Annotated in this window: 38 protein-coding genes and 1 rRNA gene (1 of these 39 running past the window's edge); 12 read left to right on the top strand and 27 right to left on the bottom strand. The window is 61.4% G+C overall.

Annotated elements, in window-relative coordinates; genetic code table 11:
• From peaD to peaA, 4 genes are all read right to left on the bottom strand, one after another.
• Positions 1-938, bottom strand: the 5' portion of a protein-coding gene (peaD, locus tag B0D71_RS28160; protein WP_103397627.1) for a quinohemoprotein amine dehydrogenase subunit beta. The gene continues 181 nt to the left of window position 1, outside the view; only the first 938 of its 1,119 coding nucleotides appear in the window; it begins with the start codon at positions 936-938; its stop codon lies beyond the left edge, outside the window.
• Between the two features lie 24 nt (positions 939-962).
• Entirely contained in the window at positions 963-1,286 is a 324-nt protein-coding gene (qhpC, locus tag B0D71_RS28155; protein WP_008016081.1) for a quinohemoprotein amine dehydrogenase subunit gamma, read from the bottom strand.
• A 1-nt stretch (position 1,287) separates the two neighbouring features.
• Positions 1,288-2,718, bottom strand: coding sequence for a quinohemoprotein amine dehydrogenase maturation protein (peaB, locus tag B0D71_RS28150; protein WP_103397626.1), 1,431 nt, complete (start codon positions 2,716-2,718; stop codon positions 1,288-1,290).
• A gap of 81 nt (positions 2,719-2,799) precedes the next feature.
• Positions 2,800-4,380, bottom strand: a complete 1,581-nt coding sequence (gene peaA, locus B0D71_RS28145) for a quinohemoprotein amine dehydrogenase subunit alpha (RefSeq protein WP_103397625.1) — start codon at positions 4,378-4,380, stop codon at positions 2,800-2,802.
• 553 nt (positions 4,381-4,933) lie between these two features.
• Here peaA and B0D71_RS28140 point away from each other — a divergent pair.
• Positions 4,934-6,424, top strand: a complete 1,491-nt coding sequence (locus B0D71_RS28140) for an aldehyde dehydrogenase family protein (protein WP_103397624.1) — start codon at positions 4,934-4,936, stop codon at positions 6,422-6,424.
• Between the two features lie 68 nt (positions 6,425-6,492).
• On the opposite strand, the gene qhpG is transcribed toward B0D71_RS28140, so the two are convergent.
• The 9 genes from qhpG to B0D71_RS28095 all read right to left on the bottom strand — a co-directional run bounded on the left by qhpG (position 6,493) and on the right by B0D71_RS28095 (position 29,021).
• The gene (qhpG, locus tag B0D71_RS28135; RefSeq protein ID WP_103397623.1) at positions 6,493-7,791 is read right to left on the bottom strand and encodes a flavin-dependent monooxygenase QhpG; all 1,299 of its coding nucleotides are present in this window, start codon (positions 7,789-7,791) and stop codon (positions 6,493-6,495) included.
• Positions 7,788-8,465 (bottom strand): subtilisin-like serine protease QhpE, encoded by a 678-nt coding sequence (qhpE, locus tag B0D71_RS28130; RefSeq protein ID WP_103397622.1) that lies wholly within the window; start codon positions 8,463-8,465, stop codon positions 7,788-7,790. The genes qhpG and qhpE overlap by 4 nt, the downstream gene beginning before the upstream one ends.
• A complete protein-coding gene (locus tag B0D71_RS28125) occupies positions 8,455-10,173 on the bottom strand; it encodes an ABC transporter ATP-binding protein (RefSeq protein ID WP_103397672.1) in 1,719 nt (572 codons plus the stop codon). Before B0D71_RS28125 ends, qhpE begins: the two co-directional genes overlap by 11 nt.
• Positions 10,173-12,077: a sigma-54-dependent Fis family transcriptional regulator gene (locus B0D71_RS28120; protein ID WP_103397621.1), complete on the bottom strand. Its 1,905-nt coding sequence runs from the start codon at positions 12,075-12,077 to the stop codon at positions 10,173-10,175. The genes B0D71_RS28125 and B0D71_RS28120 overlap by 1 nt, the downstream gene beginning before the upstream one ends.
• Before the next feature lie 222 nt (positions 12,078-12,299).
• On the bottom strand, positions 12,300-13,325 hold the full coding sequence (locus B0D71_RS28115) for a histone deacetylase family protein (protein ID WP_103397620.1): 1,026 nt from the start codon (positions 13,323-13,325) through the stop codon (positions 12,300-12,302).
• 185 nt (positions 13,326-13,510) lie between these two features.
• Positions 13,511-14,734, bottom strand: a complete 1,224-nt coding sequence (locus tag B0D71_RS28110) for a Zn-dependent hydrolase (protein WP_103397619.1) — start codon at positions 14,732-14,734, stop codon at positions 13,511-13,513.
• A gap of 127 nt (positions 14,735-14,861) precedes the next feature.
• Positions 14,862-16,172: an MFS transporter gene (locus B0D71_RS28105; protein WP_103397618.1), complete on the bottom strand. Its 1,311-nt coding sequence runs from the start codon at positions 16,170-16,172 to the stop codon at positions 14,862-14,864.
• A 304-nt stretch (positions 16,173-16,476) separates the two neighbouring features.
• Complete coding sequence (locus B0D71_RS28100) at positions 16,477-17,841, bottom strand: hypothetical protein (protein ID WP_103397617.1); 1,365 nt, start codon at positions 17,839-17,841, stop codon at positions 16,477-16,479.
• A 230-nt stretch (positions 17,842-18,071) separates the two neighbouring features.
• On the bottom strand, positions 18,072-29,021 hold the full coding sequence (locus B0D71_RS28095) for a peroxidase family protein (RefSeq protein WP_103397616.1): 10,950 nt from the start codon (positions 29,019-29,021) through the stop codon (positions 18,072-18,074).
• 724 nt (positions 29,022-29,745) lie between these two features.
• On the opposite strand from B0D71_RS28095, the gene B0D71_RS28085 reads away from it, so the two are divergent.
• Positions 29,746-31,254 carry a sensor histidine kinase gene (locus B0D71_RS28085; RefSeq protein WP_103397614.1) on the top strand — a complete coding sequence of 503 codons (1,509 nt, stop codon included), beginning with the start codon at positions 29,746-29,748 and terminating at the stop codon, positions 31,252-31,254.
• A gap of 45 nt (positions 31,255-31,299) precedes the next feature.
• Here the strand turns inward: B0D71_RS28085 and B0D71_RS28080 are convergent, their stop codons facing one another.
• The 6 genes from B0D71_RS28080 to B0D71_RS28055 all read right to left on the bottom strand — a co-directional run bounded on the left by B0D71_RS28080 (position 31,300) and on the right by B0D71_RS28055 (position 38,239).
• Positions 31,300-32,010 (bottom strand): response regulator, encoded by a 711-nt coding sequence (locus tag B0D71_RS28080; protein WP_103397671.1) that lies wholly within the window; start codon positions 32,008-32,010, stop codon positions 31,300-31,302.
• Between the two features lie 464 nt (positions 32,011-32,474).
• On the bottom strand, positions 32,475-33,308 hold the full coding sequence (locus B0D71_RS28075; RefSeq protein ID WP_103397613.1) for a class I SAM-dependent methyltransferase: 834 nt from the start codon (positions 33,306-33,308) through the stop codon (positions 32,475-32,477).
• On the bottom strand, positions 33,302-34,459 hold the full coding sequence (locus tag B0D71_RS28070) for an acyltransferase family protein (protein WP_103397612.1): 1,158 nt from the start codon (positions 34,457-34,459) through the stop codon (positions 33,302-33,304). The genes B0D71_RS28075 and B0D71_RS28070 overlap by 7 nt, the downstream gene beginning before the upstream one ends.
• Complete coding sequence (locus B0D71_RS28065) at positions 34,456-35,322, bottom strand: class I SAM-dependent methyltransferase (protein ID WP_103397611.1); 867 nt, start codon at positions 35,320-35,322, stop codon at positions 34,456-34,458. The genes B0D71_RS28070 and B0D71_RS28065 overlap by 4 nt, the downstream gene beginning before the upstream one ends.
• Positions 35,319-36,623, bottom strand: a complete 1,305-nt coding sequence (locus B0D71_RS28060) for a glycosyltransferase (RefSeq protein ID WP_103397610.1) — start codon at positions 36,621-36,623, stop codon at positions 35,319-35,321. Before B0D71_RS28060 ends, B0D71_RS28065 begins: the two co-directional genes overlap by 4 nt.
• The gene (locus tag B0D71_RS28055) at positions 36,617-38,239 is read right to left on the bottom strand and encodes a glycosyltransferase (protein ID WP_103397609.1); all 1,623 of its coding nucleotides are present in this window, start codon (positions 38,237-38,239) and stop codon (positions 36,617-36,619) included. The genes B0D71_RS28060 and B0D71_RS28055 overlap by 7 nt, the downstream gene beginning before the upstream one ends.
• Before the next feature lie 421 nt (positions 38,240-38,660).
• Between B0D71_RS28055 and B0D71_RS28050 the strand changes: the two genes are divergently transcribed.
• The 9 genes from B0D71_RS28050 to B0D71_RS28010 all read left to right on the top strand — a co-directional run bounded on the left by B0D71_RS28050 (position 38,661) and on the right by B0D71_RS28010 (position 48,729).
• On the top strand, positions 38,661-39,575 hold the full coding sequence (locus tag B0D71_RS28050; RefSeq protein WP_103397670.1) for a GDP-mannose 4,6-dehydratase: 915 nt from the start codon (positions 38,661-38,663) through the stop codon (positions 39,573-39,575).
• Entirely contained in the window at positions 39,572-40,543 is a 972-nt protein-coding gene (gene gmd / locus B0D71_RS28045) for a GDP-mannose 4,6-dehydratase (protein WP_103397608.1), read from the top strand. The genes B0D71_RS28050 and gmd overlap by 4 nt, the downstream gene beginning before the upstream one ends.
• Before the next feature lie 3 nt (positions 40,544-40,546).
• Positions 40,547-41,989 (top strand): mannose-1-phosphate guanylyltransferase/mannose-6-phosphate isomerase, encoded by a 1,443-nt coding sequence (locus tag B0D71_RS28040; protein WP_103397607.1) that lies wholly within the window; start codon positions 40,547-40,549, stop codon positions 41,987-41,989.
• Positions 41,990-42,787 carry an ABC transporter permease gene (locus B0D71_RS28035; RefSeq protein ID WP_103397606.1) on the top strand — a complete coding sequence of 266 codons (798 nt, stop codon included), beginning with the start codon at positions 41,990-41,992 and terminating at the stop codon, positions 42,785-42,787.
• Complete coding sequence (locus B0D71_RS28030; RefSeq protein WP_103397605.1) at positions 42,787-44,046, top strand: ABC transporter ATP-binding protein; 1,260 nt, start codon at positions 42,787-42,789, stop codon at positions 44,044-44,046. The genes B0D71_RS28035 and B0D71_RS28030 overlap by 1 nt, the downstream gene beginning before the upstream one ends.
• Positions 44,043-45,419 carry a glycosyltransferase family 4 protein gene (locus tag B0D71_RS28025; RefSeq protein WP_103397604.1) on the top strand — a complete coding sequence of 459 codons (1,377 nt, stop codon included), beginning with the start codon at positions 44,043-44,045 and terminating at the stop codon, positions 45,417-45,419. The genes B0D71_RS28030 and B0D71_RS28025 overlap by 4 nt, the downstream gene beginning before the upstream one ends.
• The gene (locus tag B0D71_RS28020; protein WP_103397603.1) at positions 45,403-46,533 is read left to right on the top strand and encodes a glycosyltransferase family 4 protein; all 1,131 of its coding nucleotides are present in this window, start codon (positions 45,403-45,405) and stop codon (positions 46,531-46,533) included. Before B0D71_RS28025 ends, B0D71_RS28020 begins: the two co-directional genes overlap by 17 nt.
• Before the next feature lies 1 nt (position 46,534).
• Positions 46,535-47,665: a glycosyltransferase family 4 protein gene (locus tag B0D71_RS28015; protein ID WP_103397602.1), complete on the top strand. Its 1,131-nt coding sequence runs from the start codon at positions 46,535-46,537 to the stop codon at positions 47,663-47,665.
• A gap of 146 nt (positions 47,666-47,811) precedes the next feature.
• A complete protein-coding gene (locus B0D71_RS28010; RefSeq protein ID WP_103397601.1) occupies positions 47,812-48,729 on the top strand; it encodes a LysR family transcriptional regulator in 918 nt (305 codons plus the stop codon).
• Here B0D71_RS28010 and B0D71_RS28005 read toward each other — a convergent pair.
• From B0D71_RS28005 to B0D71_RS27980, 6 genes are all read right to left on the bottom strand, one after another.
• On the bottom strand, positions 48,726-49,337 hold the full coding sequence (locus tag B0D71_RS28005) for an RraA family protein (protein WP_103397600.1): 612 nt from the start codon (positions 49,335-49,337) through the stop codon (positions 48,726-48,728). The genes B0D71_RS28010 and B0D71_RS28005 overlap by 4 nt on opposite strands.
• Entirely contained in the window at positions 49,330-49,722 is a 393-nt protein-coding gene (locus tag B0D71_RS28000) for a RidA family protein (protein ID WP_103397599.1), read from the bottom strand. Before B0D71_RS28000 ends, B0D71_RS28005 begins: the two co-directional genes overlap by 8 nt.
• A gap of 18 nt (positions 49,723-49,740) precedes the next feature.
• Positions 49,741-51,120, bottom strand: a complete 1,380-nt coding sequence (locus tag B0D71_RS27995) for an MFS transporter (RefSeq protein ID WP_103397598.1) — start codon at positions 51,118-51,120, stop codon at positions 49,741-49,743.
• Positions 51,121-51,340: 220 nt separating this feature from the next.
• Positions 51,341-52,282, bottom strand: a complete 942-nt coding sequence (locus B0D71_RS27990) for a 2-hydroxyacid dehydrogenase (protein ID WP_103397597.1) — start codon at positions 52,280-52,282, stop codon at positions 51,341-51,343.
• Positions 52,279-53,034 (bottom strand): class II aldolase/adducin family protein, encoded by a 756-nt coding sequence (locus B0D71_RS27985; protein WP_103397596.1) that lies wholly within the window; start codon positions 53,032-53,034, stop codon positions 52,279-52,281. Before B0D71_RS27985 ends, B0D71_RS27990 begins: the two co-directional genes overlap by 4 nt.
• Positions 53,031-54,332, bottom strand: a complete 1,302-nt coding sequence (locus B0D71_RS27980) for an MFS transporter (RefSeq protein ID WP_103397595.1) — start codon at positions 54,330-54,332, stop codon at positions 53,031-53,033. The genes B0D71_RS27985 and B0D71_RS27980 overlap by 4 nt, the downstream gene beginning before the upstream one ends.
• A 154-nt stretch (positions 54,333-54,486) precedes the next feature.
• On the opposite strand from B0D71_RS27980, the gene B0D71_RS27975 reads away from it, so the two are divergent.
• A complete protein-coding gene (locus B0D71_RS27975) occupies positions 54,487-55,446 on the top strand; it encodes a LysR family transcriptional regulator (RefSeq protein ID WP_103397594.1) in 960 nt (319 codons plus the stop codon).
• A gap of 12 nt (positions 55,447-55,458) precedes the next feature.
• On the opposite strand, the gene mrdA is transcribed toward B0D71_RS27975, so the two are convergent.
• Positions 55,459-57,351 (bottom strand): penicillin-binding protein 2, encoded by a 1,893-nt coding sequence (gene mrdA / locus B0D71_RS27970; RefSeq protein WP_103397593.1) that lies wholly within the window; start codon positions 57,349-57,351, stop codon positions 55,459-55,461.
• A 200-nt stretch (positions 57,352-57,551) separates the two neighbouring features.
• Positions 57,552-57,667: ribosomal RNA gene (gene rrf, locus B0D71_RS27965) — 5S ribosomal RNA — on the bottom strand.
• Positions 57,668-57,671: the final 4 nt, after the last annotated feature.

Below are 57,671 nucleotides of genomic sequence, written 5' to 3'. Positions count from 1 at the left end.
GACTGGAGCATTTTCTTCTGTTTGATGTCGTACTTCGCCAGACGGTTGAGCACGCCAAACATCAGGTTCGGGTCCTTGGGCGAGCGCATCCCGCTGAAGTAGATCTCCGTCAAAGGGCCGAAATCGGTGGTTTCGGTCTTGCCGGTCTTCAGGTCGACACTGAACAGGCCGTACAGGTATTCGGCGGTGGCCGGGTCCTGTTTCTTGTCCTTGAATTTCGCCGCGGTGTAGAGCAGCGAGAAGTCATGCCGATAGGTCTGCTGGTTCCACACGTAGAGCACGTCCGGCGCGCTGTAGTTCGGGCGCTTCCAGTGGCGGCTGGGGATCAGCACGTCGAACTTGCCGGTTTGCACATTGACCTTGTAGACGTCCGCCCCGGCCACGTACAGCGTGCCGTCATCGCCACTCTGCATGATGGTCAACTGGCGCGGCGCCGGGAAACTGCGCACCGGTTTGGCATCCATCCCGGCGTCCGTCGCATACACATCCAGCCGAGGCTGCTGCACTTCATAGCGATCGTTCATCATCAGCGTCGGGTTGGCGACGGTGTACAGTTCCTTGCCGTCGTGGCTGAGGGTAAAGGCGAACATCGATTTCGCTTTCTCCCCCGGCTTCTGGGTGATGCTGGCGTGGAACACCTGTTTGCAGCTGTCCAGTTCGACGCCATAGACATCCGCGTAGTGGTTATTCAGCACGTAGGCGGTCTTGCGGTCCGGCGACAGCTGCACGGTGCCGGGCCCGAAGGCATCGGGCATCTTGCAGGTCTTGAACAAGGTGTCGGTGGCCAGGTCGATCACGTGCAGGTTGTTCGGGTAATTGGTGGTCAACATGTATTCGTGACCGTCTTGCAGTGCGCTGTTTTCATCGGCCAGGACACTGACCGAACAACTGCTCAGGACGGCGAAAGCGGCCAGGCCGCAGGCTTTGATGCTGTGCATGCTGGAATCCTTCTTATTATCTGATCACTTGTCTTTCGGGAAGACAGTGCCGAGGTTGCGCCAGTTGTCGTTGGACGCCTGGGCATCCTTGTTCCAATCCGGGTAGGTGCTCATCATGTCGGGCACCTGGGCCGGCCACCAGCAAGGGTCGGAGCAACCGTAGAGGTCGGCCTCCATTGGCTGGCACAGCGACGACACACCGCCAAACGCGTCGATTTCCCAGCCCGGGTCGGTGGTCGAGGCGCAGCCCGCCACGGAACTCATCGCCACCACTTCTTCAATGCGGTTTTCGTCCGCGGCCTGATCCAGCTTCAACGCTTTGTTATTGATTGCCTTGAGATGTTTCATATCAGTGAGCCTTGCGCGGAGTGATGTAACTGCTGATGAACGCAGGGTTATTGGCCATGATCCGGGTGTAGACCTCGATGCCGAAGTCGACCCAGTCACGCATCAGTTCGCAGTAGTGATAGGTCGGATGAGTCGGGTCGCCATAGCGGGCGTAGCTTTCGTGGTAGCAGCCGCCGGAACACAGGTTGCGGATCTGGCAGTCCTCGCAGCCGGTGTTGGTGCGGTCCAGGCGCTGGGACAGGAAGTCATTCAACTCCACCTGTTTCACACCGCTGTGGACATTGCCGAAGGTCGGCAGGCTCGAACCGGTAAAGCGGTGGCACAGGTTCAGTTCGCCCTTGTGATCCACCGCCAGCATCTTCAGGCCCGCGCCGCATGGCAGGGCTTTCTTGTGGCCTTCGTGGATGTCGGTGATCAACTGGTGCAGGTTGGAGAAACCGATGTTGCGGTGCTCCAGCGCCGCTTCCAGATAACGCCGACCGAGGCGTTTCATGCTGGCGAAGACTTCGATCAGCTCGTCGCTGGTGAGGTTGAAGCTGCTTATATCGCCCGACGTCACCGGGGCAAAGCCGACTTCGGCGAAACCCAGCTCGTTGAACAGGTGATCCCAGATGGTTTCGACGTCGGTCACGCCAGTGGTCAGCGTTACCCGCGCGCCCACCGGACGGCTGTTGTAGCGCGACAGCAGCATCTCGGCCTTGCGCCGCACCACGTCATAAGTGCCCTGCCCGCCCACGGTGATGCGGTTGCGGTCGTGCACGGTTTTCGGCCCGTCGATGCTCACGGACAAACCGAAGCGGTGAGCATTGAGGTAGTCCACGGTTTCTTCGGTGAGCAGCGTGGCGTTGGTGGTCATCACGAACTCGACGAACTTGCCGGCCTCGCGAAAACGCTTCTCACAATAGTCGACCATGTATTCGATCAGCTTGCGGTTGCTCAGCGGCTCGCCACCGAAGAACACCACGGTGAAACGCTCTTCGTCCGGGGATTCGCGCAGCAGCATTTCCACCGAGGCAATCGCCGTTTCGACGTCCATTTTTTTGCCCGCCGACGGCTTGTCGAGGTCTTCCTTGTAGCAATAGGTGCAGCTCAGGTTGCAGCCGGTGTTGACGTTGAGCACCACGGTATTGATTGCCGTGCGCTCGACCCGCTTGGTGGCGATGTCCGGGGTCAGCGGCGAACCGTCGCTGACCAGTTCCAGGGCCATCAGTTCGCGCAGGGTCTCAGTGATTTCCTCGCCGTTGAACCGCGCGGCCAGGCGCTGGATCAGGTCGTCCGAGGAGCAGCCGGGGCCGCGCAGGGTATCGATGATGGTGCCCGTCAGTTCATCGCTGGCGAACAGCGAACTGCTGGGGATGTGAAACAGCATGCGGTCGGCATCGACCTGCACTTCATGCAGGTTGCGTTCGACCAGATTCAAGATAGCGCCCATGGCAAACCTCCTGTGCAGGCCCTGCTTTGAGGACCTGCTGTCATTCCGAAAAAGTGTCTGAAACGTTGCAGGTCAGGCACATCATGGAATGGGTGGATTGTTCCAGCGTTGCACGGTCACGATCATGTGGCCTTCGCCGGTCAGGGATTTCCCTGCGTCGTCGACGGCGGCGATCACCTTGAGGTTGCCGGCATTGTTGGTGGACATCTTGCGTGCCGGGTTCGGCCCGGCATCGCCCGGGGTGAATACGCCTGCGTCGGCCTGCATGGTGCCGGCGAACTTGACGTCTTCGTCTTCCTTGGCGCGGTCGTCGAAGGCCTCGACCTTCCATTGCGCCGGGAACACACCGATGCGATACGGCTTGCCGTCAGCGCCCTTGCCCCAGGCTTCCGCGTCGAAACGACCCTGGACTTTCGGCGTCGAGCCACCGCCCTCGCCGATCCGCGCCACCGAGAATTCCGGCACCACTTTGACTGCATCGATTTTGCTGTACACCGACAGGCTCGGGCCTTTCAGCGTGCCGACAGTGACTGCGCGCGTACCCGGCTGGGCATTGGCGGCGGCCTTGAGTTTGACTTTGATCTGCTCCGGGCTCTGCGAGACGACTTCGAGCACTTCCACGCCTTTGCCGAAGTTCGGCTTGCCGCTCAGGCCACTGCCGATCAGGGTCACCTCGGTTTCGCTACCGGCCTTCACATAGCCCGGCTGCACCGCCAGCAACCGCTGGGAACCCTGCTTGGCGGCGACGAAGTCCAGGCCGCGCTCGTCGTGCTCGGCCTCGAACATCCGCCCCTGCATGGCAGTGCCTTGCGCGGCGAACACCTGACGCATGGTCACGCCATCGATGGTCACGTTGCCGCGCCATTCGTAGCCGGTGTAGAGAATTGCACTGCCCTCGCCATTGAACGGACTGCCATCGGCGTACTGCCCCTTGACGCTGACCTTGAAGGTGTCGCTGCCGTCAGCGGTTACGCTCATGACACCGGCCAGTTCACCCTTGCCCGGCAAGTGGCCGCTGAAACTCCAGTCGCCGACCAGCGCATCGGCTTTGGGCGCCACGCTCTGCCATTTTTTCCAGGCCGGGTTGTCCAGCGCATAACGCTTGGCCAACAGCGGCACCATGTCTTTGCGGGCAAGGTCGAACCAGTCGCGGTCACGGGCCAGTGCCTGGTATTCCAGGGACGGCCACTGACCGAGGTGGAAATTCACCAGGCGTTCCCACTCCTGCGCCGGACGCCGTTGCAAGGCAACCCGCGCACCGGAGTGGCAGCGGCCGCACATCTGGCTGGTCTGGTCGTCGAAGTGCTCGACGGTATTGAGCCGGCGCTCCAGCGCATAACGCACACCATCGGTTTCGCTCGGCGCCAGGCCCTGGGTGTCGGCCAGGTATTTGACCAGCGTGCGACGATCGTCGTCGCTGATCTGCAAACCGTGCATGGTCTGCATGCGGGCGATGCTCATCAGCCAGCCTTCCGGCGTTTTGCGCTGGTGGCTGATGCGGCTGAGGGCGTTATCGGCTTCTGGGGTGTGACAGCCCTGACAGGTTTCCTTGAGGATGGTCTGGGCGTCGCGGGCTGCCAGGCTATAAGGCGAATGCAGCGCTACACAAGCGGCTACGGCCAGCAGGCTGGCGCTCATGCCTGATCGGAGTTTTCTCTTCATCAACGTCGAACCTCGCACGGTGCGTTCTTATTGTTGTGGCTTATCGTTTTTTTTGGTTTCTGCCGCCGGCGGCAAGCCGCTGACGGAGGCAAGAGAAACGTCTGCGATGAGCAATACACGGAGCGTGCCAGCTTACGAATACCTCAATGAATCAATGATTTGCCGGAATCGACGGGCGTTTTGCCAGTCATGCCATCGCGGCAACACGTTCAATTTCGCGACAACTGTTGCACTCTGAGACGAGCATAGGCGAGCCACGCCAAGGGCTGATGACCAATGATCGTTTGGCTTTCTGTAGGAGCTGGCTTGCCAGCGATGGTTGTTAACGATAATGCGTGATGACTGGTTCAACGCGGCGCATTCGAGTCCATCGCTGGCAAGCCAGCTCCTACAGGGGGGGGCAACGAGTGTGTCAGCGGCGTCTCAGTTTGCGACAGTCCAGCGCTCGTTCATGAGCTGCTTTTTCCGCTCAAGCCTGCTAACACGGCGCTTTGGCCAAACTGGCACAACCGTTGCGAAAGACCTCGCCACACGAACAAGACGAGGTTTCAACATGTCGCTCCCAAACCTGCTTCCCGCCACTTCGGCGTTCATCCAACGCGCCCCGCGCATGCTGATCGGCGGTGACTGGGTCGAGGCCGCCGACGGCCAGACCATGCCGCTGCACAACCCGGCCACCGGTGAGGTGTTGTGCGTGGTGCCACGGGCCACGCCAAAGGATGTCGACCGTGCGGTACTCGCCGCCCGCCAGGCGTTCGACGATTCGGCCTGGACCCGTACACGCCCCCGGGAGCGGCAGAACCTGTTGTGGAAACTCGCCGACCTGATGCAGCGCGACGCCGAGCTGCTGGCGCAACTGGAATGCCTGAACAACGGTAAAAGCGCAGCCGTGGCCCAGGTGATGGACGTACAACTGTCAATCGACTTCCTGCGCTACATGGCCGGCTGGGCGACCAAGATCGAAGGTTCTACCGTTGACGTGTCGGCACCGCTGATGCCCAACGACCAGTTCCACAGCTTCATCCGTCGTGAAGCGGTGGGCGTAGTCGGCGCCATCGTCGCCTGGAACTTCCCGCTGCTGCTGGCCTGCTGGAAACTCGGCCCGGCCCTGGCCACCGGATGCACCGTGGTGCTCAAGCCCGCCGACGAAACCCCGCTGACTGCACTGAAACTCGCCGAACTGGTGCTGGAAGCCGGTTATCCCGAAGGCGTGTTCAACGTCGTCACCGGCACCGGCATCACCGCAGGTTCAGCCCTGACCCACAACCCGCTGGTGGACAAGCTGACCTTCACCGGCTCCACCGCCGTGGGCAAGCAGATCGGCAAGATCGCCATGGACTCCATGACCCGGGTCACCCTGGAACTGGGCGGCAAGTCGCCAACCATCGTCATGGCCGACGCCGACCTGAAAACCGCCGCGGCCGGGGCCGCCAGCGCGATTTTCTTCAACCAGGGCCAGGTCTGCTGCGCAGGTTCCAGACTGTATGTGCAGCGCAAGCATTTCGACAATGTGGTGGCGGACATCAGCGATATCGCCAACGCCATGAAACTCGGCAACGGCCTGGACCCGAGTGTCGACATGGGCCCGTTGATCTCGGCGCGGCAGCAGGAGCGCGTCTACGGCTACATCGAAAAGGGCCGGGAAAGCGGTGCCACCATTGCCTGCGGTGGCGAGCAATTTGGTCCAGGGTTCTTCGTCAAGCCGACAGTGATTGTCGACGTCGATCAGAAGCACTCACTGGTGCAGGAAGAAATCTTCGGCCCGGTGCTGGTGGCCATCCCGTTCGATGACGAGGCCGATGCCTTGCGCATGGCCAACGACAGTCCCTACGGGTTGGGGGCGAGCATCTGGTCCAATGACCTGGCGGCGGTGCACCGGATGATTCCGCGCATCAAGTCAGGCTCGGTGTGGGTCAACTGCCACAGCGCCCTGGACCCGGCGCTGCCGTTTGGCGGCTACAAGATGTCCGGGGTCGGGCGTGAGATGGGGTATGCGGCGATCGAGCATTACACCGAGTTGAAGTCGGTGTTGATCAAACTGTAATTTGCAGCGTCTTTCAGGCCGCCTTCGCGAGCAGGCTCGCGAAGGGGCCATCTCAGACAACTCGAATGTCAGGGTTTGAATCCCTGAGCCAACAACCAACTTTTGACCATCCTTCCCTGCTCCACCGTCAACCCAGCCAACACCTGACCCGCCGGCTCGCCCTGCTTTAACCTCTGCACCAACGGCGCCACCTCAACCCCCTGCACATGCCAGATGCCCAACGGCTGATCCACCGTGATCACCACCTCGGCCTCATCGACCAACCCATCACGCAACACCGGCGCCCGCTCGATTCTCAGCGCATTGAAATCCGCCTCGGCATGGGCCACCTCGGCGTCTGGCCAGTTCCGTCGTGCCTGCCAGAAAGGTTGGTCCAGCCAACGCTGCTCATCGGCATAAAAATCCCGGCCGATTCGCGCAAAACGCAAAAACAACTGTTCCACCCGCTGCTGGTGAAACCGCTGGGCCAGCGCCGCCCGTTCGGGCTTGCACAGCAGCGTGTTGATCACCGCCGGAGCCTGCAACGCCGAAGACAACGACTGAAAGATTCCATTGCCCGACAGCGGGTCGACGGCCATTGCCGCATCGCCGACCCGAATCCAGTTTTCGCCACACACCTGCGGGCTCAGAATTGCCGTGCTGCTGCGGGCGTGCAGCTGTAGATCAGCTTCTGCAACGCCTGCAAAAAATGCCGTGGCCAGCGTCGAACCCTGGCGCCGCTGCCGGCAGTAATCGAGCAACATAGCCTTGCCCGGCAACCCGGCGCTGGCCACGTCCACCGTCCATTGCCAGTAACACTGGCCGTCAGCACGGCGCGCCATCCAGGCCCAGCCGTCCTCAAGGCTTTCCACGGCGCTGGCGGTGCTACCCGGCGAACCCTGCCAGCGATTGAGCAAGCTGACGGTCTCGGGGCCGCGCAGGCCCTTGCCGATTGCCGGGGCCTGGCGTCCGCGGGCCTCGACGAAAAACGGAGCGAATAGCGGTTCGCGTCCATCGATTTCGATTCGATGACCATTGGCCGATGACTGAACCGTCAGCACCCGGCCTTCGATCAGCGCAACCCCAGCCAGGCGCAAATCCTCGCGCAGGCCCTGGTCAAAAACCGGCCGGTCAAGCAGATACTCGATGTTCTGCGCATGTTGCTGGCCATTCCACGAGACCTGCCGCTGGGACGGTAAGGCCGCATCTGCCAGTGCGTGCTGCAGGCCGGCACTGCGCAAGGCCTCCAGAACCCGCACGGATACCCCTTCGAGCGCCGCAAACCGGCGCCATTCGCTGATCAGCGTGACGCCATGGCCCAACCGCCGTAGCCCCAGCGCGACGGCTGCGCCGGCCGGCCCGGCGCCAAGAATGACGATGTCGGTCATGGCCCGAAGCGCCGTTCCGGGCCACGGTAACGGGCATGCTCGCGCAACCACTCGATGACTTGCTCATTGCTGGCGTCAGGCTGTTCGGCGAGAAACCCGGCGATGTGCCCGCTCAAGGCTGCACAACCGAGGCTCGCCCCGGATTGCCCCGGGTAGGTGCCATGCACACACGCGGCGAAATCCGCCTGGACAGTGTTGAGCCACGACCATTCCTGTTCGGCGCAGCGCGCATCGCCGGTGACCCGCAACACCTGCGGATAATTGGCCGGAAACACCCCTTCCCCCTGGGCCGGGCTCGACGCACACAGCAAAACGCCCCGCGCCACCGCCGCCGCGCAGGCCTCGCGCAGCAAGCTGCGATCCTGGCGCAAGCCAAGGCTCAAATTGATCAGTCGCACATCCTGCGCCAACAGCCAGTCAATCGCCGTGGCGATCTGCAAGGCGCTGGTGACACCGCGCTGATCGAACACCTGCGCCACGCAAAACAGCGCCGACGGTGCGCGCCGGCCGATCGCCTCGATCACGGCACTGCCATGCCCCAGCGGATCGTCGCGCAAGTCGCCCTCGGCCAGGCCGTCTTCAAGCAATGAAAAGCGCCGACCGGCGATCACCTGCACCCGTTGTGCTGCCGAGTGGCCGCTGTCCACCACACCAATGCGCAGTTCAGATTTCATGCAGCACCGTTTTCGAAGTCAGCACGCCGTCGAGCAGTTCGAAACGCAGATCGGCATCGGCCAGGGTTGAAGGACGATGGCTGATCAGGATGCGCGTACGCCCGGCAAACAAGCGATCGATGGCGTCGATGACTTCGCGCTCGGTGGCTTCATCCACCGCGGAAGTGGCTTCATCGAGCACCAGGATCAGAGGGTCCTGCAACAGTGCCCGGGCAATCGCGATGCGTTGCTTCTGCCCGCCGGACAACTGCTGGCCGCGCTCGCCCAGCGGACTGTCGAGGCCTTCAGGCAAGGACTCGATCAGGCTGTCGAGTTGCGCCAGCCGCGCCACGTCGGCAATCGCCTCGCGGCTGGCGTCCGGCACCGCGTACGCCAGGTTGTCGGCGAGGCTGCCGCGAAACAGCACGATGTCCTGGCTGACGATGGCAATGCGCCGACGCAGCTGGAACAGATCCAGTTCGCGCAGATCGACGTCACCCAGCAGGACCCGGCCCGATTGCGGATCGTGATGACGTTGCAGCAGGTCGATCAGGGTGGATTTACCCACGCCCGAGCCGCCGCTGAGGGCCACTTTCATACCGTAGGGAATCCGCGCTTCGATGCCGCGCAGGGTCGATTGGCGGCCGGGATGGGCGAAGTGCACGTTGTCGAACCAGAGATCGCCGCCATTGGGCATCGGACGTGGCGTGACGGGCGTCAGTACGGTCGGTTGTTCGCCGCGCAACTCCATGACCCGGCCGAGGCTGACGGTCATCCGCTGAACGGCGACATAAAGCCCGAGCAGGCTTTGCACCGGCCCCACGGCCATCCCCAGGTAGGTGGAAAAGGCAATCAGGGCACCGAGCTGCCAGGTGCCCTGCACCACCCAGTATCCGCCGATCAAAAATGCGCAGGCCCGGGACAGCGAGGTCAGCGTGCCGGGCACGGCCTGGGTGAAAAACTCGGTGACTTGCAGGCGCAGCAATTGGCTCATGTAGCCTTGACCCAGCGTCTCGAGGCGCCGTGCTTCGCGCTGTTGCTGACCGGCGGACTGGATGAACTTCATCACCGGCAATGTCTCGACCATGAACGACGACATGTCCGCCGAACGTTCGCGCAATTGCCGCACATCGCGCTCGACCTTGCGCCGCATCCAGCGCAGCCAGAGGACATCGAGGGGGATCAGCACCAGGGCCAGCAGCGAGAGCTTCCAGGACAGCGTCAGCAGCATCGCGATGGCAACCACCAGGCCGATCACGCTCGACACCGCCGAGAACAGCGAGTCCACGGCAAACCGCTGGATTTCCGCGACATCGCCATCGAGGCGCGACATCAGGTCGCCGATGCGCCGCTGGCCATAAAAGCTCGGCGACAGGGTTTGCAAATGCCGGTACAGGTCATCGCGCAGGGCAAACAGCATGCGTCCGGACAGGCGCGTGTGCAGGTAGCGGTTGACGCCCGACAGCGCCGTGCCCAGCAACCCGGCGACGATCATCAGCCCGGCGATCAGTACCAGCATCGGGAAGTTGCGCGCCAGCAGGCCATCGTCGATCAACAGCTTGGTCAGCCACGGCTGCACCAGCACCAGCGCCGAGGCGCAGACCGACAGGCCCAGCAGCCCGGCAATCGCCAGGCGATGGGGGCGCACAAAGCTGTACAGCCAGCGCAGCGACGCTTGCAGGGCCTCGGGGTTCTGGCTGTCGATCAGCCGAACGATCAGGCGCTGCATCATGAACGCAACTGTTTGAGCTTGCGATACAGGGTCGCGCGGCTGATGCCCAGGGCGTCGGCGGCAGCCGAGACGTTGCCCTGGTGCGTGTCCAGGGACTGACGGATCAGCTCCAGTTCGTTTTCCCGGATGCTGCCGGCCTGCGGGCGTTCGCTGGCGGTCAACTCGTCGAGCATGCTGTCGGGCAAGTGGTCGAGGGTCAGCACGGTTTCACCCGGCTCGCGCATGGCCAGCGCGGTGCGCAGGACCATCTCCAGCTGGCGGATGTTGCCGGGCCAGTGATAGCCGCCGAGCAAGCGATTCAAATCGTCGTGCAGGACCACGGTGGGGGCGCCCAGTGTCGTCAACATGCGACTGACCAGTGCACCGAAATCTTCGCGCTCGCGCAGGGCCGGGAGCATCACGCTGATGCCATTGACCCGGTAGAACAGGTCCTCGCGAAAGTGTTTTTCCTCCACCAGGCGCTTGAGGTCGCGGTGGGTGGCGCAGATCAGCGCGACGTCGATGTCCTGCTCTTCGCCTGCGCCCAGGGGCGCGACCTTGCGATCCTGCAACACCCGCAAGAGCCGGGCCTGCAAGGCCAGTGGCATGTCGCCGATTTCATCGAGGAACAGGGTGCCGCCATGGGCCTGTTGCAAGCGCCCGACCATACCGCCCCGGCGTGAACCGGTGAACGCGCCTTCACGATAACCGAACAGTTCGGACTCGATCAGGCCTTCGGGAATGGCCGCGCAGTTCACCGCCACGAAGGGTTTGTCGCAGCGCGCTCCGGCCATGTGCAGGGCGCGGGCGATAACCTCTTTACCGGTGCCGGTTTCACCCAGCAACAAGACCGGCAGTTCATTGGCCAGGCCTTGACGAGCCATGCGCAAGGCACGGGCGTAGCGCGTGTTGCTGCCGGCCAGCGACTCCAGATCCGGTTGCGCCTTGGCTGTTTTCGCCGTAGTGCGCGGCGGGCTGCTGACGTTGATCGAACGTTGCGGCGCGCGCAGGGTCTTGTAGAAGAATTCACCCTTGGCGGTCTGCAGGCTACCGACTCCGCCCTGATGCAGGCGCGCCAACAATTGCAGGCCGTCGACGCCGAGAAACTCCTCGCAGCGCCGCCCGACCAAAGCCGAGCGCTCGGCGTGGAGCAACTGGCAGGCCTGGGCGCTGACCGCCAGGATCTGCCCACCGAGGCTCACCGCCAGCAAACCTTGCCACGGGGATTCCAGGTATTGGCGACGGCTATGGAAAGCCAGGACGATTTCGTCGGGATAACTGGCGTTGAACACCCGGCTTTCGATCTGGCTGACGGCCATGGCCAGCAGCGCCGTGCTGTCGTGGGCGCGGCCGAGCGGGCCTTCGCGGGTCAGGTCGAGGACGCCAAGAATGTCGCCCTGGGGGCAATGGATCGGCACCGAGGTGCAGGAAAAATCACTGAGGCGATCCAGATAATGTTCGCCGCAATCGATCAGGGTCGGCCGGGCTTCCACCAGCGCCGTGCCGAGGGCGTTGGTACCACGGACCGCTTCGCTCCAGCAGGCGCCGAGGGTGATGTCCTGCAGGCCACTGCCCTTGAGACGGTCGGCGCGGCCTTCGACGGCGAGGATGGTGGCATCGGAGTTGGCGAGGATGATCAGCCCTTCCTTGCCCTGACGTTCGGCCAGGTAATCGATGGCCGGCAACGCGGCGTCGATCAGCAAGCGATTGCTGGCCAGCAACAGGTCGAGGCTGGCGCTCGATTCCAGCGCCAGTTCATGCTTGGCATTGAAATGCACGCCATGGCTCAGGCTGCGTCGCCAGGAAGCATCGATTTCCGCACGCAGGACGCCATCCGGCACTTCGCCTTCCAGGTGCAGCTTTTCCCGGGCCAGCCGGGCTTCGCGATGCTGTTTGGGGGAGTTTGTTTTTATTAGCGTCATCAAGCGCTCCGGGTCGTCCGCCCCTGCGCCTTCATACGTCGGCGCCCTGCCGCAATCTTTACGTTAACGTCAGGGCTATGGCAAGTCCTGTGGCGAGGGGGCTTGCCCCCGTTCGGCTGCGCAGCAGTCGTAAACCGACGAACGTAGTATTTCCGGGCATATAAGGTCGTTGGTTTTGGGGCTGCTGCGCAGCCCAACGGGGGCAAGCCCCCTCGCCACAATTCAGAGCAGCCACACCTCAGGGCTCACAAAAAACGCCCGCGCATTATCCTCCAGACTCTCCAGGTGATACCCGCCCTCCTGCACGATCAGGCACGGCAGCCCGAGGCGGCGAATCTGCTCGCCGAGCACGCCGAACCCTTCGCGGGTCACCGCCACTTTGCTTTGCGGGTCGAGTTCGAAAATATCGAAGCCCAGGGACAGCACCAGCACCTCGGCGCCAAAGTCCGTCACCGCCTTGAGCGCTACATCCAATTGCTCGAGGAAGTCGGCCTCGCTGGCGCCATGAGCCATCGGCAAGTTCAGGTTGAAACCCTCTCCAGCCCCGGCACCGCGCTCTTCGGCAAAGCCTGCGACCCCCGGATAGAAGTTGGTCGGATCGCCGTGCACCGAAACGTAGAGCACGTCATCGCGCTCGTAGAAAATCTCCTGAATCCCTTGCCCATGGTGCATGTCGGTATCCAGCACCGCCACCCGCGAAAAACCGGCGCGCAGTACCTGCGCCGCCACCGCCGCATTGTTCACATAACAGAAACCACCCGCCGCTTCGGCCCGGGCGTGGTGACCCGGTGGACGGCACAAGGCATAGGCTGCGGGCTCGCCATCGAGCAACGCCCGGGCACCGGCGATGGCGCTTTGCGCCGACCAGTAAGCCGAACGCCAGGTCTGCTCGCCCACCGGGCAACTGCCATCGGCCAGATAGCGCGCAGCTTGCGCGAGAATCCCGCGCAGGGCGTTGGGCTCGCGCACGAAGATGTTCGACATCACCTCGTCACCCCAATCCTCGGGAATCTCTTTCCAGCGCTGATGGGCTTCCTGCAAGAACCTCAGGTACGGTGCGCCGTGCACCGCCAGCAGCGGATCGAGCCCGGCGTCGGCCGGTTGCTCGACCTTGAAACCCAATGCGTGAGAAGCCTGCACCAGGCGCTGCGCACGCTCCGGCACTTCCTGCGGCGTGCGCATCTGGCCACGGGAGTAGTAACTGCGTGGATGGTGGAGCAATTGTTCGGGGTGGAAAAAACTGCGCATGGAATGAGTACCTGTCAGTTAACGAAAATCTTTTGTCCGAATGAGCACTCTGTGGCGAGCGAGCTTGCTCGCGTTGGGCTGCGTAGCGGCCCCAAACTCTTCGCAGGTCTCGCGGGTTTTGTGAGTGCTGCGCACTCAAGCGGGAGCAAGCTCCCTCGCCACAAGGTACTCACCTGGCTGAAGAGTTATTGGCCTGCGCGGTTCAACACCGCGTTAAGCAGCACATCCGTACCCTGGCGCACGTCTTCAGGCAGCACGTCTTCAGCTTCGTTGTGGCTCAAGCCCCCGACGCAAGGGATGAACACCATGGCCGTCGGGCAGTATCGCGCCAGGTGGATCGCGTCATGCCCGGCACCGCTGACGATCGATTGCTGAGCGTAGCCCAGCGCATCGACGGCCTGTTGCACCGCCGCCACGCAGTCAGCGTCGAACGGCGTCGCCGGGCTGATCCAGTGCGGGGTGATTGTCAGATGCAAGCCGCGAGCGTCGGCGATCGCCTGAAGCCGCGCACGGACCTGTTGCTCCATGGCCTCGATGGTTGCATCGCGGTGATGACGCAGGTCGACGGTGAAGTTCACAAGACCCGGAATGGTGTTGCGCGACGACTTGTTGATGCTCAATTCACCGACCGTGGTCAGGCCTTCCGGAGCGAAGTCCGCCGCCAGGCTTTCGATAGCCTGGATCATCTGCGCCACACCGTACAGGGCATCCTTGCGCAGCGGCATAGGCGTCGTACCGGCGTGGGCCGCCATGCCTTCGACCCGCACGTCTAGCCAGCGAATAGCCTGGCCGCCGCTGACCACGCCGATACTCTTGGCGTTGTCTTCGAGGATCGGCCCCTGCTCGATGTGGGCTTCAAAGTACGCATCCACCGCGCCACCCAGCGGGCGCTCGCCGGCATAACCGGTACGTTGCAGCGCCTCGGCGACGCTGATGCCATCGATGTCGCGCACCGCCAGTGCGGCGTCCAGCGCCATGATGCCGGTGAACACCGCCGAGCCGAACATCGCCGGGGTGAAGCGTGCACCTTCCTCGTTGGTCCACACCGCCACTTCCAGCGGCTTGCGGGTCTGGATACCCAGATCGTTCAGGCAGCGCACCACTTCCAGGCCGGCGAGCACGCCGTACACGCCATCGAACCGCCCGCCTTCGGGTTGGGTGTCGAGGTGGCTGCCCATCATCACCGGTGCTGCATCCGGATCAGTGCCGGCGCGACGGGCGAACAGGTTGCCGATGGCATCCACGCTCAGGGTCATGCCGGCTTCGCGGCACCAGTGGGCAAACAGTTCGCGACCGGCCTTGTCCTCGTCGCTCAGGGCCAGGCGGCAGCTGCCGCCACGGGCGGTGGCACCGATTTCGGCCATTGCCATCAGACTCGCCCAGAGGCGTTCGCCATTAATCTTCAACATGAGTTTCTCCAGGAAAATTCAAAACGACGATCTTTGTAGGAACCGGCTTGCTGGCGAACGCGCCCGTCCAGTCAATAGACATGTCGACTGACGCACCGCTATCGCCAGCAAGCCGGCTCCTACAGGTTCAAATGGTGGCTAGCTCAACGCGCTCAGCGTTGGCATGGCGACGGGCAAGGGACAATACGCAGACCAGCGAAGTCGCCGCGATCAGGCTGTAGAACACCGCCATCGGCCACCATTGGCCGGCGAACTTGTGCGCCAGCAAGGTGCCGATCAGCGGCGTCAGCCCCCCGGCCACCGCGCCGCAGATCTGATACGCCAGGGAAATCGCGGTGTAGCGCACGCGAGTCTCGAACATGCCACTGACGTAGCCGGCGATCACGGCGTAGAACGACGCCATGCACACCACCGCCAGGGCAATGCCGAGGATGATCAGCGGCGCCTGGGCCGAACTGACCAGCACGAACATCGGGTAGGGCGAGGCCATGGCCAGCAGCGACACCAGGCACAGGAAACGGGTCGCGCCAATCTTCTCGGCAACCCAGGCCGCCAGCGGCTGGATGCAGAACTGGATGATCGCGACGAAGAACAGGCACTCCAGAATCAGCGAGCGTGGAAGTTCCAGTTGCTGGGTGGTGTAGGCGATCATGAACGTGTTGGTGAAATACACCCCGGCGATCCCCAGGGTGTTGGCGCCGATACACAACAGCAGCGGACGCCACGCGGTGCGCAGCACCTCCATGACCGGCGCCTGCTCCTTGCGCTGGCTTTTGCTGGCCTGCTCACGGCTGGCGAGAAACTCCGGCGATTCATTGACCCCCAGGCGAATCGCCAGGCCCACCAGCAGCAACAGCGAACTGGCGAGGAACGGAAGGCGCCAGCCCCAGCTCATCAGATCCTCTTCCGGTAAACGGGTGACCGCACTGAAGGCCAGCAGCGACAGGATCAAACCCGCCGGACTGCCCAGTTGCGCAAACGAGGCGAAGAAATTGCGTCGGCCTTTCGGTGCATGCTCGCCAGCCATCAACACGGCCCCGCCCCACTCGCCACCGACGGCGATGCCCTGGACGATGCGCAACAGGATCAGTAGCACCGGCGCCGCGGCGCCGATTTGCGCGTAGGTCGGCAGCAAGCCGATACACACCGTGACCACGCCCATCATCAACAAGGTGATGATCAGCGACTTCTTGCGGCCGATGCGGTCGCCGATATGACCGAAGACGATCCCGCCCAACGGCCGTGCAAAGAAGCCCACGGCAAAGGTGCCGAAAGCGGCCATGGTGCTGAACAGCTTGTCGTCGGAGGGGAAGAACAGCGCGCCGAACACCAGCGCGGCGGCGGTGGCATAGATGTAAAAGTCGTACCACTCGATCATGGTGCCAATAAACGCAGCGGCTGCCGCACGGCGCGGCTGGGACGAAGCGGGAGGCTTCATGGGGGGACTCCTTTGGTTATTTTTCTGGCAGGAGAGAAACGGCAAATCCGCGGCGCTCTGGCGGCGCCGGTCTGGGGATGATTTTTCGTTCCGGGACCATGATTAGTCAATTTTCTATTTATTATTCGAAGTATTACGCCAACTTATAATTGAGGGCGGCGACAGCCGAACGCGACGTGCAATGCGCAAGCTGACATCAAGCAGATGAAGCAGAAAATTCACACCCGGGTTCAGTCAATTCAACAGGCGTTGCGCGCAGGGCTGGTGGAGCTCCAGCAGTTCACGGCGAAACAGAAGCAAGCCCTCAGTGAGCGATCAGCGTTTGTATCTTCACTGTCTGGTAATCCGGTGTGACCTCCATCATCAGCACCTCGTTGGGGGCATTTCGAAGAATGGCGATCACCACGATTTTGTCGCCCTTCTCTCCTACTAATGCGGGGGCCTTGATGCCCCGGACGGGGATCAACGCAGTCGACCAGTTGTCCTCTGTGTAGGTGACGTAATCGTCTGGATTCACGGTACCGGCCTTGAAGGTCCCGTAGTCCGCCTGGCCTTGGTCTTTTAGCCGCAGACGCAGCAATGTAGCGATATCTGCGTCAGCTTCGACAAAGTCCTTTTTACCCAAAAACCGTTCAACTCCGGCCGGCAGTTTTTCTGGAGGTGTGGTGAGCCATGCTTTGAGGAATTGTTGAGAATAGCCGACCGCCTCCGGCGTCGAGCCAAGTTCCGGTCTCATCAGGAACCCTTTGACTTTCTCATCGATTTCGATGGGTGGAAGCCAGCCAGGCTCCTGCTGCTCGTATTCCGGGATTCTTGATTGCACGGCGTTGGCTGAAGGTGGACCCGGCCGTAAGTCCATCCGCGGGGCCCCGGAAAAACTGCGGCCACCGTCCGCAAGACTGGTGTTTCTCGCAATGGCCTCGCCTTGGGGGACCTGTTCATCCTTAAACCACTGAGCTTTCTCGACCTTGGTTTTTGCCTCGCAAAATTTCCGGATCGGTGTTGTCAACTCACCCCGAGGTTTGGGTGTGCTGCTAAGCGACATCGTTGCTCTGAATTCCAACATGAGGTCGTAGGTCTTCAATGCCGCTCTTGTGCACTTGTCCGCATCCGTAAAGGTCTGATCGGCCTTATGCGAGAACATGCCGCCCTTATCCCCGTCGCTCGTATCGACAGGGTGCGTCCAAAGCCACTTTGTTTGGCAGGGTGGCCAGAAAGTGTCGCTTTGCCCGGCATGTGAGTAGGCGTCCTGCCTGCCGTGGAGCGCCTGACCAAACGACCGTTGCGTTTTGACGTTGTCATGGTCTGGCGTGACGATGATGCTCCTTGCTTGCGCCTCAGCATATACGGCGTCTTCAGTGACCAGACGTGCCGGCGGCTCTGCGGGAGGCGCCTTCTTTGAACGGAAATGCATGGCCCTGGTCATCTCACTGGCGCCCGTTTCTTGCCAAACACACAGCTCCCAGATCATTGCGTGCTTCGCATCGAGCATGCCGGTATCCGTGAGTTCATCCTGTCCTGCGATTTCCTGGGCTTGTTGGGGATTGAATCCGGCCTGGCGGGCCAGCCACCAGGTCAAGCCGAAGTGGAGATCCGACTCGTAAGCGCCGGCGCAAAGACTGATGATGGCCAATGCCACGCCGAAAACGATCGATTTCACCGTCGTCATGTGTGCCTACTCGTGAGTAGTCATTGATCTATTTGCCGCACCCCGCCGGCTTCGGGTTGAGTGTAGATCGGCTCTTGCTTCTCGCTTTTCCCTCCCGGGCATCCAGACGCCCCCATTACGGGCTGCGCCCCCCGATAACCAATGGGCAATTGAATGGCATGAGAAAGGGAGGGCATCCCTTGCCCTCCCCTCTGCTGTGCACGCTCCCTGCGACAGGACTTCTCAGGACCTCAAGAGGCCAGAATGAAGTCCGAGGCAGTGACGGTTGTTGCGTCAGCCACACCGACCAGGGTGATGGAGTCAGCGCCGAAGTTGAGCAACGTATCCGCACCGAGGTCGACGACGTTGACACTGCTGCCAAAGGTCGCCGCCGTGATGTTCAGCCCGGCGATATTGAGCAGATCCTGGCCTCCCGCCGCGTCGGTATCGAAGCCGACGATCCGGTCGTTGCCGAAAGCCGCTGCGAACACGAAGACATCGTCGCCAGTACTGGCAAACATCGTGTCGTTGCCGGCACCACCCGCAATGCTGTCGTTGCCGGCACCACCATCGAGGAGGTCGTTGCCGGCGCCACCGAGCAACGTGTCGTTGCCGCCCGCGCCGTTGAAGATGTCATTCCCCACCCCACCGGACATGACGTTGTTCGACGCGTTGCCGGTGCCGACGAAGTTGCCGACACCGGTGTAGAGCAGGTGCTCGGTATTGGCGCCCAGTGTGTAGCTGGACAGCGACGTCTGTATGGAGTCCTGCCCCTCACCTGTCAGCTCGATCACCCCGTCCGCGGCTGAATCGACGCGGTAGGTGTCATTGCCGAGTCCGCCTTCCAACCGGTCGGCCCCCGCACCGCCATTGAGGAGGTCGTTGCCGAGGCCACCCAACAACGTGTCGTTGCCGTCACCGCCGTTGAGCGTGTCATTACCGGCCCCGGCGGTGATGATGTTGTTCAACGCGTTGCCAGTGCCGGTGAAGTTGCCGGCTCCGAGGTAGAGCATGTGCTCGACATTGGCACCCAGCGTGTAGCTGTTCAGCGTCGTCTGTACAGAATCGGCCCCCTCACCCGACGCCTCGACCACCAGGTCACCGGCTGAATCGACGCGGAAGGTATCGTTGCCGGCTCCGCCGACCATCGCGTCATTACCCGCACCGCCCGTGAGGACGTCGTTGCCGGCGCCACCCATCAATGTGTCGTTGCCGTCACCGCCGTTGAGGGTGTCATTCCCCACCCCACCGGTCATGACGTTACTCAGCGCGTTGCCGTTGCCGGTGAAGTTGCCGGCTCCGAGGTAGAGCAGATGCTCGACATTGGCGCCCAGTGTGTAACTGCTCAGCGTGGTCTGTACGGAATCGGAACCCTCACCCGACGCTTCGACCACCAGGTCCCCGGCTGAATCGACGCGGAAGGTATCATTGCCAGCCCCGCCGGCCATCCGGTCATTACCCGCACCGCCAGTGAGGACGTCGTTGCCGGCGCCACCGAGCAACGTGTCGTTGCCGTCACCGCCGCTGAGCGTGTCATTGCCCACCCCGCCGGTCATGACGTTGTTCAACGCGTTGCCGTTGCCGACAAAGTTGCCAGCCCCGAGGTAGAGCAGATGTTCGACATTGGCGCCCAATGTGTAACTGCCCAGCGTGGTCTGTACGGAATCCTGCCCCTCCCCTGGCAACTCGGTCACCACGTCCCCGACTGAATCGACGCGGTAGGTGTCGTTGCCGGTTCCGCCCAGCATCTGGTCATTACCCGCACCGCCATTGAGCAAGTCGTTGCCCGCATCACCGTGGAGGATGTCGTTGCCACCCAAGGCGTTCAGGATGTCGTTGCCAGCACCTCCGCTGGCCACGTCGTCGCCTGCCGTGCCGGTCCATATGTCGACACCGGCGGTACCGACAAACACATCACTGACCACCGTCGTTGCGGCAGAGGCGACTCGCTCAAGTGTGCCGAGGTCATCGGTGTACGTCGCGACGACACGCAGTTGCTGACCGACCTGCGCCTGGCCGGGCGTGAAGGTCGTGCCCGTCGCGCCGGCGATGTCGGTGAAGATCGCACCGCTGCCCATTTGCCACTGATGGGCAATCACCGAGGTTGTGGTCCCGTTGGCGTCGGTGAACGCATCCGTGGCGGTCAAGCCCGAGTCTTTCGCCGGGGTCGTGTCGCTGATCAGTACCGTACCAACCGGCAGAACATTGACGGTGCCGGTACCGGCCGCCGTGATCGGTGCGGTCGGCGCCGAGAACACCTCTTCCAGCACGCCATTGGCGTCCTTGTAGACCGCCCTGACGCGCAGGGCCAGCCCGGCTGCCACGACGAGTTCCGGGATAGCCGGCACGGCGCCAATGAGGGTCGCCGGTGGTGCGATCCTGAGTTCCGAGCCCACCGTGACGGTCGTGCCCTCTGCACGCGCGACCTCGCCGGCGGCAAAGAAGGTGATGTCTTCGAAGACACCCGAGCCCGGGCGCGCTTCGAACTGCCAGAAGTAACTGATGGGCCCGGTGATCGCGCCGCCGGTCGCCGTGTTGTCGGCATCCGTGATGTCTGCCGCCGATACCGTCAGCTGCTGGCCGACGGCGGGCGTGGGATCGTCGATCCGCAGCGAACCGACTGGCTCCGAGTTCAAACCGCCGAGCACAATCGACTGATCGGAGAACTGCACCCGCTCGATATGGCTGAGGGTGTCGGTCCCGTCCCTGCCAGCGACACTGTCGGTCACCGTAACGGTGCCGTTGGCGTTTTCGACCACGGTGTAATCCACTCGATTGCCGGAGAACAGCGCCGTGTCGAAGGCAGGACCGGTCGCCGTCAGGATTTCGCGCACGATCTGGAGCTGGCCGGGGTTATAGGTGCCGTTCACCATGAGCGGGACCAGGGACGTCATGCTGTCGAAGGTGGCGATTTCCGGCCCGCTGCCATCGATGTTCTGCCGTACGCTGATGCGCACGTTGAGCCACTTGTCGCCGTCGATGAGGTCATCGCCGCCACGGCCTTCGATGACGTCGCTGCCAGCACCACCCAGGATGATGTTGCCGCCGTCAAACTTATCGTCGGCTGTGCCGGCGATACCATCCGCGCCGTTGCCCGCGCTACCGACCAAGTCCCGCAGACCGCTGATGAGGTCAAAGTTGGTGAGCACGCTACCGTTGGCGCCAGCGACGGCGAGCAAGTCGGCAGTGGAGTCATCGCCGCTGAGGAAATCGGCGTGGGCCGATCCCGACAGCCCTTCCACCAAGTCCAGCCGGGCCAGGATCGACGCGTTGGAACCAGGCACCGCCGGCTGATCGAAGAAGCGCAGCCTGGAGTTGAGGCCCATGGTCACGCCGGCAGGATCGTCCTTGTAGTCCGCCCAGTCGTACCCGGAGAACCCGATGAAACGGTCCGCCTCGCTAGGGCTGCCGATCATGATGTCATCACCGCCCTCCCCGTCGAAGTTGTCCGGCCCGCCATCGCCCATGAAGACGTCGTTGCCATTGATCGGGTCGTTGCCGAATGGGTCGAAGTTGTCGCCGGCAACACCATCGGCGGAGCCGCCCTGGATCCAGTCATCGCCCTCACCGCCCCGCGCGAACTCGTTCGCCTTGCTGCCGAGGATGAAGTCGTTGCCCAGGCCGCCGCTGGTGTCGGCCGCGTCCTCGCCGGTGATGATGAAGTCCTGGCCGGCCTGGCCGAGGATCAGGTTGAGGCCGTTGCCGCCCTGGATGACGTCGTTGCCGTCCTCGCCGTGGATGACGTCGTCGCCGCCCATGTCCGTGATGATGTCGTCGCCGGTACCGCCAAAGAGTTGGTCGTTGCCGTAGCCGCCATCGATCCGATCGTTACCGGCATCACCGTAGACCGTGTCGTCGTCCGAGTCACCGGCAATGAGGATGTCGTTGCCTGCCGTGCCGCCCAGTACGACGGTATCGGCGCCGGTGTAGTGCAGATAGTTGCTATCCGGCCCTACCGTGTTGGGGTTGTCGCGGATCACCAGTGGCGTGAGGAAGTCAGTGCGCGGTGAGCCAATCGGATGGTCCGACGGGCCAAACGGATCGGCGTTGGCAGGCAGATCGTCGAGGGTGCCGACAATACCGTCGGGACCCGCAATCACACTGGGGTTGTACTGGTGCGCCTGGTTGACCTCCAGGGTGTAGGCCGGTGTCAGGAAAACCCTGGCCGAAAGGTGTGTTGCGTCGGTATTGGCCATCACCAGATTGGCGAACGTGTTGTTCTCCAGTTCAGCGCCAAAGTCCATCGAGGCGGTGCGCTCCAGATAGTAGAAGCGGTCACCGTCCTGGAGTTTCTCCATCTGGTTCTCGAAGACGAAGTTGAAGGTCGAGCCGAGCATGCCGCCAAAAGGCATCTTCTCCTCGGCCAGCCCGCCAACCCAGAAATCGACGGCGTCCAGGCCGGTGATGGTCACATCGTCTGCCGTGTGCAAAACGCCGTCCGCACCCGCGTTGCTGGCCCAGGCACCCGTGCTGTTGAGGAAGTCGACACGGTCGGCCGGTGCCGTCGCGCCGCCGAGCACCAGGTCCGCAGCGGCGGCACGCTTGTCCGCCAGCGTGGTGGCGCCGGTGATGGTCGAGTGCGTGCCGTAGGCGGCGATGAAGTTGATCAGCGATTCCGGGTGCTTTATGTGCTGCACGAAATCGGCCCAGCTCGTGTAGGGCTTGAGCTCTGCGTCGCCAGTAGGCAAATAGAACTCCCGCCGCGCCGCGTTCAGGGACGGAATCCCGGTATCGCGGCCGCGCGCCAGGTTGATGGCGGGCAGGTCGAGCGGCAGGCCGAGCAGGTTGTTGCGCAGGGCTTCGGTGACGAACTCATCGATCTCGTTGCCCACCTGGCGGGTTACGCCGCGCACGATGGCACCGGCCGCCTCTTCCGGGGTGGCGCCGCTGCCCGCGAACTCAAGCGGGTTGAGGAAGGCCTGGATCAGCCCGATATCGCTCGAAGCGAAATTCGGATCCAGCCGGTCGACCTGCTCCAGCAGCATCGAGTGCCCGAAGCGATACACGGTGTGGGCGAATTCGGCAACGATGCTTGGATCGATCGCGGTGTCGTACACCTGGCCCGGGGCGAAGAAGGGATCGACCATCGGCTGGATGGTCCGCGCGAACTCCTCGAACACCAGGTGCTGGTACTGCATCTCGGTGCCGAACTTCGCCGTCTGGAACAGACGCTCGCCGTTCCAGTCCAGGGTCGAGGTGTCGGCGGGAACGGCAGTGACAGGCGTCAGCAGCCACTCGTTGAGGAACGACACGTCGCCGCTTGCCGCTGTCGCCAGGACCACCTCCTTGGTGTGATCGACCAGGCGGTTGTGCTCATGGTGGAAGATCGAATGGACGGTGGTCAGGCCGATGTTCTCGTTGACCCGGCCGTCGCCGGCAATGTAGTGCGCGTCCAGCAGTTCGTTGTCGTAGAAGCCGGCGGCTACCGGCCCGCCGATAACGGTGTCTACGTCAGGCAGGAGCGCTGCGCCCGTCTGGCTGTCCACCGGAATGGCACTGTTGGCAATGTCATTGAGGAAGGCATGGCCAGTGCGCGCGGCGTTGGCCAGGCTGATGGGCGCCGCCGGATTGCCTTCAACGAGCACATCGTCGGCCGTGCCGGCAATACCGTCCGGACCCACCATCACCACCTGAGGGAAACCGTTCGGACCCTTGATGAAATTGCCGTAGGCGTCGGTCGCCAGCAATGGCACGTTGTCGAAATCGGCATCCGTGAGGTTGATCCCGAGCAGATCATGGGCTTGCGCCTTGACCACCTTCCAGGTGGCCATGCCACCCGTCAGACTGTCGTCACCGGTAAACAGGATGCCATCGGCACCGGCCGCCCGGTTCTCGATCAGTTTGCCGGTGGCCACCGGATCGCCCGCTGCGTTGAGCTCATAGGCGCGCAGGAACACCTGGTGCGAAGGATGCGAACTATAGGTCTGGTTCTGGTCGACAAACGGCGAGGTGGTGTTGGTGTTCTCGTGGATGTCGTCGGCCGTACCCAGGATGCCATCGGGGCCGGGTTGATTGGTGGCGCGCGTGAGCACCATGAAGTTGGTCGGGCTACCGGGCACGAACAGCGGGTCATCGGGCTGCAGCGGAATGAACACGGTGCCCGAGCCGCCCTTGGTGACGAGGTCCAGGCCATGGTCGAAAAACTGCCCGAAGAAGGTCATCCATTGGTTGAAGGGCGCGGTCAGGCCTGCGTCAGGGCTCACGTTCGGATCGAAGAAGGTCTCGAACGTCGAGCCATCGGTGCGGGTTCCGGTCACCACCTGCGCACCGGCCTTGAGGACATCGTCAGCGGTGCCGAGGACGCCATCCAGGCCAGGATCGAAGGTGGCCGCGACCGCCGCCGGGTTGTTCGCAGTCTGGTCGACGATCAGGTTGCTGATGGTGCGCGGCGCCGAGTCGATCACCAGGCCGCTGGTCTGGGTGTAGCTCGTGCCGGCGTCGGCCGGGCGGAAGTCCGGCGTGGTCAGGCGCGGGAATACGTTATCGGCGGCACCGAACTCGGGATGGAGCAGGTTGTTCTCCGTCCCTTCGACCGTGCGCAAACCGAACGGCACCCGTACATTATCGAGCAGCGAGTTCAGGTTCTCACCGGCCGCGTGGTGTTCGGCAATCTTGATCTGGTCAAGGATGAACGCCAGGTCGGCTTGCGTGTAATGCACGCCGTTGCTGGGGGCAGTGGTCTGCGGATCGATCAGTGAAGGCGTCGGCGCGGGGGCCGGTGCCGCGGCGGTTATGGCCGTGGTCGGTGCCGAGAATACCTGCTCGGTCACGCCATGATCGTCCGCATAGATGGCTTTGACGCGCACTGCCAGGCCGGCAAGATCCGACGTCACCTTGAAGGTGGGCGTGTCCGCTCTGGTAAATCCGATACCGATGCGGCCTGGCCCGAGGATGATGTCCTCGAAGACGCCCGAGCCCGGTGTCGCTTCAAACTGCCATATGTAACTGATGGAATTGTGGATCGCCCCGCCCGCGTTGTCGGCATCGGTGAGGCCTGCCGCCGACACGGTCAGCGTCTGGCCAACAGTCGGCGCGGTGTTATCCACCGTCAGCGCGCCCACGGGCTCAGCGTTGAGCCCGGGCACGAGGACCACGGACTGATCGGAGAACTGCAGCCGCTCGATGTGAGTGAGACGGTCGGTTTCTTCCTTGCCGACATTGTCGGTCACGGTGACGACGTCGTCGGCGAAGTTAAGCGGGGTGGCGTTATCGTTGATGGCGACTGTGTAGTTCGCCATCGGGCCCAGGAAGTTGACGGTGTCGAAGCCGCCCACGCCCGGCAGGATTTCACGCACAGCGACGAGCTGGCCCGGATTGTAGGTGCCGTTCAACATCAGCGGAATCATCTGCGTCATGCTGTCGAAGCTGGCAATCTCCGGCCCGGTGCCATCCAGATTCTGATGCACGCTGATGCGCACGTTGAGCCACTTGTCGCCGTCGATGAGGTCGCTGCCGCCACGACCTTCGATGATGTCGCTGCCATCGCCGCCGAGGATGATGTTGCCCGCGCCGAACTGATCGTCGGCCGTCCCCCCAATACCGTCGGCACCGAAACCGGCGCTGCCGACAAAGTCCCGCAGGCCGCTGACGAGATCGAAGTTGGTGAGGATGCTGCCCCTGGCCGTGATGTTGGCGATGATGGCCGCGTTTTGTTCATCGCCGCGCAGGAAGTCCGAGAAGGCCGACCCCGACAGGCCCTCCACTTCCGCGAACCGGTCATAGACCGCATCGGGCGACTGCGCCACTGCGCCCACGATATCGCCCGCGGCATTGGGCACTGCGTGATAGGGACTGAAGAACGGGACGACCATGTCGACGGTCACGCCGTACTTGTCATTTTTGTAGGTGGTCCAGTCGAACCCGGACATGCCGTCCATCTTGTCCTGGGCATCGCTGGCGACGAAGGTGTCGTCGCCGCCCTCACCGATCATTTCATCGAATCCGCCGGTGCCGATGAAGATGTCGTTGCCGGGCACATCGTCGGTCAAAGTCGGGCTCATGTTATCGCCGGGCGCACCGTCCTGGGTGCCGCCCTCGATCCAGTCGTCGCCTTCATTGCCGGTCGGCGCGAGGTTGACCTTGGCGCCGAGGATGAAGTCGTCGCCCGCGCCGGCGAAGGTCATCGTGATGTCTTCGGTGGTGATGATGAAGTCTTTGCCAGCGCCGCCGAAGACCAGGTTGTTGAGACCGAGGGTCGAGTTGCCGGCCTGGATGACGTCGTTGCCATCCTCGCCGCGCAGGGTGTCGCTGCCGCCGATGTCGGTGATGATGTCGTCGCCGGCACCGCCAAAGACGTTGTCGTTGCCGTAGCCGCCGTCAAGGCGGTCGTTGCCGGCGTCGCCATAGACGGTGTCGTCGTCCGAGTCGCCGGCAATCAAGATGTCGTCGCCGGCCGTGCCGCCCAGCACGACCGTATCGCTGCCGGTGTAGTGCAGGTAGTTGGTATCCGGGCCTACTGTATCGGGGTTATCGCGGATTACCAGCGGCGTGAAATGGTCAATCCGTGGTGAGCCAATCGGATGGTCCGACGGGCCAAAGGGGTCGGCGTTGGCTGGCAGATCGTCGGCCGTGCCGACGATGCCGTCAGGGCCGGCCACCACACTCGGGTTGAACTGGTGCGTCGGGTCGACCTCCAGGATGAAGGCCGGCGTCTGGAATATGTTAGCCGGCAGGTGCGTTGCGTCGCTGTTGAGCATCACCAGATTGGCGAACGAATTGTTCTCAAGCTCGGTGCCGAAGTTGAGTCCCGCAGTGCGGGCCAGGTAGTAGAAACGGTCGCCGTTCTGCAGGTTTTCCAACTGGGTTTCGAAGACGAAGTTGAAGCTCGAACCTAGCTGGCCGCCAAAGGGCATCTTCTCCTCGGCCAGGCCGCCGATCCAGAAGTCGATGGTGTCAAGGCCGGTGGTGGTCACGTCGTCTGCGGTGTGCAGGATACCGTCCGCGCCGGCGTTGCTGGCCCAGACACCGGTACTGTTGAGGAAGTCCAGGCGATCAGCCGGCGCCGTGGCGCCGCCGAGCACGAGGTCCGCAGCCGCGGCGCGCTTGTCCGCCAGCGTCGTAGCACCCGTGATGGTTGAATGCGTGCCGTAGGCGGCGATGAAGTTGATCAACGATTCCGGGTGCTTCATGTGCTGCACGAAATCGGCCCAGCTTGTGTAGGGGGTCAACTGGCTGTCGCCAGTCATGTGGTAGAACTCGCGCCGCGCCTCGTTCAGCGACGGGATGCCGGCCTCGCGGCCGCGCGCCAGGTTGAGCGCGGCAAGGTCGAGCGGCAGGCCGACCAGGTTGTTGCGAAGAGCGTCAGTGACGAACTCGTCGATCTCGTTGCCGACCTGCCGCGTGATGCCGCGCACGATGGCGCCAGCCGCCTCCTCAGGGGTCGGGCCGCTCGCAGCAAATTCCAGCGGGTTTAGGAAGGCTGCGATCAGGCCGGTCTGTTGATTGCCCGGGTCAGCCGGATTGCCGTCGCCGACGACGTTGAAGTTGGGGTCGAAACGATCGACCGTCTCCAGCAGCATCGAATGGCCGAAGCGAAACACAGTGTGCGCGAACTCGGCGACGATCGCCGGATTGACGGTGGTGTCATTGCCCATAGGCGCCAGGAAGACGTCCACTTGCGGCTGGATGGTGCGCGCGAACTCCTCGAACACCAGGTGCTGGTACTGCATCTCGGTGCCGAACTTGGCGGCCTGGAACAACCGCTCGCCGTTCCAGTGCAGGGCCGCGATGTCGGCCGGCGTCGCTGGCAGCGCTGTCAGTTGGGCGTCGGGCATCAGCCACTTGTTCAGGAAATCGAGGTCGGCGGAAGCCAGCACCGTCTCCTTGGTCTGGTCAACCAGGCGGTTGTGCTCGCTGTGGAAGATGGAGTGCACCGTGGTCAGGCCGATGTTCTCGTTGACCCGGCCATCGCCAGCAATGTAGTGCTTGTCGAGCAGCTCGTTGTCGTAGGTGCCGGGTGCTTGCGGGCCGCCAATGACGGTGTCCGTGTCAGCCGTCAGGCCGCCGGTCGGGTCGGCGCTGTGGGCGATGTCGATGAGGAACTGATGGCCGGTGCGCACGGCGTTCGTCAGGCTGATTGGCGCGGCCCGATTACCTTCCACGAGCACGTCATCGGCCGTGCCGGCAATGCCGTCCGCGCCCTTCATCACGACTTGAGGGAGGCCGTTGGGCCCCTTGATAAAGTTGCCGTATTCATCGGTCGCCAGCAGCGGTACATCGAACACGTCAGCATCGGTCAGGTTGATGCCGAGCAGATCACGGGCCTGGGCCTTGACGGTTGCCCAGGTGGCCATGCCGCCGATTTCGACGTCATCCGCGGTGCCGAAATGCCCATCGACGCCCAGATCGCGATTGGTGATCAGCTTGCCGGTGGCGACCGGATCGCCGGCGGCGTTGAGTTCATAGCCGCGCAGGAACACCTGGTGCGAGGGATGCGAGCTGTAGGTCTGGTTCTGGTCGACAAAGGGCGACGTGGTGTTGCTCTGCTCGTGGATGTCATCGGCGGTGCCGAGGATGCCGTCGGCGCCGGGCAGATTGGTGGCGCGCGTCAGCACCATGAAGTTGGTCGGGCTGCCCGGCACGAAGAGCGGGTCGTCGGGTTGCAGCGGAATGAAGACTGTGCCACTGCCGCCCTTGGTGACGAGGTCCAGGCCATGGTCGAAGAATTGGCCAAAGAACGTCATCCACTGGTTGAACGGCACGGTCAGGCCCGCGTCCGGCGTGATGTTAGGGATCTGGAAGACGGAGACATCGTCGGCGGTGCCAAACAGGCCATCCAGACCGGGGCTGGTGACGAGCTGAGAATCCGGATTGGCCGCTGCGGCCGCAACCGCCGCCGGGTTGTTGGCGGTCTGGTCGACGATCAGGTTGCTGATGGTGCGCGGCTGCGAATCGAAGACGGCACCGCTGGTCTGCAGATAGGAGGTGGGCGTGGTTCCACCAGGATCGGTGGGACCGAAGAACCCGACCGGCTGAACCTGCGCGGTATTGAACACCGGCGTCGTCATGCGCGGAAAGAAATTGTCGGCGGCACCGAACTGGGGATTGGCCAGGTTGTTGTCGATGCCAGAGACGGTGCGCAGGCCGAAGGGGACTTCTACGTTCTGCAGCAAGTCAGCCAGACTCGCGCCTGACGCATGCCGTTCAGCGATGAAAATTTGTTCGAGAATGAATTCGAGATCGGACTTGATGAAGCTGGCCATGGCTGTTTCCTCGATGCTTAACCAATCAGGAAACCACACGCATAAAACCCGGCTGCAAACGCGTGGTTTAGTGCTGAACCCCATAACTGAAAATCGAAAATTGAACGACAGGACCTGCTGCTACGGGCGCACCGAGCCCTTGCTGAATGGCGTGCAATCAGCAGTGCTCGACTGAGGATCAATTCCCCATGACAACCGTATCTACAGGCAGGTATTGCGCCTCAGGGAGGCGACGGCCCATGAAGGCAGGTTGAACAGAAGGTGCAGCTTGCTAAAGGCCCCGTCACGTATCGGGGCTCTATGCATCTGTTCATGAAGCGCTCTCAGGCATAGGGGGCTTGTCACAGATGCCACACATCCTGCGATCAGAGTCATTGGCCGGAACAGGCTCGCGAAGATCGCCATGGTCCGGGAGTGCCTGAGGGGTGATGGCACGGTTCTGCGTCCGTGCGGCTTGGTCAACAAGCCTTTTATCCATGAGAAAACTGGCATCGACTACGGATTGACTAGTATGTATTGGAGAGTGGTTCCACACGTCTGGTGGAGAAGTCAGGAAATCATTGAAACCCACACTATTGGTAGTAACCCCCGGCTGTTGTTGCCGGAAGTAGCGATTATCCAGACTGTTTGAGAATCTTTTTAAAATACTCATCACGCCTCCCGCCTTTAACCTCAAACGCCAGCTTTCCACTCCATTGAAAATGAGTATTGAGGGGCTACCCGGATGTGTACAGAGACGAAAGCCCAGTCAAATTCTGAGACCTTGGTCAATGATTCGGATCAGACCTTGGTCGAATCAGACACTGACCAAAAGTCCAGTAGCACAGTGCCAGGGAGACAGGGCACCCGTGAGAAATTGCGCCATTTAAGCCGCTCAACCCAGTTCGTCATCTGCGCCACAATCATTCTGGGTTTGACCATGACGTTCGTTGGAAACCTCGTAAGCCAGAGCATCGAAGATGCAACGGTGCAAACGGCGGCAGAGACCGGCGCCCGTTACATGCAGAACTTTCTCGAACCTTTCGTTCAGGGATTAACCACTGCAAAGGTTCTCCCCGATGAAACTATTCAGACCATTGATCATTTGCTGTCCAGCACCTCGCTCAGTACACATGTTGTCTCGGTGAAAATCTGGCTTCCAGACGGCACGATTGTCTACAGCACCGATAAATCCACGGTCCAGAAAACGTTCCCGACAGAGGAGATCTCGCAGGCCTTGGCGGGCAAGATCTATACAGAGTTGGACAATGATTTTGAAGGTTATACGGTGGATGATATTGAGGATGCCTTTGAGCGAAGCCTGAATATTCCGCTCTATGAAATTTTTGCTCCACTGCGCGAAGCGGGTACTGGAAAGGTCATTGCGGTTGGCGAGTTCTACGAAACCGCGGAAGCGTTACAGCACGAAATCAATAACGTTCGCAAGAAAGTATGGGCCATTGTTGGAGCAGCAACGACGGCCATGATTTTGCTGTTGTTTTTTATCGTTCGGCGTGGCGACAAGATAATAAAACAGCATGAAACAGCACTTAAATGGCGAATGAATGAGCAAGCCAGGTTGCACTCAAACAATGCCGCCCTTCAGCGCAAAGTCACTAAAGCCAATCGCGAATTTTCCAGAATCAATGAACTCACCCTGCGTCGGATCGGGGCCGATCTTCATGATGGTCCTGCCCAGTTGTTGTCACTTATTCTCCTTCGCCTTGAAGAGCTCGAAGATACGAAAGGCGTCGCCGATGTAGAAGCCCTCGAAATGATCAAGCGTGCCGGTGAGGATGCTTTAAACGAAGTGCGGGAAATATCACTCGGCCTGGCACTTCCGGAAGTCAATGATCTGACCCTGCACGATGCGCTGGTGTTGCTTGCCGAGCGGCACGAAGAGCGAACCGAGACACGCGTTGATCTGGAGCTTGATCCCCTTCCGGACGACGTACCGATCGCGCTTAAAATTGGTATTTACCGCTTCGCCCAGGAAGCTTTGAACAATGCCTATATTCACGCCGGAGGAAAAGGCCAAAAACTCAGCGCCTCGCATATCGAAGGTCTACTGGAAGTGCAAGTCGAGGATGCGGGAGTGGGTATTTCAAGCGCGAGACCGAGTGTGCCAGGTCGAGGTAAAACTCGTCTGGGCCTTGTCGGCATGCGCTATCGCGTCGAATCCCTCGGCGGCGTATTCGTCATTGAATCGGCACCCCAGGCCGGAACCAAAGCCAGGGCGCAGTTCAAGATCTGACGCCCTGGGCCAGAATGGTCGTTGTGTTCAAGTCATCGCAAGCACTTATGACTCGTGACTTAGCTTACCGTTGTCATTCAAGTCGCGGCGTTGAAGAGCACCACACAGGCTGGATATATGGTCACCCTCCCAATGCCGTAGCACTGCGGCGACTGCCTGCGTCCGGTTACGAACGTGTAGCTTGTACATGACATTCGTCATGTAGTGCTTGATGGTCTTCTCGCAGAGCTCAAGCTTGATAGCCACCTCGCGGTTAGTCAGGCCCTTCGATACCTCCCGGATAACCTGTTCTTCGCGATGGGTCAGCTCGAACTTTTGCTTGTCCCCCGAGTGCTTTCTGATATTGCTTAACAGCTTGCTGGCAAGTTTGGTTGTAATGAAGGTTTCACCCGCGGCAACATTTCTGATGGCTTGTACAAGCTCAAGACCGCTTATGCCTTTCAACGCATACCCCTGCGCGCCCGCTTCGAGGGCGGAATAGGCGTCCTCGATGGACTCAGACACCGTCAGCATCAAAATTTTAACGGCCGGCGAAGAAGCCGAGATCGCTCGCACGGCAGCAAAGCTATCGCCCGGCATATTGACATCCATCAGCAAAACATTCGGAGCAAAACGAGCGGCAATTTCCAGGGCATCATCGGCAGACCCGCCCTGCTCGACCACCTCAAAGTCAGCTATTTTCTTCAGTGCCATTGTGACCCCATCCCTTAACAGCGGGTGATCATCAACAATGCCAATCTTGATCATGGAACTCATAAGAAGCTCCTCATGAGAGGCGATATAGCTGAATGGTGGCGTCGCGCGCGTTTCATTTTCCACCCCTCGCGTCATGCCGCCGAATCCGGCAAGCCCCGTCGTCTCCATGATGTCCGGGACGACAGTTATTGCGGGCCCCAGAGAGGGTGCAACAAATGAGCCATTACCCCAGGGCGAAGAAAAAGCTCAGATTAATGAAGAGGATGTTTCTTAATGTTTCTGACAGGAGAAAGGATGAACGGGGGATTTTCCTCAAACCTGGTGGTAACCGCCCGGTGGAGTGGGTGTAATGCCCCATTTATGGAGACAGTAGCGGCCCTGTTTCACCGGTCGCTTTTGCCAGGGTCTGCTTGCCCTCGCAGCCTGGCGGATTTTGCTGGCCACGCCTGATGCGATGCTACGGGACGGCATCCATGGCGGTGCCGGACGGCCTGTTGCAGACCGTCACGCCCACAATTGGCTAATCAGGGTTTACGCGCAATGATCACCTGGCTCTTGGCTACCACTGCATCCAGCGCCTGCTTGATCTGTGCGCCCCGTGGCGAGGCCAGGATCGCCTGCCAGGTATCCGCCCAGTGGTTGAGCAACGGATGGTCCGGGTTGCTGAAGTCGACCTTGGCTTCCCAGAACAGCAGCATCCACATCGACCAGTAGAACCCGTACTGGCTGTGGCTGATCACTTCCAGGCCGGCATCGCTGACCATGGCCTTGAACTGCTCTTCGCTGATGATGCGAATGTGGTTGGGCTTCTGGAAGTACTCGGCCGCCGCGATGTCTTTCTGCAGGTCTTCGGAGCTGGGGTGCGGGACACTCAGCAGGTACAGCGCTCCCGGTTTGCCGACGCGCACCAGTTCGGCGAGGAACTGCGCCGGATCGTCCACGTGCTCGATGACCTCGGTCGACACCACCCGCGTGGCGGTCGCGTCGGCAATCGGCAGCGGGTTGCAGTCGGTGACATGGCATTCGACGTCGCGGGCCGGTGTCTCGCTCAGGCGCTGGCGGGTCGCTTCGACCTTGGCCGCGTCGATATCGGCGACGATGATCTTCGCCCCGCGCATCCCGCAGAAATGCACGTTGCCGCCGTCGCCGCAGCCAACATCCAGCAGCGTGTCCTCGGGGGTTACCGGAAAGCCCGTGAACAGTTCGCCGGTCTGCTGATTGAACCAGCCGCTGAGCATCGCGTCGTGCAGGCCGAGCATGTAGGGGTCGACTTTCTCCGCCACGGGTGCCGCGGGAGGTGTCTCTGGCTGCGCAGGCGCGGGGCTGCCCGCCGTGAGTTTCTTCAAAAGGCTCAGCATGAGGTGGCTCCAGAGGATGGGACGGCTGTTCGGGAGGTGCCCAGGCGTTTGACCAGCGAGGCGCCGCGGTTGCGCATGGGCATTTCGATGTAGCGATAGTTGAGTTCGCTCAGCAGCACGATCAGGCCACCAACCATCAGCAACATCAGAATCGGATGGCCAGCCGGACTGGGCAGCCCGGCAGCTTGTAAACGGAAAATGAATTCACGAACCAGCAAGTAGGCCGGGATATGGATCAAGTAAATCCCGTAGGAACGGCTGCCGACCCACGTCATCAGGTTCTTGAACAGGCCTCGCGGCAACAGGTAATCGCGGTTGTAGGATGCGATCCACACCAGCACCGCGCACAGCACCGCAATCACGCCAATCCGGTAAAAAGTGAAGGTGAAACGATCCGTCGCCATGAAACTGAGCAGCAGCGACACCGCGATCAGTGCGGTAACGCCCGCCCACGGACGACGCAAGCATGTTGGTTCCCAGCGCAGGTACGAAGGTTGCGTACTCCACATCGCCAACAGCACGCCGAGGGCCAGCGCGTCGGTGCGCACCACCATCAGGATCGGCGTGCGCAAGGTGAACAATTGCAGCGCCACCAACGCCAGCAACGCCCACACCAGGTGTTTGCGAAACAGCACGATCATCAGCGGAAACAGCAGGTAGAACTGCTCTTCCAGCGACAGGCTCCAGTACACGAAACTGGTGCCGTATTCGTAGCGATAAAAACTGTCGGCAAAGCGGAAATTGGCGTACTGCGCAACGCCGGCCAGGGTCGCCTGAATGTTTGCGTGCAGCGTGCCGAACGCGCCGGAGCGATTGAGAAAAAGGCACGCCAGCAACATCAGCGCCAACCACAACCAGGCCGACGGCAGCAAACGAAAGGCCCGGCGCAACCAGAAGTTGCGCGTCTGTTGCCAGTATTCCCGGCGCGTTGTGCAGCGGCGCATGGCCGGGATCAGGCTGCGGGCGATGACGAAGCCCGAGATCGCGAAAAACAGATCCACGCCCCACCATGGCTGGCCGTACAGCGTGATGGTCTGCAGCAACGGCACAGCCGCCGCGAACAGGCTGTCCTGCAGGTGATGAAACAGCACGCCAAGCACCGCAATGCCGCGCAACAGCTCGATGTCCATGATCCGTTTTTCGTTGCTCATGTGCCCTCCTGGACATGAGGTTTGCGGGCAATGATCACCTGGCTCTTGGGCATGAACCGGTCGAGCATTTGCTTGATCGCCAAGCCGTCGGGCTGGGCCAGCAAGTCCTGCCAGGTTTTCGCCCAGCTCTCCATCAGCGGGGGGTACGGCGCCTGAATCCGGTCGCGAACCGCCCCCCCCAATTCACGCCCGGCGGCCCGCTCGCTGGCCCAGAAAAAAATCATGCCCATGACCCAGAAAAAACCGCTGGCCTGGCGGTGCTCGATGACCAGGCCCGCGTCTTCCACCAGTGCGGCGAATCGCTCGGCGCTGAAAATCTGTACGTGATTGGGCGATTGAAAATAGCTGGCCGGGGCGATGCCCTTCTGTAAATGCTCGCCCACCGGGGACGGTACGCTCAGCAGGTACAGCGCGCCGGGGCGGCCCATGCGCACCAGTTCCGCCATGAAAGGCTCTGGCTGATCGATGTGTTCGAGCACTTCCATGCACACGACTTTGCTGGCGCAGCCATCGGCCAAGGGCAGCGGCAAACTGTTGCTGACCAGCCCCAGGTTCGGTTTGTCCGATTGCGCTGCCACTTGCCGGGCAAGATCGCGAACCTTGTCATGTTCACTGTCGGTAAAGATCACCGAAGCGCCCTGGCGAACCGCGAACAGCGTCGCCACGCCTTCGCCGCAACCGACATCCAGCAGGGTGTCGTCGGCGGTGATGGCAAACCCCTTGAGCAATTCGCCGCTGTCGCCGAGAAACCAGCCGTCGAGCAGGGCATCGTACAAACCGATGTCCCTGGGCGAGACTCGCGTTTCGGGCGTGGTGACCACCACCGGTGCGGGCCGAAACTTCGCAAACAGGCGCCGAATCATGTGCCCGACGCTTGTGCTGAGCTTGCTTCACGCCGTTCCAGCAACTGCTCGAACACCGCCTTCAGGCGCTGCTCGGCAACGGCCTGGCTGCAGAATCCCTGCAGGCTGCGCACGGCATGGGCCGACATCCGTTGATAGCGCTCGACGTCCTGTCTGGCGACGTCATGGCTGGCGGAAAAGGCCGTACACAGCGAGTCCCAATCCGTGATGTAGCGCAGGGTGCGATACGCTGCGCGAGGATCGTGGGGCCAGGATGTCAGTTCGTCGGTGCCTTCGACGATAAACGCGTTGTCACGGTCGATGTAGTCGGCCATGGCGGTATTCAGCGGCGCAATGGCCGGTTTGCCGCAGGACATGAACTCCATCAACGGCAAGCATTGCCCCTCGCCGTAGGAGCAGTTGACGACGTAGCTGGTGGCCTCGACCAGGCGCTCGTAGTCGAGGTCGGAAAGATAGCCGTGGATCAGCACGATGCGACACTGATAGGACTGATTCTTGTAGACGTGATGCATCATGTCGTTCAGTGCGTTGGCGATGTCATGGTGCGTGAGCTTGAGTACCAGGGTCGCGTCGGGCGTGTCGCGAAAGGCAGTGCAGAACGCACTGATCATGTCCTTCCAGTTCTTGCGCCCGTCGTAGGGATTGAACACCGAGGTGTAGACCACGCCCTCGAGCAACAGCTCACAGTCGCGCGGCGGTTGGTCGAAGGCGATCGGCGTGCCCTCGCGCAAACGCTCGGGGCCATAGGGGCGCAAGTCCGCCGTGCGACTGTCGATCAACAGCCCGCGCAGGTTCAGGCGCGTGGGGCCCACGACCGGCCGCTTTTCCAGCAACTCGCCACGGGCGGCAAAACGGTCCCAGACGGGCGCCGGGATCGCGCTGATCGGATAATCGAGGCCCATCACATCGCGCACGGCATCCACGGTAAAACTGGAGTGGGTGATCGCTGTCCCGCTGGCACCCAACACCATCCGCCAGTCATGCCGCGGTTCGCCCTGCCAACTCTCGGTGGGAATGGTGCTGAACTCCCAGGCGAACACCGGAATCGTCGGGCAGGCGTAATGGACCGGCGTGCGATGCGGCGGGGAGAAGGACAGGAACACGCAGTCTTCGCCCCGGCTTTGGCAATCGAAATACAGCCGATCAACCAGTTCGTCCGGATTGCTGACCTCGATCACCCGTCCCAGCCGTTCGAGCACCGGGCGGAATTCCTTGAGGACGAAGTAATAGCTGTACTCGGGGCGCCCCAGGTTCTGCTGGATGTTGCTCTTGTTGGTTTCCGAATGAATGATGATCAGCACGATGCAGCCCCCGTTTCGGCAACCACCGGCACGACGTCACGGACGGATTCCTGTTTGAAGAACAGCGCCAGCCGCTGCTGCACCGGCGCAAAGCTGCAGTATTCGTGCATGCGCTCGCTGGCCTCGTCCGCCATGGTCTGCCAGGCGTCCGGCTGGTTTTTTGCCATGGCGTAGCTGTTCTCATAAGCCATTTTCAACGAGCCCCAATCCGGACGGTGGCGCAAGGTGCGATACAGGATGCGCGCGTCTTCCGGCCAAATCGTCGGCTCCTGGCTGGACTTGACGACGAAGGCCACGCGCTCGTCGATGTAGTCGCGCATCGCCGTGTGGTTCGGGGCGATGACAGGCCGGGCGCAGGACATGAACTCCATCAGCGGCAGGCACAGGCCTTCGCAGCGTGAAGCGTTGACGTAGTAACTCGCCGCGCCATAGAGACGGGCGAACTGCTCGTCCTGCAGATAACCGTGCATGACCACCACGCGACAGGCGAAGGGCGAAAGCTGGGACAGCAAGGTCATGAGTTCGACGTAATAGGTCGACAGGTCGTTCTGGGTCATCTTCAACACCAGCGTGGCGTCTTCCACATCCCGCAGCGCCCAGCAGAACGCCGTGATCAGGTGGTGCCAGTTCTTGCGGCCATCATCGGGGTTGAACACGCTCACGTAGACGACGCCATCGACCAGGATTTCGACCGTTTGGCTGGTGTCGGGGAAAGCCGCTTGTGGATGTTCTTCCTGCACAGGGGCAGGCTCATCCGGCTCTGGCGTTTCATTGACTACAGGCTCAACCGGCAAGGGTTGAGGCGTGCGGAACCTGGCCAGCCATGGGCGAACGGCATCCGGTACCAGATCGCGAACGGCTTCGCGGTACCACATCAGCAGGTTGTGTTTAAGCAGGAACAGCGTCGAACGCCCGGCTTCGCGCAGGTAATGTTTGCTGATGAAGAGACGTCGCCGCAGGGTCAACGGCGGCGCAGGTGGCGGCTCAGGCTCCGGTTGCGGTTCCGGCTCTGGCTCAACGATTTCCACTGGTGGTTGCTCGATGATCGGTGCGATCAGGCCATCGGCGGACAACCCCATCGCGCGGCTGTCCAGGATGCAACCCTTGATCTGCAGCGTGGCACCCGCGTTCACCGGCGTACCGGGATACTGCTGGCGAATGTCGGCGAAGCGTTCCCACAAAGGCGTCGGTAGCACCAGCACCGGGAAGTCGTCGCCCAGGGTTCGGCGGATCGCCTCGGCAGTATGGGTGGACAAGGTGATCACCCGCCCCAGGCGTGCCAGTGTCCGGCTCCAGTCCTGTCGCGGATCGTTGTCCCAGTGCTCGGCGGGAATGGTGTCGAACTCCCAGGCGACCACGCACACCATCGGGCATTGCAGGTCGGTGGGGGTCTTGTGCGGTGGCGCGAACGAAATGAACAGGCAGTCCTGACCGGCCTGCTGCAACTGCCGGTACAGCGAGTCGACCTCGGCGGCCGATGACACGACGTGCACCTGCCCGAGGCTTTCGAACAACGGCCGATACGCCTTGAGCACGAAGTAGTAACTGTACTCGGGACGGCCGAGACTCTGGCTTATGGAGCTGTCGTTGACGTCGGAGTAAAGAATAAAATTCATGGCATCCCACGGTGACGCCGCCATCCCGGCAGCCTCACGCTATGACGGGGAGGACACGGTTCGAGTCAGTGGTTACTGGCGCTCGTCCATCGTCTTCCAGCCCGTCTTCGTTCTTGTTTTAGTGGTCAGTTTCTCGCAGTTTCGAAGCGACGCTGCCGAACCCCGGTAATCGTGACGAGGGGCATTCTAACCACATCCGTTGAGGATTCGTGAACCGCCCGACGAGAATAAATCAGGCTACGCTGACGAGAACTGACCAGTCACGGTTGGACCTGTTGAAATTGCCGAGCAAATGGCACAGATTGGCTACCAAATAACTACAACAAACATTTCACCTGCCTTTCGGACCATGCTTTTGGTTCGTGAATTTTTCCGTAAAGCCTGTGGGAATTGGGTGAAGTGCATGACCGGGGGGTCGCTGTTGAAAAAACGTCTGTTTGTCACGGGTCTGACTGGATTCGTAGGACAACACATCCAATCGCGTTTGCAGGCTGACGCCTCGGAATGGGAGCTGCTGCCTGTTCCCGGCCGCTACGATCTTGCCGCGCCGGACAGCCTCGAAGACTTGTGGCCGGTCATGCCCGATGCGGTGATTCACCTGGCCGGCCAGACGTTCGTCCCGCAAGCCTTTCGTGATCCGGCGGGCACCCTGAACATCAATCTGCTGGGCACCCTGAACCTGTTGCAAGCCCTCAAGGCGCGCGGCTTCACCGGCACGTTTCTGTACGTCAGCTCCGGTGATGTGTATGGCCAGGTCACTGAAGAGCATCTGCCCATCACCGAATTGCAGCCACCCTGCCCGCGCAATCCCTATGCCGTGAGCAAACTGTCGGCAGAGTTCCTGAGTTTGCAATGGGGCCTGAGCGAAGGCTGGCCCGTACTGGTCGCCCGCCCGTTCAACCACATCGGTAGCGGGCAGAAAGACAGCTTCGTCATCGCCAGCGCCGCCCGTCAGATCTGCCGGATCAAGCAAGGCCTGCAAGGGCCCCAACTGGAAGTCGGGGACATCGACGTCACGCGCGATTTCCTTGATGTCGGGGACGTGGTCTCGGCCTATCTGGCATTGCTGGAGAAAGGCACGCCGGGGCAGGTCTACAACATTTGCTCGGGGCGCGAGCAGAGCATTCGCAGTCTGATCGAACAGCTGGCAGATATTGCCCAGGTCGACCTGCAACTGGTCCAGGACCCTGCGCGACTTCGCCGCGCAGATCAGCGCCGGGTGTGTGGCAGCCCAGCCAGGCTGGCCCAAACCACCGGATGGAAGTCTGAAATCACAACACAACAATCCCTGCGGGCGATCCTGTCCGACTGGGAGAAGCGAGTACGACAAGAATGACTAAAAGTGCATTGATTACAGGTATCACCGGCCAGGATGGCGCGTATCTGGCCAAACTGCTTCTCGACAAAGGTTACAAGGTCCACGGCCTGGTCGCGCGTCGCAGCAGCGACTCGCGCTGGCGCCTGCGCGAGATGGGGGTCGAGGCGGACATCGTCTACCTGGACGGCGACATGGCCGATGCCTGTTCAGTGCAGCGCGCGGTGATCAAGTCGGCACCGGATGAGGTCTACAACCTGGCCGCGCAAAGCTTTGTCGCGGCCTCTTGGGACCAACCGGTGACCACCGGCATCGTCGACGGCCTGGGCGTTACCCACCTGCTCGAAGCGATCCGCCAGTTCAGCCCGCACACGCGTTTCTACCAGGCATCCACCAGCGAAATGTTCGGCCTGATCCAGGCCGAACAGCAGGACGAGAACACGCCGTTCTATCCGCGCAGCCCTTATGGCGTGGCCAAGCTGTATGGCCACTGGATCACCGTGAACTACCGCGAAAGTTTCAACCTGCACGCCAGCAGCGGCATTCTGTTCAACCATGAATCGCCACTGCGCGGCATCGAGTTCGTGACGCGCAAAGTCACTGACGCCGCCGCCCGCATCAAGCAGGGCAAGCAGCAGGAACTGCGCCTGGGCAACATCGACGCCAAGCGCGACTGGGGTTTTGCCGGGGACTACGTCGAAGCCATGTGGCTGATGCTGCAACAGGACAAACCCGACGACTTCGTGGTCGCCACCGGCGTGACCACCACTGTGCGCGAGATGTGCCGGATTGCCTTCGATCATGTGGGCCTGAACTACCGCGACTTCGTGAAGATCGACCCGGCGTTCTTCCGCCCGGCCGAAGTTGAAGTACTGCTCGGCAACCCGGCCAAGGCCCAGCGTGTGCTGGGCTGGAAACCCAAGACCGATCTGGATGCCTTGGTCCGCATGATGATGGATGCGGACATGAAACGCGTTGCCAAGGAGTAGGCCATGCTGATTCCCGTGATTCTCTCCGGCGGTGCCGGGACAAGGTTGTGGCCGGTGTCGCGTGAAGGCCATCCCAAACCGTTCATGGCCTTGCCTGACGGCCAGTCGCTGCTGGGCAAGACCTATCGGCGTGCCGCGGACCTGCTCGACGGCTGGGGCGATATCGTCACGGTGACCAACCGTGAGTACTACTTCCAGAGCAAGGATCACTTTCGGGACGCGCACCTGGGTCGTCATCGCGGGCACTTCCTGCTGGAGCCGACGGGTCGCAATACGGCACCGGCCATTGCCGCCGCCGCCCTCTCCGTCCAGGCCCTGCATGGCGACGACGCGATCATGCTGGTGATGCCCGCCGACCATCTGATCGTCAATGTCGAGGCGTTGAAGGACGCGGTCGAGCATGCCGTGACATTGGCCAGGAGCGGTCACCTGGTGACCTTCGGTGTCGTGCCGACGGCTCCGGAAACCGGATTTGGCTACATTGAAGCCGGCACGCCACTGGACGATAAAGGCGCTGCCCGCGTGCGGCGCTTCGTCGAAAAACCCGACCTGCAAACCGCGACGCATTACGTGGAAAGCGGCAACTTCCTGTGGAACTCCGGGATGTTCTGCTTCTCGGTCGCCAGCCTGCTGGCCGAACTGCAAACCCATGCGCCCGTCTTGCTGGAGCAGACGCAGACCTGCATGGCCGCCAGCGCCCCCGTGGAAAACTCTGGGAGCGTGCAGCAGGAACTGTCACCCGCCCTGTTTGGCGAAATCATGGACATTTCCATCGACTACGCGTTGATGGAACGCTCCGACAAAGTGGTGGTGGTGCCGGCCCGTTTCGACTGGAGCGACATCGGCTCCTGGGGTGCGGTGGCCGCGCTGGTTCCGGCGGATGCACAGAACAACCGCACCGTCGGTGAGTCGATTTTCATCGACAGCCACAACAACTTCGTCCAGAGCGAAAACCGTCTGGTAGCGACCGTGGGCGTGGATAACCTGATCATCGTCGACACCGCCGACGCGGTGCTGGTGGCCCATGCCGACCGCGCCCAGGATGTGCGCCGGGTGGCCAGGCAGCTCAAGGACAAAGAGCACGAAGCCTATCGCCTGCACCGTACGGTCAGCCGGCCATGGGGCACCTACACCGTGCTCGAGGAAGGCCCGCGCTTCAAGATCAAGCGCATCGTGGTCAAGCCTGGCGCCAAGTTGTCATTGCAGATGCACCACCATCGCAATGAACACTGGGTGGTGGTCGAAGGCATGGCCAAGGTCACCAACAATGGCACCGGCACTCATCTGGTGGCCAAGAACGAGTCGACCTTCATTGCCGCCGGTCACAAGCATCGCCTGGAGAATCCCGGCGTGATCGACCTTGTGATCATCGAAGTGCAAAGCGGCGAATACCTGGGAGAGGACGACATCGTCCGCTTCGAAGATCAATACGGGCGGACGGTTTGAATGCTGCGTAATCTTTACCAATCGCTGTGGAGTTACCGGGGCTTTATCCTCGGCAGTGTCAAACGAGAGTTTCAGGCGCGATACCGCAACTCGCTGTTCGGTGCCTTGTGGACCGTGCTCAATCCGCTGTCGATGATCCTGGTCTATACGGTGATCTTTTCCACCATCATGCGCGCCCGCTTGCCGGGCGTGGATGACGGGTTGGCCTACAGTGTCTACCTGTGCGCCGGCCTGCTGACCTGGGGCCTGTTCGCCGAGATCACCACGCGCAGCCAGAGCATGTTCCTGGAAAACGCCAACCTGCTGAAGAAAATCAGCTTCCCGCGAATCTGCCTGCCGGTCATCGTGCTGCTCAATGCCGGGATCAATTTCGCGATCATCCTGGGATTGTTCCTCGGCTTCCTGCTGATCAGCGGGCGGCTCCCCGGCATGGCGTTGCTGGCGCTGGTGCCGTTGCTGGTCCTGCAGGTGATCTTCGCTGCCGGGCTGGGAATGATTCTGGGCGTGCTCAACGTGTTCTTTCGCGACGTCGGGCAGTTTTTCGGCATCTGCCTGCAATTCTGGTTCTGGCTGACGCCGATCGTTTATCCGCTGTCGATCCTGCCGACGGGTATCCAGAGTTTTATCGGGCTGAACCCGATGACGGCACTGATGAACAGCTACCAGAACCTGTTTCTCTACAACCAATGGCCAAACTGGAGCTCGCTGGTCCCGTTGCTGGTGATCGGCCTGTTGTTCTGTGGGATGGCGCTGCGGCTGTTCCGCCAGCGTGTCGGTGAAATGGTGGACGAGCTCTGATGGGACATATACGTGTCAGTGGCCTGGGCAAGGCCTACAAGCAGTACCCGAATCGCTGGAGCCGGTTGTTCGAATGGCTGGTGCCCTTTTCCCCTACCCGGCATCAGTTGCACTGGGTGCTGCAAGGGGTCGATTTCGAAATTCAGCCTGGCGAAGCCGTGGGCATCGTCGGGGTCAACGGTGCCGGCAAAAGCACGCTGTTGAAGATGATCACCGGCACCACCCAGCCCACCTGCGGCGACATCCAGTTGCAAGGTCGCGTGGCGGCGTTGCTGGAACTGGGCATGGGCTTCCATCCGGACTTCACCGGTCGACAGAACACCTTCATGGCCGGCCAGTTGCTCGGCATGCAGGTGGAAGAAATCGAAGCGCTGATGCCGGAGATCGAAAGCTTCGCCGAAATCGGCGAGGCCATCGACCACCCGGTTCGCACCTACTCCAGCGGCATGCAGATGCGCCTGGCGTTCAGCGTGGCCACCGCGCGGCGACCGGATATCCTGATCGTCGACGAAGCGCTGTCCGTGGGTGACGCCTACTTCCAGCACAAAAGCTTCGATCGCATCCGCAACTTCCGCAAGGCCGGCACCACGTTGCTGATCGTGTCCCATGACCGCTCGGCGATCCAGTCGATCTGCGACACCGCCATCCTCCTGGAAAACGGGCGCATGGCCATGCGCGGCAAGCCTGAAGAAGTGATGGACTACTACAACGCCATGCTCGCCCAGCGCGAGGGCCAGACGGTGCGCCAGGAAATGCTCGCCAACGGGCAGGTGCAAACCATTTCCGGGACAGGCGAAGCAGGCATTCTCAGCGTCCGTCTGCTTGACCCGAAGGGCCGTTCGGTAGAGGTGGCGGAAGTCGGTCAGGCGATGGTCCTGGAAGTACAGGTCGAGGTTCGCCAGGACATCGAGCGGCTGATTCTCGGTTTCATGATCAAGGATCGACTCGGCCAGCCCATGTACGGCATCAATACCCACCGGGTCGACAAAGCCCTCACCGACCTGAGTGCCGGCGAACGCGTCACCTACCGTTTTGCCTTCGACATGCGCCTGGGCAAGGGCAACTATTCGGTGGCCCTGAGCCTGTCGCGACTGGACTCGCACCTGGATCGCAATTTCGAATGGCGTGACTACGGGCTGGTCTTCCACGTGATCAACAATCGCCAGGAAGACTTCGTGGGTTGCTCCTGGCTCGAAGCGCAGACCAGTGTGACCCGTTCCAGCGAAAACCTGGTGGAAACCGTTGGGGTGACGCGATGACCAGACTGTTAGTGGAATGTACCTACGTTTTCGAACACCCCGAAGCCAACTCAGGCATTCAGCGGGTCGTTCGCAATGTGATTCAGCAATTGCCGGACGCTGACGCCCAGCGTGAATGCATTCCGGTGGTGATGATCAATGGCGCGTTGTTCGAGGTGAAAAGCCTGGCACCCTTGCCGACCGTCAAAGTGGATCTGGTGAGCCTGCGGGTGAAGCTCGAACAGCTCGCCAATCAGTTCTGGCTGCGCCATCGCGCGCTGGAACGACGCCGCCCGTTCAGCACATCGAAGTTCGCCCGCCGGGTGCTTTACGTCGGTTGCCGCCTGACCGCGTTCGCCTGCCTGAGCCTGCCGATGCGCCTTCTCGACCGGGCACTCAAGGGCAAGCCGGTTCCCGAGCGCTGCGTGCCCTTGCAGCATCGCGCTGGCGATCAACTGGTGCTGCTGGATTCATCCTGGCACGCCAACTTCTTCCCTCTGGCCGAGCAACTCAAGCGTGACGGGGTCGGCATCGTTTCGGTGATCTACGACCTGATTCCCCTGACCCATCCGCAGTTCTGCGACGCCGGATTGGTGAAGGTGTTCAACGAATGGTTCGACTGGATTGCCCGCACCGCCGATGGCTACGTGGCGATCTCGACCACCATCCGCGACCAGGTACGCCAGGAGATGACCCGCAGGATCGGCGCCGCGCAGGTTCAGCAGCGCTGGTTCGACTACTTTCACCTCGGCTCCGAACTCGACCTGAGCGATGCCCGTTCAGCCGTCGACCCGGGGCTGCTGCAGATGTTCAAGTCAAAAGACCCGGTGTTCCTGATGGTCAGCACCATCGAGCCGCGCAAGAACCATGCATATCTGCTGGACGCGTTCGAGCGCGCCTGGGCGGCCGGGTCCAGGGCCCGGTTGTGCATCGTCGGCAAGATCGGCTGGAAGTGCGAGGCGCTGATCGAGCGTATCCGCCAGCATCCAGAGTTGAACCAGCGCTTGTTCATGTTCAACACACTTTCGGACAAGAGCCTGGAACACGCCTATTGCCACGCGACATCGCTGGTATTTCCGTCCTACGTCGAAGGGTTCGGTTTGCCGCTGGTGGAAGCCATGCAGCGAGGCCTGCCGGCAATGGCCAGCGACATCCCGGTGTTCCGCGAAATCGGTGGCGAGTACATGGCGTACTTCGACCTCGCCGATCCGCAGAACCTGGCCGACCTGGTCATCGGCATGGAAACCGACGGCATGTTTCCCGCAGCCCTCAGCCTGGAAAACTGGCGTTGGCTGAGCTGGCGCGAGGCGAGTGCGCAACTGGTCGACCGCATCCAGCGCAACCTGCACAGCGATGCGAAGGTGCCTGAGAGTCAGCATGCGAATTGCCCTTAACGCCCGCATCCTCCAGGCACCGCGCACAGGCATCGGTCACTACGTCGCCGAACTGGCGACGGCCCTGGCCCACCAACAGGACGTCGAGCTGGCGTTGTTCCATGGCTGGGGCTGGAGTTCGACCCTGCCTGACGCGGCGATGCCCGGTTACTCGCGTTTGACGCCGTTGCTGCGACAGATCCCGGGGGCCTATCAGGCGCGGCGCTGGCTGGAGCAGAAGCGTTTTGACCAGCGCCCTTCCCAGGCCATCGATCTGTATCACGAGCCGAGCCTGTGGCCGCTGTCGTTCGACGGCCCAACCATCATCACGCTGCATGACCTCACGCACCTGCACTATCCCGACACCCAACCACCGGCACGCCTGCGCGAAATCGAGCGGCGACTGGCCGACGGCGTACATCGGGCGCGGCTGATTCTGACCGACTCGCAACACATCGCCGAACAAGCACAGGCTTATTTCGCACTGCCGGCCGAGCGCTTCGTGGTGGCACCGCTGGGTGTGGCCGCGCGATTCCACCCCCGTGAACCCGAGGCCATCGATCAGGTCCTCAAGGCCCACGGCGTCGAGGCGCGGGAGTATTTTCTCTGCGTCGGCACCCTGGAGCCGCGCAAGAACCTGACCCTGGCCCTGCGCGCTCATGCCCGACTGCCGGACACCGTACGCCAACGTTTTCCATTACTGATCGCGGGCATGGCCGGCTGGCAGCGTGAGCAGTTCAACGACGAATTACGTTCGGCCCTCGCCTCGGGTCATGTGTGCCTGCTGGGGTACCTGCCCGACGAGGATCTGGCGCAGCTGCTGGCCGGTGCCCGGGCACTGGTCTTCCCCTCGTTGTATGAAGGGTTCGGTCTGCCGGTGCTGGAAGCCATGGCCAGTGGCACCCCGGTGATTCTGACGGGCGAATCGGCGATGCCGGAAGTGGCTGGCGATGCCGGCAACTATATCGAGGCGCACGAACCGGACACGTTGCGCGATGCCATGCAGCGGTTGATCGACGACCCGGTGCACTGGCGTGCCTGTCGCGAGGCGGGTTTGCAGCGAGCGAAGCTTTTTTCCTGGGAGCGTTGCGCGACGGTGACCGCCCGCGCCTACCGCCAGGCTATGGAGAACTGATATGCGCGTTCTGCACTTTTACAAAACCTACTTGCCCGACTCCATGGGTGGCATCGAACAAGTCATTTTCCAGATGAGCGAAAGCGGTGCGCGCCATGGTGTCGACAGCACCGTACTGACCTTGAGCAATAATCCGGCGCCGGGCGTGTTGCAGATCCGCGAGCACCAGGTGCATCAGGCCAGGATGGATTTTCAACTCGCCTCCACCGGTTTTTCCTACAGCGTGTTCAAGCAGTTTCGTGAGCTCGCGGCTGAGGCCGACGTGGTCAACTACCACTTCCCCTGGCCCTTCATGGACCTGGTGCATTTTGTCAGCGCTACCAAAAAGCCCTGCGTCGTGAGTTACCACTCCGACATCATTCGCCAGCGTCATCTGCTCAAACTGTACCGTCCATTGATGAGCAGGTTCCTGGACAGCGCGGATCGAATCGCCGTGGCTTCCCCCAACTACTTTCACACCAGCGATGTGCTCAAGGACTACCGGGACAAGACCCGGGTCATTACCTACGGCCTGGACAAGTCGGGTTATCCGAAGCACGACGCGGCACGGACCGAGCGCTGGCGCCAGAAGCTGGGGGACAAGTTCTTCCTGTTCGTCGGGGTGATGCGCTATTACAAAGGGCTGCACATCCTGCTCGAAGCGATGCAGGGGCTGAACTATCCCGTGGTGATCGTCGGCGCCGGCCCTCTGGAAGCAGAGCTGCACGCCCAGGCCAGGGAGCTGGGTCTGCAGAACCTGCACTTCCTCGGCTTCCTCGGCGACGAAGACAAGGTCGCCCTGCTCGAGTTGAGCTATGCGGTGGTGTTCCCGTCTCACCTACGCTCCGAAGCCTTCGGCATTTCGCTGCTGGAAGGCGCGATGTATGGCAAACCGATGATCTCCAGTGAGATTGGCACGGGCACCAGTTACATCAACATCCATAACGAGACCGGGCTGGTGGTGCCGCCGAGCAATCCATTGGCGTTTCGCGAGGCGATGCGCACGCTTTGGGAAAACCCGGTGCTGGCGGCACAAATGGGCGAGAAAGCGCAGGCCCGTTATCAAAATCTGTTTACCGCGGACGAAATGGGTCGCAAATGGGCGGCCTTGTATGAGGAACTGCTGGAAGAAAAAGCCCTCGCCTACGCATGACGCTTTTTTTGCAGGAACCGACTTGCCCCTGTTGCTGCGTGCCAACAGTGTTACGATCCCGCGACTGTAGATTTTCCACGGTTTGCGCACCGGGTGTGCAAGCCGTCGACTTTCCCTATTGGCCCCTGACTTTCTGCTGACCGCCTATGCAACGCCTGCTCAATGACCGTCTGGATTGGAACCTGCTGCGCACCTTTCGGGTGATTGGCCAGGAGCAGAGCATCAGCCGCGCCGCCGCCCGCCTGCACCTGACCCAACCAGCCGTAAGCCAGGCCCTCAAGCGCCTGGAAGAACAACTGGGCCGCCAGTTGATTGCCCGTCGCGGGCCACGTTTTGCCCTGACCGAAGTCGGCGAGCAGATCTTCGCCCTGGCCGGGGAAATCTACGGGCAAATGTCCCAGGTCAGCAGCGTGCTGGAACAACCGGCCGACGAAGTGATCGGCAAAGTGCGCTTACTGATCATCAGCCGGATCTTCTCCGAACGCTTTGATGACTTCCTCGCCGACTTCCATCGCCAATACCCGCGAGTGGATCTGGAAGTCGATGTGATGCGCAGCTCCGACATCGTCAGCGCCCTCCAGGAAAAAACCGCGACCCTCGGCCTGAGCCTCAATCGGCGCCCGCAGCCACGCCTGGAGCAGCGCTTGTTCCTGCGTCAGCGCTATGCGTTTTTCTGCGGTAAGCATCATGCAATGTTCGGCCAACAGGACGTCGCCGAAGGGGATTTGCAACGGGAGAACTTCGTCAGTTTCACCAGTGACCAGATCGGCGGCATGCTCTCGCCACTGACGATTTTCCGCGATCAGCAGGGTTTCAGCGGCCGCATCGTCGCCTCGTCACCGAGCCTGGAAGAAGTCCGGCGACTGGTGATCGCCGGCTTCGGTATCGGCTGTTTGCCCGAGCACGTGGTGGCGGCCGACGTCGACGCCGGATTGCTCTGGCGCCTGCCGCCCCACGAAGGGATTGCCGATGTCGACATTCATTTGCTGTGGAACCGCGAACAGCGCATGAGCCGGGCCGAGACGATCTTTCTCGAAAGCCTGCAACAACGGCTGACGGACTAAACGCGCAAGACCTGTGCGACTGGCTCACCGGCGCGCAAGCGTTCGAGCAGGCCCGGCTCGGCGCTATCCGAGGCCAGCGCCTGCTCAATCACGGCCACCGCCGATGCCGTGTCGAGAAACAACACACCGTTGTCGTCCGCCAGCACCCAATTCCCTGGCTGCACCGTCACGCCAGCACAGTGTATGGACTGATTGATGACGCTGTCACCGCGACCGTGCAGCTTGGTGGTGAGCAGGCTGGTGCCACGGGCGAACACTGGCAAGCCGGCTTCGCGCAGCTCCAGCAGGTCAGTCACCGCGCCATCCACCACAATCCCCACCGCCCCGGCACAGCGCGCCGCGCAACTGGTCACCGCCCCAACCGGCGCGTGCCGATAGTCGCCTCCCGTGTCGATCACCAGCACGTCGCCCGGCCTGATCTGCGCCAGGGCCTGGTTGACGGCGATGGCATCGGCGCCCACCAGTTTCAGGGTCAACGCACGGCCAACGACTTTCACATTGGGCACCATGGCCCGCAGTTGCGGGTCGGAAAATCCCTCTTCGAGAAAATGCCCGAGGGTCGGAAAGCTCACGGCCTTGAGCTGCTCGATCAGTTGCGATTCATCCATGTTGCGGCTCCCCGGCAATCAGTTCGGCAACACAGTCGATTTCCAGCGACACGCCCCACAGTGCCACGCACACCGTAGTGCGCGCCGGTGGCGCATGGCCGAGAAACTCTCGGTACACAGCGTTGAACGGCTCCAGTTGCGCGGGATCGGTCAGGTAGGCATTGACCTTGATCACGTGGCTGAAACCGGACCCGGCTTCAATCAGGATCGCTTCTAAGTTGCGCAGGGTTTGCCGCACCTGCTCGGAAAAATCAGCAGGCTGGTCGTCGAGGCTGCCTTGGGCCGGAATCTGCCCGGCGGTGAACACCAGGTGGCCACTGACCACGGCCTGGGAGTAAGGGCCGACCGGGCCGATGTAGCCCGGGGCCGATTGAATTCTGCGCATGCTGTTTCACTCCTGGGGTCAGGCTGTAGCCGATTTGAAAGGTTTGTCGGGGGCAGGATCGTTGGTCGAGACAACGCTTGGGATTTCGCTGATGTCTTTCTTGAAGGTCTCGGTCAGCAGCAACAACGCCACCAGGGAAATCAAAGCCGCACCGATCATGTACCAGGCCACGGAAGAGCCTTTGCCCGTCGCCGCCAGCAACGCCGTGGTGACAATCGGCGTTGCCGCGCTGCCGAGCAGACCGGACAACATGTAGCTGATCGACAGCCCGGAATAGCGCACCCGGGTGCCGAACAGTTCAGCGAGGAACGTCGCGATCGGCCCGTAGTTGGCAGCGAACGCGGTCATCAACAACAGGTACCCGAACACCACCATCGACAGCTCTTTGGTGTCCATCAACCAGAACATCGGGAACGCCACCAGTGCTTCGGCGATGATGCCGCCGACAATGATCGGCTTACGCCCGACACGATCCGAGAGCGCGCCGAATACCGGCAACATGACGATGCACCAGGCGCAGGACAGCAGTACCACGCCGAGCATCACACTGCGGCTGAAACCGAGATTCTGCGTGCCATAAGTCAAACCGAACGCCACGATAATGTTGAACGAAGCGCCCGTGGACATGGTGGCAATACCGCCCAGCACCACTTGCTTCCAGTACTTGCGGAACACTTCGGCCAGGGGCATTTTCACTTGCACTTCGGCTTCCTTGACCTTGTTGAAGGCCGGAGTTTCCGAGATGTTCAGACGGATGTACAAGCCAACGGCGATCAGCAATACGCTGGCCAGGAACGGAATGCGCCAGCCCCAGGCCAACAGTTCCTCAGGGGACAGCCACGCCGCGATCAACAGGAAGGCCAGGTTGGCAATCATGGTGCCGGCCGGCACGCCGATCTGTACCCAGGAACCGTACAAGCCACGCTTGTTGGCCGGCGCATGTTCCACCGCCATCAACACCGCCCCGCCCCACTCGCCACCCAATGCCAAGCCTTGCACGACCCTGAGCAGCAATAACAGGATCGGCGCCCAGATACCGATAGTTGCAAAGTCCGGCAACAAGCCGATGGCGAAGGTGGCCGCGCCCATGGTCAACAGCGAGATCAACAGCATTGACTTGCGCCCCAGGCGATCACCGAAATGCCCGAACAACGCCGCACCGACAATCCGCGCCAGATACGCCGAAGCGAAGGTGCCGAAAGCCAGCAGCGTTCCGATCAGCGGCACGAAATCCGGAAAGAACACTTTGTTGAACACCAGCGCCGACGCCGTGGCAAACACGAACAGGTCGTACCATTCCACGGTGGTGCCGATCACGCTGGCCACCGCGACTTTTTTCATGCTGATTGCAACTTCCGGTGGTGCGCCGGACTTTTCTGCGGACGATAGATCGCTCATCACTGTCTCCAGGAATTCTTCAAGAACTCGTTATTTAATTGTTTTGACTGGCAGTAAAACGGTTGAGGCGAAGGTTGTTGTTATGGCTTACGGGAAGCTGGTCCCCTGTAGGAGCGAGCCTGCTCGCGATGAACTCAAGAACACCGCGTTTAACCGGCAAACACGCGAAATCGTTAACGACCATCGCGAGTGGGCTCGCTCCTACAGGAAGTGTGTTAGTTCAATATCCCAATACTCGGTCGGCACAGTTGAGTAACGGCTCGCCGGCATTCAATCGACGGAAGTTCTCCGCTACTTGTTCGGCAATACAGTCATGGGAAGCTGCCGAGGCCATGTGAGGGGTGATGGTAACGCCGGGCATCGTCCACAGCCGGTGATCGACCGGCAGCGGTTCCTGCTCGAAGACATCCAGCAAAGCACCGCGCAATTGCCCTTTCGCCAAGGCCTGTTCGAGGTCGTCGATATTCAAATGAGCGCCGCGCCCACAGTTGACCAGTGCCGCACCGTTGGCGAGATGCTCGAAAGTGGCCCGGCCGAGGATGCCACGGGTTTCGCGAGTCAGCGGTAGCAGGTTGATCAGCAACTCGACGCCGTCGAGAAACGGGTTCAACGCCTCCACCCCGGCGAACGTGTGCACACCCGGCAACTCCTTGCCACGTCGCGCCCAGCCGCGCACGTCATAACCCGCCGCGGTCAGATCCAGCGCAATCGCGCTGCCCAGTGAGCCGAGCCCCATCACACCGACCTTGAACTGCCCCGCCGCCCGTTGCAGCGGCCGCTCCCAGTGCTGTTTCGGTTGCTGCGACAGCACTTGGTCGAAGCCACGATGATAGTGAATCACCGCCCAGCGCACGTACTCGGTCATACCCTGGCGATGGCCCGGGTCGACCACGCGGCAGATCGGCAAATCCGGGCACGACGGGTCGTGATCAAGGTGGTCGATGCCTGCGGCCACCGAGTGAATCACCTGCAGGTTCGGCAACGTGCCGAGACTGCCCGGCAACGGAAACCAGCACGCGGCCATCTGTGCATTGGCTGCCCGGCAATCGTCGGCCAGCACGGCAGTGAGCTGTGGCGCGCTGCGGGCAAACGCCGCCTGCAATTGCTTGAGCAGCAAGGTGTCGCGGGACAACAAAACCACGGTATTGATGACGGCGTTCATGACAAATAAGACCCGCGCTGGGATTCGATCAACGTCAGAGCGGCCTCCCAGGCCAGGTCGATGATGTTGTCCTGCTCGTCACGGTCAAACTGTTCGGCAGTGTGTGCGCACACTTGCGGCGATGGGTAATGCAATGCCGAACCACCGGCCAGCGCCTGCACCTGGGCCTGGCAGGCGCGCTCCAGAAAGTGGATTTCCTGGAACGCCTGGGCAACTCCCGAACCGCCAACCAGCAGGCCATGATTGCGCAGGATCATCGCCCGGTGCGGGCCGAGGTCGGCAATCAGGCGCTCGCGCTCATCCAGCGACAGTGCGATGCCCTCGTAGGTGTGATAGGCCAGCTTGCCGTAGAACTTCAGCGCATGCTGGCTGATCGGCAGCAAGCCTTGCTTCTGCGCCGCGACCGCCATGCCGGCCGCCGTGTGGGTGTGGATCACACAGTTCAGGTCCGGGCGCGCCATGTGGATCGCCGAGTGAATCACAAAGCCGGCGGCGTTGACCCGATGGCCTGCGTATTCTGGATCGACCACCCGCCCTTCCTGATCAATGCGCACCAGGTCCGAGGCGCGCATGCGGTCAAAGATCACCCCGTAGCGGTTGATCAGGAAGTGGTGTTCAGGCCCCGGAATCCGCAGGGTGATGTGGGTATCGATCAGGTCAGTCATGCGAAAGTGCGCGACCAGTCGATACAGTGCCGCGAGTTCGCAACGGGCTTGCCATTCAACCGGGTCGATGTGTGCAGGTTTACTCACGAATACACCTCTTTGACAGCGTGGGTGACGACCGGGTTGGCGCGCAGGCGGGCCAGGCCGCAAACACCGATCAGGGACAGGGCCGAGAGCAAGGTGAAGAACACCGCCAGCGGCAACCATTGTCCGGAAAACTTGCTGGCCAGCAGGGTGCCGATCAGCGGCGTGGTGCCCCCGGCCACGGCGCAAGCCAGTTGATAAGCGATGGAAATGCCCGAATAGCGCAGGTGCACCGGGAAGGCCTGGGTCATGTAGCCGGCGATCACCGCGTACAGCGCCGAGAGAATCACCACGGCCAAGGCAATGCCGAGGGTCATCAACAGAATGTTCTGCGTGCCTACCAACAGGAACATCGGGTACGGGGTGACCATGCACAGCAGCGCGACCATTTTGAGAAAACGCCCTTCGCCGATACGTTCGGCCAGCAACGCCGAGACCGGTTGCGAGAGCAACTGGATGACGGTCACCAGAAACAGGCAATCAAGAATCGTCGAACGGGCAATGCCCTGGTATTGGGTGACGTAGGTGATCATGAAGGTGTTGGTGAAAAAGAACCCGGCCGAGCCAATGGTCACCGCAGCGGCGGCGAACAGGATCTGCCGCCAGCAGGTGCGGATCACCTCCATGACCGGGTACTTGGCGGTTTCGTTATTGTCCTGGACTTTGGCGAACTCCGGCGACTCGTGAACCCCGGAACGGATCAACAGGCCGATCATCATCAACACGCCACTGGCGAGGAACGGCAGGCGCCAACCCCAGGCGAGGAAGTCTTCTGGCTCAAGGGACGTCACCAGACGGAAAGCGATCAGTGCCAGCAGCAAACCGGCGGGACTGCCGAGTTGGGCGAACGAGGCATAGAACGTCTTGCGCTTGGCCGGTGCATGCTCGCTGGCCATCAGCACCGCGCCACCCCACTCGCCACCGACGGAAATGCCCTGGATCAAACGCAGGACGATCAGCCCGATGGGTGCCCAGATACCGGCGCTGGCATAGCTGGGCAACAGGCCAATCCCGGCGGTGGCGATACCCATCAGGCCCATGGTTACCAGCAGCATTTTCTTGCGTCCGAGACGATCACCCAGATGACCGAACACCATGCCGGCCATGGGACGGGCAATGAAGCCGACAGCGAAACTGCCGAACGCGGCAAGGGTACTCAAGACCGGGTCGCTGCTGGGGAAGAATACTTGCCCGAGCACCAATGCCGCCGCGGTGGCGTAGATATAGAAGTCGTAGAACTCGATGGTCGTGCCAATGAAGGCAGCGGCCGCGGCACGGCGCGGTTGGGCGGTAGTGTGCATGCAAGGACCCTGTGTACTTATAGTTTTGGGCAGGTGTTGAGGCTGATGACGGTTGCGCTCTGTGGCGCTTGTGGGCTTTATCGCTTCCGTGCCAGGATTAGTCAATTTTCAAATTCTTATCTTTACTATTAGCACTGCTACTGCATGAGGTTTTATGCCCTCCACTTCCAACCCGTGGGTCGGCCGGCGCTTTCTCAATGACCGCCTCGACTGGAACCTGCTGCGAACCTATCTGGTCATCGGCCAGGAAGGCAGCATGAGCCGCGCCGCCGCGCGACTGCACATCACCCAGTCGGCCGTCAGCCAAGCGCTGAAACGCCTGGAGGAACAACTGGAGTGCGTGTTGATTGCCCGCAGCGGGCGACGCTTTGACCTGACGGAAACCGGGGAAGAAGTCCTGCGCATAGCGGCGGATATCTATGGAGATATTTCACGTCTGGGGACAGTGGTGGAGAGCCGTCATGACGACGTGGTGGGCAAGATCCGTATCCTCACCGTCAGCGGTGTGCAGGCGCGGCATTACGATGATTTCCTCGCCGATTTCCATGAAACCCACCCGAAAATCGAGCTGGAAGTCGAGGTGATGGGTAGTTCGAACATCATCAGTTCGCTGCTGCAAAAGACTGCGACCATCGGCGTCGGCCTGTGCCGTTTGCCGCAGCCGCGACTGGAACAACGGGTGCTGTTTCGCGAGACCTACGCGTACTTTTGCGGCCAGCGTCATCGGTTGTTCGGACAAGTGAATCTGACCCTGGAACAACTGGCGGCGGAAAACTTCGTCAGCTTCACGAGTGATCAATTGGGCGGCAATCTTTCACCCCTGACGCTGTTCCGCGACCAGCAAGGTTTCACCGGCAAGATCGTCGCATCCTCTACTAGTTTCGAAGAAATTTACCGCCTGATTTGCGCAGGTTACGGCATCGGCGCCTTGCCCACGCATCTGGTGCACCGGGATGTCGAGCAAGGCCTGCTCTGGCGCTTGCCGCCGGAAGACGGGGTGGTGGATTTCGATATCCAGTTGCTGTGGAATCGCGAACAGAAGATGAGCCAGGCCGAAACGGTGTTCCTCGAAAGCTTCCAGCACATGCTCAGCATCCGTGAGCCTGTGCTGTGAAGCCTTGATGAATCAGACGTGAGGATCGCCCGGCGCTTTGCTCGGCGCGGCGTACTGCGGCTTCAGGTGCCCGTCCTGATCGAGTAGCCAGGCGTCCATGATCTCCCGTACGACCGGCCCGGCGACGCGGCCACCCGCCTCGCCGTTTTCGATCATCACCGAAATCACTATCTTCGGGTGCTCGGCCGGGGCGAAACCGACGAACAAGGCATTGTCACGATTACGCTCGCGGGTTTTCTCGCGGTTGTAACGTTCACCCTGCTTGATCGCCACTACTTGCGCGGTACCACTCTTGCCGGCAATACGGTACTGCGCCCCTGCCGCTGCGGCCCGGGCAATCCCGCGGGCATCGTGCATCACCATCTGCATGCCATGGTTGACCTGCTCCCAGTCGCGAGGATCCTTGAGCAGAATGTTCGGCATCGGATGCTCATCCATCGGGGCGACGCCGTCCACGGTTTTGGCCAGGTGCGGGCGATTCCACACGCCCTTGTTGGCAATCAGCGCCGTGGCCTGGGCCAATTGCAGCGGCGTGACCTGCATGTAGCCCTGGCCGATGCCAAGAATCACCGTCTCGCCCGGAAACCAGGCCTGACGGCGAGTGGAGCGTTTCCAGGCCTGGGATGGCATCAGGCCGGGGGCTTCTTCATTCATGTCCAGGGAGACTTTCTCACCCAGTCCGAACATCGCCATGTAGTCGTGCAGGCGATCGATACCGAGCTTGTGTGCCAGATCATAGAAGTAGGTGTCATTGGAACGCATGATCGCCGCATCCATATCCACCCAACCATCGCCGCTGTGGTTCCAGTTGCGGTACTTGTGATCGAAATCCGGAAGTTGGTAATAGCCGGGGTCGAACACACGGGTCTGTGGCGTGACGACACCCGCATCGAGGCCGGCGATTGCCACTTCCGGCTTGATGGTCGAACCCGGCGCGTACAGGCCGCGCAGCACACGGTTAAACAGCGGTCGGTCGATGGAATCGCGCAGCGTGGAGTATTCCTTGGAACTGATGCCGGTAACGAACAGATTCGGATCGAAACTCGGATTGCTGACCATGGCCAACACTTCACCGGTTGACGGATCGAGCGCGACCACCGAGCCACGCCGATCACCCAGGGCTTGCTCGGCGGCCTCCTGAAGCTTGACGTCGAGGCTCAGGACAATGTTTTCGCCTGGCACCGGGTCAGTGTGCTTGAGCACCCGCAGCACGCGGCCCTGAGCATTGGTTTCGACCTCTTCATAACCGACATGGCCGTGCAGTTGCGCCTCGTAGAACTTTTCGATCCCGGTCTTGCCGATGGATTGGGTGCCTCGGTACTCGACTGTATCCAGAGCCTTTGACTCTTTCTCGTTGATACGTCCGACGTAGCCGACCGAATGAGCGAAATGCGCGCCCAACGGATAGTGCCGAACGAATTGCGGCTCGACATCGAGGCCCGGTAAGCGGAACTCGTTGACGGCGAGTACGGCAATCTGTTCTTCGCTCAACTCATAGAACAATGTCACGGGTACGAAGGGGTGGCGTGCCTGCTTCATCGCCTTGTCGAACTGCGAGCGGTCTTCCGCGGGCAAGTGCAGGAGATTGAGCACTTCGTCCAGTTCGGTTTTCACATCGGTGGCGAGTTCGCGGGTGATGGTCAGGTTGAAGCTGGGGCGGTTGTCCGCAAGGAGTACGCCGTTACGGTCATAGATCAATCCGCGGGTAGGCGTAATCGGCAGGACGTGGACGCGGTTATTTTCGGAGATGGTCGAGTGATAGTCGAACTCGACTACCTGCAGGACATACAGGCGTACCACCAGAGCACAGGTAATGGCGGCAACGAACGCGGCGCAGGCCATGAGTCTCTTGTTGACCAGGCGTGTCTCTTTTTCGTGGTCCTTGATCGGTATCGGTTCAGGCACTTGTACAGCAACTCTTTGAAAAGAATGCCGATCCGTGGGCGCAAACTCAGTCCATTAAAAAATGAGCTGCACCTTACCAAAAGCGCGGAGTCAGGTTTGTGTGATTTTTTTCACAATTGACTTTAAGGGGAGCGGCCATTTTTTCGAGCGCAAAAACAAAAACCCTACCTGCATACGCAGATAGGGGTTTCGGAATTTAATCTTGACGATGACCTACTCTCACATGGGGAAACCCCACACTACCATCGGCGATGCATCGTTTCACTGCTGAGTTCGGGATGGGATCAGGTGGTTCCAACGCTCTATGGTCGTCAAGAAAT

This window comes from Pseudomonas laurylsulfativorans (assembly GCF_002906155.1).
GTDB lineage: Bacteria > Pseudomonadota > Gammaproteobacteria > Pseudomonadales > Pseudomonadaceae > Aquipseudomonas > Aquipseudomonas laurylsulfativorans.
This window is presented reverse-complemented; position numbering and strand designations above follow the sequence as displayed.

Coding starts and splice junctions, on each gene's coding strand:
- qhpC (WP_008016081.1), bottom strand. CDS start 1,286: ATGAAACATCTCAAGGCAATCAATAACAAAGCGTTGAAGCTGGATCAG.
- peaB (WP_103397626.1), bottom strand. CDS start 2,718: ATGGGCGCTATCTTGAATCTGGTCGAACGCAACCTGCATGAAGTGCAG.
- peaA (WP_103397625.1), bottom strand. CDS start 4,380: ATGAAGAGAAAACTCCGATCAGGCATGAGCGCCAGCCTGCTGGCCGTA.
- B0D71_RS28140 (WP_103397624.1), top strand. CDS start 4,934: ATGTCGCTCCCAAACCTGCTTCCCGCCACTTCGGCGTTCATCCAACGC.
- qhpG (WP_103397623.1), bottom strand. CDS start 7,791: ATGACCGACATCGTCATTCTTGGCGCCGGGCCGGCCGGCGCAGCCGTC.
- qhpE (WP_103397622.1), bottom strand. CDS start 8,465: ATGAAATCTGAACTGCGCATTGGTGTGGTGGACAGCGGCCACTCGGCA.
- B0D71_RS28125 (WP_103397672.1), bottom strand. CDS start 10,173: ATGCAGCGCCTGATCGTTCGGCTGATCGACAGCCAGAACCCCGAGGCC.
- B0D71_RS28120 (WP_103397621.1), bottom strand. CDS start 12,077: ATGACGCTAATAAAAACAAACTCCCCCAAACAGCATCGCGAAGCCCGG.
- B0D71_RS28115 (WP_103397620.1), bottom strand. CDS start 13,325: ATGCGCAGTTTTTTCCACCCCGAACAATTGCTCCACCATCCACGCAGT.
- B0D71_RS28110 (WP_103397619.1), bottom strand. CDS start 14,734: ATGTTGAAGATTAATGGCGAACGCCTCTGGGCGAGTCTGATGGCAATG.
- B0D71_RS28105 (WP_103397618.1), bottom strand. CDS start 16,172: ATGAAGCCTCCCGCTTCGTCCCAGCCGCGCCGTGCGGCAGCCGCTGCG.
- B0D71_RS28100 (WP_103397617.1), bottom strand. CDS start 17,841: ATGACGACGGTGAAATCGATCGTTTTCGGCGTGGCATTGGCCATCATC.
- B0D71_RS28095 (WP_103397616.1), bottom strand. CDS start 29,021: ATGGCCAGCTTCATCAAGTCCGATCTCGAATTCATTCTCGAACAAATT.
- B0D71_RS28085 (WP_103397614.1), top strand. CDS start 29,746: ATGTGTACAGAGACGAAAGCCCAGTCAAATTCTGAGACCTTGGTCAAT.
- B0D71_RS28080 (WP_103397671.1), bottom strand. CDS start 32,010: ATGAGTTCCATGATCAAGATTGGCATTGTTGATGATCACCCGCTGTTA.
- B0D71_RS28075 (WP_103397613.1), bottom strand. CDS start 33,308: ATGCTGAGCCTTTTGAAGAAACTCACGGCGGGCAGCCCCGCGCCTGCG.
- B0D71_RS28070 (WP_103397612.1), bottom strand. CDS start 34,459: ATGAGCAACGAAAAACGGATCATGGACATCGAGCTGTTGCGCGGCATT.
- B0D71_RS28065 (WP_103397611.1), bottom strand. CDS start 35,322: ATGATTCGGCGCCTGTTTGCGAAGTTTCGGCCCGCACCGGTGGTGGTC.
- B0D71_RS28055 (WP_103397609.1), bottom strand. CDS start 38,239: ATGAATTTTATTCTTTACTCCGACGTCAACGACAGCTCCATAAGCCAG.
- gmd (WP_103397608.1), top strand. CDS start 39,572: ATGACTAAAAGTGCATTGATTACAGGTATCACCGGCCAGGATGGCGCG.
- B0D71_RS28040 (WP_103397607.1), top strand. CDS start 40,547: ATGCTGATTCCCGTGATTCTCTCCGGCGGTGCCGGGACAAGGTTGTGG.
- B0D71_RS28035 (WP_103397606.1), top strand. CDS start 41,990: ATGCTGCGTAATCTTTACCAATCGCTGTGGAGTTACCGGGGCTTTATC.
- B0D71_RS28030 (WP_103397605.1), top strand. CDS start 42,787: ATGGGACATATACGTGTCAGTGGCCTGGGCAAGGCCTACAAGCAGTAC.
- B0D71_RS28025 (WP_103397604.1), top strand. CDS start 44,043: ATGACCAGACTGTTAGTGGAATGTACCTACGTTTTCGAACACCCCGAA.
- B0D71_RS28020 (WP_103397603.1), top strand. CDS start 45,403: ATGCGAATTGCCCTTAACGCCCGCATCCTCCAGGCACCGCGCACAGGC.
- B0D71_RS28015 (WP_103397602.1), top strand. CDS start 46,535: ATGCGCGTTCTGCACTTTTACAAAACCTACTTGCCCGACTCCATGGGT.
- B0D71_RS28010 (WP_103397601.1), top strand. CDS start 47,812: ATGCAACGCCTGCTCAATGACCGTCTGGATTGGAACCTGCTGCGCACC.
- B0D71_RS28005 (WP_103397600.1), bottom strand. CDS start 49,337: ATGGATGAATCGCAACTGATCGAGCAGCTCAAGGCCGTGAGCTTTCCG.
- B0D71_RS28000 (WP_103397599.1), bottom strand. CDS start 49,722: ATGCGCAGAATTCAATCGGCCCCGGGCTACATCGGCCCGGTCGGCCCT.
- B0D71_RS27995 (WP_103397598.1), bottom strand. CDS start 51,120: ATGAGCGATCTATCGTCCGCAGAAAAGTCCGGCGCACCACCGGAAGTT.
- B0D71_RS27990 (WP_103397597.1), bottom strand. CDS start 52,282: ATGAACGCCGTCATCAATACCGTGGTTTTGTTGTCCCGCGACACCTTG.
- B0D71_RS27980 (WP_103397595.1), bottom strand. CDS start 54,332: ATGCACACTACCGCCCAACCGCGCCGTGCCGCGGCCGCTGCCTTCATT.
- B0D71_RS27975 (WP_103397594.1), top strand. CDS start 54,487: ATGCCCTCCACTTCCAACCCGTGGGTCGGCCGGCGCTTTCTCAATGAC.